This window comes from Paraburkholderia podalyriae (genome assembly GCF_014397785.1).
GTDB classification, from domain to species: domain Bacteria; phylum Pseudomonadota; class Gammaproteobacteria; order Burkholderiales; family Burkholderiaceae; genus Paraburkholderia; species Paraburkholderia podalyriae.
Genome location: NZ_VZQQ01000014.1, coordinates 112463 through 168306, shown reverse-complemented (window position 1 = coordinate 168306; position 55844 = coordinate 112463). Strand labels below are relative to the sequence as shown.

General features: G+C 60.1%; 56 protein-coding genes, 1 tRNA gene and 8 pseudogenes (1 of these 65 cut by a window edge). 36 read left to right on the top strand and 29 right to left on the bottom strand.

Features of this window, described 5'->3' with window-relative positions:
• Nucleotides 1-314: 314 nt before the first annotated feature.
• Nucleotides 315-905 carry a hypothetical protein gene (locus tag F6X42_RS18735; protein ID WP_187635647.1) on the bottom strand — a complete coding sequence of 197 codons (591 nt, stop codon included), beginning with the start codon at nucleotides 903-905 and terminating at the stop codon, nucleotides 315-317.
• A gap of 672 nt (nucleotides 906-1577) precedes the next feature.
• Between F6X42_RS18735 and F6X42_RS18730 the strand changes: the two genes are divergently transcribed.
• Nucleotides 1578-2057 (top strand): HU family DNA-binding protein, encoded by a 480-nt coding sequence (locus tag F6X42_RS18730; protein ID WP_187635646.1) that lies wholly within the window; start codon nucleotides 1578-1580, stop codon nucleotides 2055-2057.
• Nucleotides 2058-2314: 257 nt separating this feature from the next.
• Here F6X42_RS18730 and F6X42_RS18725 read toward each other — a convergent pair whose 3' ends face one another.
• The 10 genes from F6X42_RS18725 to F6X42_RS46605 form a co-directional block, all read right to left on the bottom strand.
• Nucleotides 2315-2788 carry a hypothetical protein gene (locus F6X42_RS18725; RefSeq protein WP_187635645.1) on the bottom strand — a complete coding sequence of 158 codons (474 nt, stop codon included), beginning with the start codon at nucleotides 2786-2788 and terminating at the stop codon, nucleotides 2315-2317.
• Between the two features lie 103 nt (nucleotides 2789-2891).
• Nucleotides 2892-3512: a rhomboid family intramembrane serine protease gene (locus F6X42_RS18720; RefSeq protein ID WP_187635644.1), complete on the bottom strand. Its 621-nt coding sequence runs from the start codon at nucleotides 3510-3512 to the stop codon at nucleotides 2892-2894.
• A gap of 2 nt (nucleotides 3513-3514) precedes the next feature.
• A complete protein-coding gene (locus F6X42_RS18715; protein WP_187635643.1) occupies nucleotides 3515-3880 on the bottom strand; it encodes a hypothetical protein in 366 nt (121 codons plus the stop codon).
• Between the two features lie 155 nt (nucleotides 3881-4035).
• Nucleotides 4036-4647: an NUDIX hydrolase gene (locus tag F6X42_RS18710; RefSeq protein ID WP_187635642.1), complete on the bottom strand. Its 612-nt coding sequence runs from the start codon at nucleotides 4645-4647 to the stop codon at nucleotides 4036-4038.
• 90 nt (nucleotides 4648-4737) lie between these two features.
• Nucleotides 4738-4881, bottom strand: a complete 144-nt coding sequence (locus F6X42_RS18705; RefSeq protein ID WP_187635641.1) for a hypothetical protein — start codon at nucleotides 4879-4881, stop codon at nucleotides 4738-4740.
• Nucleotides 4882-6101: 1220 nt separating this feature from the next.
• Nucleotides 6102-6554: a class I adenylate-forming enzyme family protein gene (locus F6X42_RS45305; protein ID WP_281393993.1), complete on the bottom strand. Its 453-nt coding sequence runs from the start codon at nucleotides 6552-6554 to the stop codon at nucleotides 6102-6104.
• A 31-nt stretch (nucleotides 6555-6585) separates the two neighbouring features.
• Nucleotides 6586-7635, bottom strand: a complete 1050-nt coding sequence (locus tag F6X42_RS18700; RefSeq protein WP_281393992.1) for a class I adenylate-forming enzyme family protein — start codon at nucleotides 7633-7635, stop codon at nucleotides 6586-6588.
• 5 nt (nucleotides 7636-7640) lie between these two features.
• Nucleotides 7641-8375, bottom strand: coding sequence for a CoA-transferase subunit beta (locus F6X42_RS18695; RefSeq protein ID WP_187635640.1), 735 nt, complete (start codon nucleotides 8373-8375; stop codon nucleotides 7641-7643).
• Nucleotides 8368-9201 (bottom strand): CoA transferase subunit A, encoded by an 834-nt coding sequence (locus tag F6X42_RS18690; protein WP_187635639.1) that lies wholly within the window; start codon nucleotides 9199-9201, stop codon nucleotides 8368-8370. Before F6X42_RS18690 ends, F6X42_RS18695 begins: the two co-directional genes overlap by 8 nt.
• Nucleotides 9202-9593: 392 nt before the next feature.
• Nucleotides 9594-9851, bottom strand: coding sequence for a DUF4148 domain-containing protein (locus F6X42_RS46605; RefSeq protein WP_187635638.1), 258 nt, complete (start codon nucleotides 9849-9851; stop codon nucleotides 9594-9596).
• 1178 nt (nucleotides 9852-11029) lie between these two features.
• Between F6X42_RS46605 and F6X42_RS44065 the strand changes: the two genes are divergently transcribed.
• The 4 genes from F6X42_RS44065 to F6X42_RS44050 all read left to right on the top strand — a co-directional run bounded on the left by F6X42_RS44065 (nucleotide 11030) and on the right by F6X42_RS44050 (nucleotide 13727).
• Nucleotides 11030-12451 (top strand): hypothetical protein, encoded by a 1422-nt coding sequence (locus tag F6X42_RS44065; RefSeq protein WP_246530135.1) that lies wholly within the window; start codon nucleotides 11030-11032, stop codon nucleotides 12449-12451.
• A gap of 112 nt (nucleotides 12452-12563) precedes the next feature.
• On the top strand, nucleotides 12564-12848 hold the full coding sequence (locus F6X42_RS44060) for a hypothetical protein (RefSeq protein ID WP_246530134.1): 285 nt from the start codon (nucleotides 12564-12566) through the stop codon (nucleotides 12846-12848).
• Nucleotides 12849-12859: 11 nt separating this feature from the next.
• Entirely contained in the window at nucleotides 12860-13363 is a 504-nt protein-coding gene (locus tag F6X42_RS44055) for a hypothetical protein (RefSeq protein ID WP_246530133.1), read from the top strand.
• Nucleotides 13344-13727, top strand: a complete 384-nt coding sequence (locus F6X42_RS44050; RefSeq protein ID WP_246530132.1) for a citrate synthase family protein — start codon at nucleotides 13344-13346, stop codon at nucleotides 13725-13727. Before F6X42_RS44055 ends, F6X42_RS44050 begins: the two co-directional genes overlap by 20 nt.
• 102 nt (nucleotides 13728-13829) lie before the next feature.
• On the opposite strand, the gene F6X42_RS45920 is transcribed toward F6X42_RS44050, so the two are convergent.
• Nucleotides 13830-14072, bottom strand: coding sequence for an RNA 2'-phosphotransferase (locus F6X42_RS45920; protein WP_187635682.1), 243 nt, complete (start codon nucleotides 14070-14072; stop codon nucleotides 13830-13832).
• A 526-nt stretch (nucleotides 14073-14598) separates the two neighbouring features.
• On the opposite strand from F6X42_RS45920, the pseudogene F6X42_RS45915 reads away from it, so the two are divergent.
• Together F6X42_RS45915 and F6X42_RS18670 are read left to right on the top strand one after the other, a co-directional pair.
• Nucleotides 14599-14775, top strand: a pseudogene (locus tag F6X42_RS45915) (efflux RND transporter periplasmic adaptor subunit); the annotation flags it as partial.
• A gap of 80 nt (nucleotides 14776-14855) precedes the next feature.
• Entirely contained in the window at nucleotides 14856-15977 is a 1122-nt protein-coding gene (locus F6X42_RS18670; protein ID WP_187635637.1) for a hypothetical protein, read from the top strand.
• Between the two features lie 112 nt (nucleotides 15978-16089).
• Here the strand turns inward: F6X42_RS18670 and F6X42_RS18665 are convergent.
• The 4 genes and pseudogenes from F6X42_RS18665 to F6X42_RS18650 form a co-directional block, all read right to left on the bottom strand.
• Nucleotides 16090-16277: pseudogene (locus tag F6X42_RS18665) on the bottom strand (integrase core domain-containing protein); the annotation flags it as partial.
• A gap of 967 nt (nucleotides 16278-17244) precedes the next feature.
• Nucleotides 17245-19269 (bottom strand): site-specific integrase, encoded by a 2025-nt coding sequence (locus tag F6X42_RS18660; RefSeq protein ID WP_187635636.1) that lies wholly within the window; start codon nucleotides 19267-19269, stop codon nucleotides 17245-17247.
• Between the two features lie 1067 nt (nucleotides 19270-20336).
• The gene (locus F6X42_RS18655; RefSeq protein WP_187635635.1) at nucleotides 20337-20873 is read right to left on the bottom strand and encodes a helix-turn-helix domain-containing protein; all 537 of its coding nucleotides are present in this window, start codon (nucleotides 20871-20873) and stop codon (nucleotides 20337-20339) included.
• Nucleotides 20874-21130: 257 nt separating this feature from the next.
• The gene (locus tag F6X42_RS18650; protein WP_187635634.1) at nucleotides 21131-21397 is read right to left on the bottom strand and encodes a hypothetical protein; all 267 of its coding nucleotides are present in this window, start codon (nucleotides 21395-21397) and stop codon (nucleotides 21131-21133) included.
• Between the two features lie 645 nt (nucleotides 21398-22042).
• On the opposite strand from F6X42_RS18650, the gene F6X42_RS18645 reads away from it, so the two are divergent.
• From F6X42_RS18645 to F6X42_RS18605, 10 genes are all read left to right on the top strand, one after another.
• On the top strand, nucleotides 22043-22405 hold the full coding sequence (locus F6X42_RS18645) for a hypothetical protein (RefSeq protein WP_246530131.1): 363 nt from the start codon (nucleotides 22043-22045) through the stop codon (nucleotides 22403-22405).
• A 45-nt stretch (nucleotides 22406-22450) separates the two neighbouring features.
• Nucleotides 22451-22645: a BPSL0761 family protein gene (locus F6X42_RS18640; RefSeq protein ID WP_187635633.1), complete on the top strand. Its 195-nt coding sequence runs from the start codon at nucleotides 22451-22453 to the stop codon at nucleotides 22643-22645.
• 420 nt (nucleotides 22646-23065) lie between these two features.
• Nucleotides 23066-23260 (top strand): hypothetical protein, encoded by a 195-nt coding sequence (locus F6X42_RS18635; RefSeq protein ID WP_187635632.1) that lies wholly within the window; start codon nucleotides 23066-23068, stop codon nucleotides 23258-23260.
• 100 nt (nucleotides 23261-23360) lie between these two features.
• Nucleotides 23361-23585 (top strand): hypothetical protein, encoded by a 225-nt coding sequence (locus F6X42_RS18630; protein ID WP_246530130.1) that lies wholly within the window; start codon nucleotides 23361-23363, stop codon nucleotides 23583-23585.
• A 157-nt stretch (nucleotides 23586-23742) separates the two neighbouring features.
• Nucleotides 23743-24165, top strand: coding sequence for a hypothetical protein (locus F6X42_RS18625; RefSeq protein WP_187635630.1), 423 nt, complete (start codon nucleotides 23743-23745; stop codon nucleotides 24163-24165).
• 411 nt (nucleotides 24166-24576) lie between these two features.
• A complete protein-coding gene (locus F6X42_RS45910) occupies nucleotides 24577-24807 on the top strand; it encodes a BPSL0761 family protein (RefSeq protein ID WP_376776379.1) in 231 nt (76 codons plus the stop codon).
• Between the two features lie 505 nt (nucleotides 24808-25312).
• A complete protein-coding gene (locus tag F6X42_RS18620) occupies nucleotides 25313-25798 on the top strand; it encodes a hypothetical protein (protein WP_187635629.1) in 486 nt (161 codons plus the stop codon).
• Between the two features lie 139 nt (nucleotides 25799-25937).
• Nucleotides 25938-26447: an HAD domain-containing protein gene (locus tag F6X42_RS18615; RefSeq protein ID WP_187635628.1), complete on the top strand. Its 510-nt coding sequence runs from the start codon at nucleotides 25938-25940 to the stop codon at nucleotides 26445-26447.
• A gap of 716 nt (nucleotides 26448-27163) precedes the next feature.
• Complete coding sequence (locus tag F6X42_RS18610; protein ID WP_187635627.1) at nucleotides 27164-28504, top strand: alkaline phosphatase family protein; 1341 nt, start codon at nucleotides 27164-27166, stop codon at nucleotides 28502-28504.
• Between the two features lie 346 nt (nucleotides 28505-28850).
• Nucleotides 28851-29009 carry a hypothetical protein gene (locus F6X42_RS18605; RefSeq protein ID WP_187635626.1) on the top strand — a complete coding sequence of 53 codons (159 nt, stop codon included), beginning with the start codon at nucleotides 28851-28853 and terminating at the stop codon, nucleotides 29007-29009.
• A 195-nt stretch (nucleotides 29010-29204) separates the two neighbouring features.
• On the opposite strand, the pseudogene F6X42_RS18600 reads toward F6X42_RS18605, so the two are convergent.
• The 3 genes and pseudogenes from F6X42_RS18600 to F6X42_RS18590 form a co-directional block, all read right to left on the bottom strand.
• Nucleotides 29205-29943, bottom strand: a pseudogene (locus F6X42_RS18600) (haloacid dehalogenase type II).
• Nucleotides 29944-30300: 357 nt separating this feature from the next.
• A pseudogene (locus tag F6X42_RS18595) lies at nucleotides 30301-30620 on the bottom strand (hypothetical protein); the annotation flags it as partial.
• A gap of 177 nt (nucleotides 30621-30797) precedes the next feature.
• On the bottom strand, nucleotides 30798-31433 hold the full coding sequence (locus F6X42_RS18590) for a malonic semialdehyde reductase (protein WP_187635625.1): 636 nt from the start codon (nucleotides 31431-31433) through the stop codon (nucleotides 30798-30800).
• Nucleotides 31434-31556: 123 nt separating this feature from the next.
• Here F6X42_RS18590 and F6X42_RS18585 point away from each other — a divergent pair, with 123 nt between their 5' ends.
• Entirely contained in the window at nucleotides 31557-32186 is a 630-nt protein-coding gene (locus F6X42_RS18585) for a GNAT family N-acetyltransferase (RefSeq protein ID WP_187635624.1), read from the top strand.
• Nucleotides 32187-32398: 212 nt separating this feature from the next.
• On the top strand, nucleotides 32399-32635 hold the full coding sequence (locus F6X42_RS18580) for a hypothetical protein (RefSeq protein WP_187635623.1): 237 nt from the start codon (nucleotides 32399-32401) through the stop codon (nucleotides 32633-32635).
• Nucleotides 32636-32894: 259 nt separating this feature from the next.
• On the opposite strand, the gene F6X42_RS18575 is transcribed toward F6X42_RS18580, so the two are convergent.
• Nucleotides 32895-33146, bottom strand: a complete 252-nt coding sequence (locus F6X42_RS18575; RefSeq protein WP_187635622.1) for a hypothetical protein — start codon at nucleotides 33144-33146, stop codon at nucleotides 32895-32897.
• A gap of 754 nt (nucleotides 33147-33900) precedes the next feature.
• Here F6X42_RS18575 and F6X42_RS18570 point away from each other — a divergent pair.
• The 6 genes and pseudogenes from F6X42_RS18570 (at nucleotide 33901) to F6X42_RS18550 (ending at nucleotide 37180) form a co-directional block, all read left to right on the top strand.
• Nucleotides 33901-34170, top strand: coding sequence for a DUF1488 family protein (locus tag F6X42_RS18570; protein WP_187635621.1), 270 nt, complete (start codon nucleotides 33901-33903; stop codon nucleotides 34168-34170).
• A gap of 77 nt (nucleotides 34171-34247) precedes the next feature.
• Nucleotides 34248-34565, top strand: coding sequence for a P-II family nitrogen regulator (locus tag F6X42_RS18565; protein WP_187635620.1), 318 nt, complete (start codon nucleotides 34248-34250; stop codon nucleotides 34563-34565).
• 246 nt (nucleotides 34566-34811) lie between these two features.
• Nucleotides 34812-35045: pseudogene (locus F6X42_RS46600) on the top strand (four-helix bundle copper-binding protein); the annotation flags it as partial.
• Between the two features lie 535 nt (nucleotides 35046-35580).
• Nucleotides 35581-35829, top strand: coding sequence for a hypothetical protein (locus F6X42_RS18560; RefSeq protein ID WP_187635619.1), 249 nt, complete (start codon nucleotides 35581-35583; stop codon nucleotides 35827-35829).
• 624 nt (nucleotides 35830-36453) lie between these two features.
• Nucleotides 36454-36756, top strand: coding sequence for a hypothetical protein (locus F6X42_RS18555; RefSeq protein ID WP_187635618.1), 303 nt, complete (start codon nucleotides 36454-36456; stop codon nucleotides 36754-36756).
• 244 nt (nucleotides 36757-37000) lie between these two features.
• The gene (locus tag F6X42_RS18550) at nucleotides 37001-37180 is read left to right on the top strand and encodes a DUF2934 domain-containing protein (RefSeq protein WP_187635617.1); all 180 of its coding nucleotides are present in this window, start codon (nucleotides 37001-37003) and stop codon (nucleotides 37178-37180) included.
• 300 nt (nucleotides 37181-37480) lie between these two features.
• Here the strand turns inward: F6X42_RS18550 and F6X42_RS18545 are convergent, their stop codons facing one another.
• Nucleotides 37481-37684: a cold-shock protein gene (locus tag F6X42_RS18545; protein WP_187635616.1), complete on the bottom strand. Its 204-nt coding sequence runs from the start codon at nucleotides 37682-37684 to the stop codon at nucleotides 37481-37483.
• A 363-nt stretch (nucleotides 37685-38047) separates the two neighbouring features.
• Here F6X42_RS18545 and F6X42_RS18540 point away from each other — a divergent pair, with 363 nt between their 5' ends.
• From F6X42_RS18540 to F6X42_RS45905, 5 genes are all read left to right on the top strand, one after another.
• Complete coding sequence (locus F6X42_RS18540; RefSeq protein WP_187635615.1) at nucleotides 38048-38386, top strand: hypothetical protein; 339 nt, start codon at nucleotides 38048-38050, stop codon at nucleotides 38384-38386.
• 293 nt (nucleotides 38387-38679) lie between these two features.
• On the top strand, nucleotides 38680-39492 hold the full coding sequence (locus tag F6X42_RS18535) for a class I SAM-dependent methyltransferase (protein ID WP_187635614.1): 813 nt from the start codon (nucleotides 38680-38682) through the stop codon (nucleotides 39490-39492).
• Between the two features lie 1179 nt (nucleotides 39493-40671).
• A complete protein-coding gene (locus tag F6X42_RS45590; protein ID WP_376776381.1) occupies nucleotides 40672-40938 on the top strand; it encodes a hypothetical protein in 267 nt (88 codons plus the stop codon).
• Nucleotides 40939-41210: 272 nt separating this feature from the next.
• Nucleotides 41211-41576 (top strand): class I SAM-dependent methyltransferase, encoded by a 366-nt coding sequence (locus F6X42_RS46595; RefSeq protein WP_512699624.1) that lies wholly within the window; start codon nucleotides 41211-41213, stop codon nucleotides 41574-41576.
• Entirely contained in the window at nucleotides 41494-42027 is a 534-nt protein-coding gene (locus tag F6X42_RS45905; RefSeq protein WP_512699623.1) for a class I SAM-dependent methyltransferase, read from the top strand. Before F6X42_RS46595 ends, F6X42_RS45905 begins: the two co-directional genes overlap by 83 nt.
• A gap of 443 nt (nucleotides 42028-42470) precedes the next feature.
• On the opposite strand, the gene F6X42_RS18525 is transcribed toward F6X42_RS45905, so the two are convergent.
• Both F6X42_RS18525 and F6X42_RS18520 read right to left on the bottom strand, forming a co-directional pair.
• Nucleotides 42471-42680 carry a hypothetical protein gene (locus tag F6X42_RS18525; RefSeq protein ID WP_187635613.1) on the bottom strand — a complete coding sequence of 70 codons (210 nt, stop codon included), beginning with the start codon at nucleotides 42678-42680 and terminating at the stop codon, nucleotides 42471-42473.
• Between the two features lie 288 nt (nucleotides 42681-42968).
• Complete coding sequence (locus F6X42_RS18520; protein WP_187635612.1) at nucleotides 42969-43430, bottom strand: hypothetical protein; 462 nt, start codon at nucleotides 43428-43430, stop codon at nucleotides 42969-42971.
• A gap of 838 nt (nucleotides 43431-44268) precedes the next feature.
• Between F6X42_RS18520 and F6X42_RS45900 the strand changes: the two are divergent.
• Nucleotides 44269-44520, top strand: a pseudogene (locus F6X42_RS45900) (hypothetical protein); the annotation flags it as partial.
• A gap of 46 nt (nucleotides 44521-44566) precedes the next feature.
• Here the strand turns inward: F6X42_RS45900 and F6X42_RS18510 are convergent.
• A complete protein-coding gene (locus F6X42_RS18510) occupies nucleotides 44567-44878 on the bottom strand; it encodes a hypothetical protein (RefSeq protein ID WP_187635610.1) in 312 nt (103 codons plus the stop codon).
• 28 nt (nucleotides 44879-44906) lie between these two features.
• Here F6X42_RS18510 and F6X42_RS18505 point away from each other — a divergent pair.
• From F6X42_RS18505 to repC, 5 genes and pseudogenes are all read left to right on the top strand, one after another.
• Nucleotides 44907-45584: pseudogene (locus F6X42_RS18505) on the top strand (DNA polymerase Y family protein); the annotation flags it as partial.
• A gap of 6 nt (nucleotides 45585-45590) precedes the next feature.
• Nucleotides 45591-46757 (top strand): annotated as a pseudogene (locus tag F6X42_RS18500) (PHP domain-containing protein); the annotation flags it as partial.
• 682 nt (nucleotides 46758-47439) lie between these two features.
• Complete coding sequence (locus F6X42_RS18495; protein ID WP_187635609.1) at nucleotides 47440-47637, top strand: helix-turn-helix transcriptional regulator; 198 nt, start codon at nucleotides 47440-47442, stop codon at nucleotides 47635-47637.
• Entirely contained in the window at nucleotides 47634-48560 is a 927-nt protein-coding gene (locus F6X42_RS18490; RefSeq protein WP_187635608.1) for a helicase RepA family protein, read from the top strand. The genes F6X42_RS18495 and F6X42_RS18490 overlap by 4 nt, the downstream gene beginning before the upstream one ends.
• Nucleotides 48557-49552, top strand: coding sequence for a replication protein C, IncQ-type (gene repC, locus F6X42_RS18485; RefSeq protein ID WP_281393990.1), 996 nt, complete (start codon nucleotides 48557-48559; stop codon nucleotides 49550-49552). The genes F6X42_RS18490 and repC overlap by 4 nt, the downstream gene beginning before the upstream one ends.
• A 2342-nt stretch (nucleotides 49553-51894) precedes the next feature.
• Here repC and F6X42_RS18480 read toward each other — a convergent pair.
• The 5 genes from F6X42_RS18480 to rph form a co-directional block, all read right to left on the bottom strand.
• Nucleotides 51895-53619, bottom strand: coding sequence for a DUF6538 domain-containing protein (locus F6X42_RS18480; RefSeq protein WP_187635606.1), 1725 nt, complete (start codon nucleotides 53617-53619; stop codon nucleotides 51895-51897).
• A 106-nt stretch (nucleotides 53620-53725) separates the two neighbouring features.
• Nucleotides 53726-53815 (bottom strand) — tRNA-Ser (locus F6X42_RS18475).
• A 55-nt stretch (nucleotides 53816-53870) separates the two neighbouring features.
• Nucleotides 53871-55112 (bottom strand): radical SAM family heme chaperone HemW, encoded by a 1242-nt coding sequence (gene hemW, locus F6X42_RS18470; protein ID WP_376776378.1) that lies wholly within the window; start codon nucleotides 55110-55112, stop codon nucleotides 53871-53873.
• Nucleotides 55109-55714, bottom strand: coding sequence for an RdgB/HAM1 family non-canonical purine NTP pyrophosphatase (gene rdgB / locus F6X42_RS18465; RefSeq protein WP_187635680.1), 606 nt, complete (start codon nucleotides 55712-55714; stop codon nucleotides 55109-55111). Before rdgB ends, hemW begins: the two co-directional genes overlap by 4 nt.
• Before the next feature lie 53 nt (nucleotides 55715-55767).
• A protein-coding gene (gene rph, locus F6X42_RS18460; protein ID WP_187635605.1) for a ribonuclease PH crosses the window boundary here: on the bottom strand, nucleotides 55768-55844 show its end. It continues 661 nt past the right edge of the window; the window shows 77 of its 738 coding nt (coding positions 662-738); its start codon lies off the right edge, out of view; the stop codon is at nucleotides 55768-55770.

Below are 55844 nucleotides of genomic sequence, written 5' to 3'. Positions count from 1 at the left end.
TAATATCCAGAAGACTCTTTTTTAGAAGCTGTAGGTAGGGCGGTTTAACTGTCGGGGCTGGCGGTAGCCGTCTTCAGCGTGCTGAAGTGCCTTGGTCTGCGACAGTCGCAGCGCCCAGTTCAGTGCTGCGACTTCGTCGCCTATCAGACGGCTGCAGGCGGTCTGAATGTCGTACGTCGTACAGACCTTGAGTTCCTCTCTGAGCGGCCGTTCGCGCAGCTCGGCGACTGCGTCGTCCAGCGCCGTGTACTCGCTTTCCTTATAGATAGGGACCCGGGCTCGCGGCGGGTCGGACGGCCGACTCGTTGGGTTCGTTACTTCTTCCGGCTTTCCATGGCATCCACGGTGCAACTGATGAACCAAGCGAGGGCTGGCGCCATTTCAGCCAGTGAGACTGAGGCCACCCGGAAAGTCGCGTCATCCATAACCGGCGCCGGTCGCGCTCTGTCCTCGCGCGAGTAAGCTTCGAACAGAACACCTGTTCGCGCAACTGAGACGAGCGCAAAAGCTGCTTTCTTTACCCGATGCGTGTCAGGGTTCGCGCCCGGCGAAGGTTCGTCAATCGACTGGAGCGAATGGATAAGTTCCCGCAGCGAATTGTGCAAGCGCCACGCGTTGTACAAAGGATGGTGAATCACGAACAGAAAACGGTGTCGACTGGCGCCCGAAAGCGTGCCCGCCGCGCTCTCCGTCTCCAGGTACTTCTGCTCCTGCGGCGGGACAATCTCGACATGCTCGTCGATGAACTGGGCGCTGCGGACGCTTTGGGCGACGGTGTCGCGCTGGAACTCCGCGCACTTCGCCGGACCGATGCTAGTGTCGTCCTCTTCTGGGGCCACCGGCGCTGCAAGGGTGTCGCACGACACGAACACCAACAGCAGCACCCCCGCGATTAACTGCCACATGCTCATCCTCCCTCGATAGGACTCCGTCCATCGATAACGGTCGAGCGGCGTTCGGTTGGTCCGTTCCCCTGCGCCATCGCAGCGACTCGCGTCCAGCCGGTTACGCCACCAACCTTCATCACGTCGGGCATGAGGTGGTCCAACTCGCAAGCGTCTATTGCGGTGGCGAAGCAGCCGGAGCAATCGAAGGCGCCGCTGGAAGTATGGGGTGGGACGGGCATGGGAAGCCGGACAGCCCGAACGTTTATACCGTGATTTCGTCCGTCGCCGTCATTTCCGTCTCCATCGTGTCTGCCGCGTTGGCGGGCGGGCAAACACAGCCACGCTATTTCAAGGATAAGAAGCCGTGTCGAAACGTCAAGCTAAAGCGCGCCGCAGGTGACATCTGACTGCCAGAGAGCAGGTCGGTTCGATGGTTCGGCCATCACTAAGGTCCCACTCGAAGCCACGGTCCGTAGGATTTCACTGGCCGAATGTCCCTAAAGCAAAGTACAGGTCACCGCTTTATTAACTTCTACGCCAAAAATCCCTTGGTTCAGGGCCTCAGACGTTGCGTCTTCATGCCGGTGTTGTTACGCTGGCGCCCAACCCGAGGATTTGTACCTATGCGTTAGTCGGTGACGGTGCAAAGGCAAAGGTCTTGGGCAAACTTTGACTAGACACGAGGAATTTATGGCAACAACAGCTACGAAGAAAGCCGCCGCTCCGGCTACGAAGAAAGCCGCCGCTCCGGCAACGAAGAAAGCCGCCGCTCCGGTTACGAAGAAAGCGGCAGCACCGGCCAGCAAGAAAGCTGCTGCACCGGTTGCGAAGAAGTCTGCTGCGGCTGCTCCCCTGAAACCTATCAAGGACTCTTTCACGAAGGCATCGCTGACGATTCATCTGGCAGAGCGCTCAGGCGTCGAACCCAAGGCGGCAAAGGCGTTGATGGCGGCGCTTGAAGAAACGGTGCTCGCATCGATTCACAAGAAGGGCGCGAAAGAGTTCACGCTCCCCGGCCTGCTGAAGGTTGTCGCGCAAGACGTACCCGCCAAGAAAAAGCGCTTCGGCAAGGACCCGTTCACGGGTGAAGACAAATGGTTCGCGGCGAAGCCCGCTTCGGTGCGGCTTAAGGTGCGCCCGCTGAAGAAGCTGAAGGACGCCGCACTGTAAGCGAAAGTGCTCTGACGTGATAGCGCCCCTCGCGACCAAAATCCGAGGGGCGTTTTTATTTGCGACGCACGACGTCGGCGTAGCAATTGGATAGCGCGTCGTTTTGTGAGTGAACCGGTTCTGGTTGAGCGCCCGCCATTTCCTTCTGAAGGACCAGCTCGCGCGTGAGTATGACGCACGACACTTCTCGTCCGGGCCGAAAGCCTCACTACGGTGCGACGGCATTCGACGGCGGCAAGCCTGGCGATGAAAAGCCTTCAGGCCAGCTCTTTAACCTGTCGCGTCGCCCGCTCCGAACCAAGAAGACCCTCAAGTACCCGGGCCTCAGCTTTCGCGATGTCGTTGAGGGAAGCAGCGTTGAGTTGCTCACTGAATACAGCAAGAGCGGTGGATAATGGCAAGTAATCTGCATCACAGACACGCCACCCACCGCTTGCGCGCTCTTCGGCGTTGATACGCATGAGTGCGGCTTGTGCCGATTCAATGTCGCCCGCCGCGCTTGCCCGATGACCGAGCCGTCCGAGTTCTTCCGCAATCAGCAGGGTTCGACCAAGCGTTGAAAACAGGTCGCGTGAGCCGTGTCCCCGTCGGAAAGCATCCAGTGCAATGTAGCACCGCAGAAGCATCGCCTGCGTCACGGACTCGAGCGAAGCGTGGCTGTGAGTCAGCGCGCGCAGTAAAGATGACATAGCCGGGCGGCCGTGTTTTTGAGAGCGAATTTTGCGGTTCACGTTCAGTTATCTGGTTGCGTGGTACACGGGCAATATGTTGAGCTAGATGCACGAAAAGCAAGATGGCTGCGCTCAATGTGTGAATGCGACCGAGATTGCTGCGTCATAAGAGTCGTGCACGGCTCCGCGCCGTCGCGCGCGCGGCAAGGATGCCACCCAGCGCACCGCCGAGATGGCTTTGCCACGATACACCAGGGTAGAGCGGCATCGGGCCGAACAGCATCGTCAGCCCGTAGCTGCCCGCGACGAAGAGTGCCACCAGCATTGCGAGAATGTGCCGGGTGTAGAAGCCCCGGGCGACCAGGTAGCCGGCGTAGCCGAACACCAGGCCGCTTGCGCCGATGTGCGCCGTGTAGGGCGCACCAAACCCCCAGGCGCACAGTCCCGCGCCCAGCATCGCCCCGATGGTCGCTTGCCAGAAGTTGTCGATGCGCGGCCACATGCACAGCCAGCCGAGAATAAGGAGGCCGCTCGTGTTGGCTATCAGGTGCACCAGGCTTGCGTGCAGCCACGGGGCAAACAGGATGCCCTGTAGCCCGCCAAGCGTGCGCGGCACTACGCCGTGCCGGTTCAGATGCAGGAACGGCAGTGCAGCGGACAGGAAAAAGACCAGCCACATGGAGCCGACAAAGGCAGCCAGAAGCAGGACGCGCGCCCTGAGCTGTGCGAGGAGCGAGCCCCCGGCGGAAGTCGCGCCGGCGAGCCGTATCGAGTCTTGCGCCATTACTAGTTACTCCGAACGGTAGCGTGAACCTTGCGCACGAACTGGGTGAGTTGCGTCTCGTCGAAGTGGTGCATGTCGCGCGAGACATCGGTGAGTGTCGCGCTCGTATTGCATTCAGCAAACTCGGCAAACTTCAATGCAAATCCGGCGTGACCATCGAGTTGTTGGTAAATACTGAAAGCTAGCCACATAAGCAGGCCGCCAACTATCCAAACCGGGGGGCGCTCCGGTGTAGCCAGGAATTGCTCCAATAGACCGCTGGAGTTCCGGCGAGCGTGACAAATGTTGTGGGTCACCGCAGTCAGCGAGAGTGTGTCGTAGTGGCGATGCATGCTCGTCGCCTCCCGGTAGACGTCTTCGATATTCATTCTTTGTCAGGGCGAAGGTGCATACGGCGGGAAGTTTTGCTGACAAAGAGTCGTTAAAACATAGCGAGCCGACACGAACAAGGCGTTGAGAGCAGGCCTGTGCTGCCGTGGTCGCCAACGACTTTGCCCCTCGCCAGGACAGCCGACTCACATGTCTAGTCGAACTCGACATCGCCGCAACGACGCAGTTCATCCAGCCGACGCAGCTGTTCCGGCAAAACACGCCCCAGCGATAGCGTCGGCAAAGCGTCAAGCCCAAAGAAATCGGCGCCATCCGTCTCGCCGCCCACCAACTCGCCCGAGGCTACAATCTCGCCGAGGAACACCAGTTTCCAGATGTGAAACAACGATGGTGGATGCGAGTGTCGTTGCATGTCCCACACTGCGAGCAGCCGAGTGATGTGCACAATATAGCCGCTTTCTTCGCGAACCTCTCGCGCAGCGTTTTCGGCAGGCGTCGCTCCCACGTCCGCCCATCCGCCGGGCAACGACCACAGTCCCTCTGCTGCTTCCCGTACAAGAAGTATGCGGCCCGTTTCGTCAAACACTGCGCATCGAACGTCGACCTTGGGATTCGCGTACCCTTCTTCCTTGGAGAAGAGTACCGCGACTTCCTGGGTGCTCATGTCGGCAATTTCCGCGAGTTGCGCGTGAGCGATGTTCGCTATCTCGCGGTAGCGTTCGGTATCGAACGGCCCAGTCGAATAGTGGAGCCCAGTCTGCGCAAGAGCGAGCAAGCGCCGAGCTTGCTCGAGTCGTCGAGTCATCAATTGGACACCCCTTCCGTTGGAGGTTTCGGTCGTCGTATCCGACGGGCCTAGGGCAACGGCAACAGTACGTGTCGGGCAGGGGAACTCTCACGCAGCCAACCGGTGTTCGTAGTAAGCGCGGTCCGTCATCGGCGACCAGGGGAGCATGTCAGCGGCCGCCACCATGTCCGCCTCCACCGCCATGTCCGCCTCCACCGCCGTGTCCACCTCCACCGCCGTGTCCACCTCCATGTCCGGCCTCATGTCCGCCGTGCCATCCACCGTGCCAATGGTCGCTGTGCCAGCGATAGCCGCCCCAGCCACCGCAGCCGCCCCACATACTGCAGCTATCGTACCCCGACCCGTAGAAGGGATAGCCGTACGCTGAATCGTATGGCTGGGCGTCTCCATATCCTGGTGCGACCGCGCAACCACCCAGGCACGCTGCCGCGCCGAGCAACGCAATTAACTTAAACACGATTTTCTCTTGAATGATGCGGGAGACAAGACACGTAGCGGGAGCGGGGAGCAACGCGAGTGGTTGCGACAGCAGAGACCGTCGAAAGCGCTCTGGTGTTTCCTTGCTGCGGTGGCTGGGCGGTTGAGGCCGTCGCATTGGAAGTCGGTGGGCTGGCGCGGGTCGCGGACGGTAACGTGGTCGAAACGAGGGATTCCGGGCGGTTGTGGTTGCCATCGGCAAATACGGACGTGGCGCGCGTTGCAGCAATAAGCGCAGCGGCAATAGCTTGGGGCTGCATATGCTCCTCCAGAGCGGGGCGGAATCGATAAGATTTGATTCCGAACGGTGTCCATTCTGGAGAATGAAATCTGGACGAGCGGTGACGCAGAAATTACTTTTTAGACATCTGAACGACGTGCCCGTCAAATCATTCATGTTTTCCACTGCCGACGCGCGAGCAAGGCGGTTTCAAGTCGAGGCGCAACGCAGCGCTCCCGTAGAAAACGGCTTACCCCGCGAGGGCAAACCGTTTGTCGGCATTACCGGGCTAGGGTACGACGTGGACCATCATTGGCCCGATTGTTGGAAGGCACTATCCGTTTTACCCAATCGCTCAATTTTCGATGTTGCGCGCAAAAGCGAGAGCTGACCGCCCGAAGAGTTATATCAAATTATCTGGACCTGCATAGATATCCGTGCGCCGAAAGGTTAATCACCCAAAGTGGAGTTCCTCGCAAGCGGCGCAGTCGCCACTGCACGCCGGACGGTGCTCGTCGCCACATTACGTGCAGGAGAGACGCCGCCGCATCGACCTTTCAACCGGCAAGCACTAACGCCCGGAGAAGAGGAGGACTCCTACTGGATATCGGCAGAAGCTGTCGCGAAGCTTCTGGACTTCTCGCTTTCGAACGTTTTCATCCCCAAGATGAACGTGTTGAACGAATCGCCATTCGTTACATGCTCTTGACTCACCTCGCATCTCTCCGGTCATGGCATTCCTTCACGAACGCATTTACGCGGCGGCGACCTGAAGCGTGCCGCTTCGCACAAGGCTGCAAACAGATTTGCGGTCAACCTTGCCGACGGCTGTCTCGGGCAGAGCATTCACGAAATAGACGTCCTTGGGAACGTAAATCCTCGACAACCGGCGACGAACAGCAGCCAGGATGTCCTCGGCCTGCACGTCGGCACCGCTCTCTGTGACGACGACGGCGACCGGAACCTCGCCCAAATCTTCGTCCGGCACGCCTACAACACAACATGCGCGAACGTGTGCTTCGCTCACGATGACGCTCTCAATAAGCAACGGTGACAAAGTTTCGCCACCACGGATAATGACGTCCTTGATTCGCCCCGTCACATACAGGTAGCAATCATCGTCGAAATGTCCGAGGTCGCCATTACGAAGCCACCCACCGCTAACCGTGCGTGCCGTTGTGTCGTCTGCGCCCACATAGCCAGTCATCAGGCTTTTGCCAGCGATGCAAATCTCGCCCTCAACCCCCGGGGGCACCTGTCATAGTGCCGTCAGCCTCCCGCAACCGAACGGATTGCCCTCGCAGCACGGTCCCGACCGAGCCGATTCGACGCGCGCCTGGTGGATTCATCGTGCTCGTGCAGGTGGCTTCCGATAAGCCATATGAAATCAAAAGCGGACATCCGAGCTTCTCTTCGACTTCCCGGTGCAGAGTTTCCGTAATCGGCGCTGAGCCACAGCGCACGAATCGAAGTGAAGCGAGCGACGTCGCACTGAATGTTTGAGACAGCATCCGCGAGTACATCGTCGGGACGCCCGTCATGATTGTGGGGTGGTGTCGCTCCATCAACGCCGGCATATCTTCGGCCCGAGAACGCTGAGAAAATATGACGACTGCGCCCGCTAGCAAAGGCGCGAACAACTGGTTGTTCACGCCGTTGGTATGGTAGATGGGCATGACATGCAGCAATCGGTCTTGAACCGAGAGCCCCGTGTGTTCGATTACGCCAAGCGCGTTGTTCAGAAGTGCTGCTTGAGTCAATTGAACTGCTTTCGGGCGCCCCGTGCTCCCCGAAGTGAAAAGCAATAGCGCCGGTGAGTGCGGGTCGACAGTGCGGGCCGGCACAACGCTTGTGGGAGCGCTAAGAACCGAGAAATCAACAGTCACGGCCGGCGTCTTGAGAGACTTCACGAGGTCGCTGTTTTCGGTATCAAAAGTCAACCACTTCGCACGAACCAAACCGAGTCGCTCGTCAATTTCCTCTGGCGGCAATTTCGGCTCAAACACGCAGGGACACAAGCCGGCCCGGATAGCGGCAAGCAACAGCACGACTGCCTCAATGGAGCGTCCCATGGCAATCGCGAGCACTTCGCCCTGCATGGCGCCTCGCGCCCGCAGGCTTGCTGCGACCGTCCCGGTCCAATCTGAGAGCTCACCATACGAGAGCAACCGACCGCTATCGTCCAGTGCCGGCAGGGACTTCACTTGGTGTTCGGTCCAGTAGATTTCGAACGCTTCCGCAAGGCTTTGCGGTTTGCGAGAGAATTCAAGAATCGTTGGCGTATGCATGCTTCTTACCTTAGTCGTACTGCCGCATCGCGTTCAAATTGCCCGTTTGCGTCGAGTGCCTGGAGCGCATCACGCTCACGGGCGCTTGGCGGGTGCGTTGGTCCCGCGCCGGTCGAATCGAATTCAAAACCGGTTCGCGCGCGCACTTCTTCGAGGCTCGATTCCGCATGCCACGACAGGAGCGCTAACCTGTCATTGCGTTTGACGAAGACCGCAATCGGCGTCACCACTCCATGCATACCGCCCCACGATGTGACAAAGTCCAGCTTATCCACCATCGTGCGACGAGAGTGCTCGGTGCGCCACGTACAGGCGCGGCGCGCTGTCGGCAACATAACAGCGCCGCCGCCGCCGCCCGGCAGTCGCACCTTCGGGTGAGCCCAGTCCCCGATACATGAGTTGTTTGCACAGCCGCTTCCGTCCAACTGCGCTGCCCCAAGGAACGTCAGGTCCATACCCCCGCGGGTGCATAAGTCGTAGAAGTCCTCATTCGAGAAAATCGAGGCGGACCCTTCAGCAAGCACTGGGTCAGAGCTTGAAATTGGAATTGAAGACGGCGTTGGGTCGACCCCACCCGCGACATTGATGTAGACAAAATTCCAGTCGTATGCGCGTTTGGCCATTAGACAGGCGAGCATCGGCAGCGTCGAGTTGACCCCGCTGAAGGTAATCTCGTTCGGTCGGATGAACCGGGCAAGATTCGTGACGATATAAGAGAAGCCCGACCATTGTTCACGCATGTTGCCTGCTCCTTGCCTCGGGCGCTGCCGCCAGATGTGCCTCAAGTGCTCCTGATTCCGATGAGAGATACGCCTCGACCCCCGGATAGTCGATTGCATAGCTGGGCCAGCACGAACCCGGCCACGCGCCATTCGGTACAACGGCAAAGGCTTCAACCATGAAGTACGGAATCACTGACAATTCCGGTTGCTCCGAAAAATCTGCATCGGAGATTTCTTCGGCGATAACGAGAACGCTTTTGGCAGCGCGGCTCATAATGCGGTCCCAGTGATAGGTTCCGGCAATTCGCACGTTGCCCTGGCTGTCAACACTGCTGGCGTGAATAACCGCAAAGTCTGGAGAGATAGCGGGAATGACCCATGTCTTTACGCCGCTACCGTACGGGTCCTCAATGCACGTCCAGTTGTTGATTCGTGTGAGTTCACTTCCGTGCAGGCCGCCGCAAGGTTGGAAAGGCACGCCGAATGCCGCTGCACGCAACCCTGCCGTCAAACTTGCACATGCATGCTCTTCAAGCTTTAGAGCACCGGCCTCGACTGCCTGCCGGTAATACGGAGCAAGACCGAAGTTACCCTCCATGGCGACAATGCCGCAACGGGCACGGGTCGCAACGCCCGCCCGACACAGAATATCGATGTCGTAGCCCGGCGACTGTTTGATGACCTCAATGTCACGCTTTTTCTGCCGAATCAGCTCCCGCACAAACGCGAAAGGTCCACGATGCAGAAAGCTGCCACCCAGTCCAAGGGACGCGCCATCCGGCACACGCGCGACAAGGTCCACCAGGGACACGCACTTGTTCTTGTCAGGAAATCCGGAACTCATGCTGGCTCCTTCTGAAGGGTTGGACTCAGTTCCCGTTTCGCAGGGTTCCGATAGGCGCGAACACGCATCCTCGCTGCGCGGCTGCAGTACCGGAGCCGCGTTTCCGCGACAACGCAGTCCCCAGGCATTCCCCGGGAAAAGCCGGCGGTAGAAGATGAGCAAGCATGCGAACATTGCCGGCGGTGGAGTGGGTGCGGTCGCAAGGCTTAATCCGTCCGACGTCGCCGCCACCATTTCCCCCATGCCCTTCATCGCTATTCTCAGGCCTTCGGTTTCGCGCTCGTCGTCTGCGTTCTCGCGGCAGCGTCCCTGACCTTTTCCAGGACCGCATATGAAAGTTGACGACCAGGATGGGACGCCTCAAACCCGACCAGTGCGAGCAGGCACCGTGCTTATTGACCCCCATACTCCGCGTTTATGCGGTCAAGTTCGCCCGATTTGCACGCTTGCAGCAACTCCTGCTTGACCTGGGCTCGGGTCTTTCCCGTTGGAGCGCCAGCGTCACTCCTCGTGGCGGGCACACCACCCAACGAGTCTGTCGAAGACACGGTGGGATTTGTGGGCTGCGTTGCAGGCGCCATATTTTGCGCGTGGGCATATCCGAATGCGAGAACACCGGTGATAGCTACCGCGACTTTGAGCGGTTTCATATCCATGTACTCCACAACGTTCGATTGGTTTGGCTTCTTGAACCGACCACCAGAGCCGGTATTTCAAATACGGTCTCCTGGGACTATCACGTTACGGGCAAAGCGGTCGGACGATAAGCCGTGGCATGACACTCCCCGGCTGCGCTCTGACTTGATTGCCGAAAAAAACGTCGCATTGAGGCCTCGGCTGACCCACCTACCGCTTAAAACGAGACGCGGGCAACAACGACTCGCGGCCAATCAAGGTGGTATCCAGATTTCCGCATGCGGGTCAAGCTGGCATCGGCGACCTCAGGCGTGGCTAGCTGCCCTCATAGATATCGCAGGACAGGCCCACCGTGCACGGGGCACCGTTTCTGGCTTTGCCGCTGCCGCTGCTTCCGCCGGGCTGGGGTCCGTATCCCAGGTCAGGCGTGCGGTCCATAGTCGTGGCCGGCTGAGCAGTTGTCATGGGCTGCTGGGCAGACGACGGGTCAGTTGTGCCCGACGGTTGCATTTGCTGCGAGTGGGCGGCGCCGGTCGCAGCGAGCAGGGATACCGCGCTGACTACAGCTAAAAGTTGCACTTTCATCTCGTCATCTCTTTTCATCAACGGGTTGCGAATACCACGACCCCGGAATAACAAGGGGATTGGCATCCCCACGAGCGCGCGATGGTTGCATTAGACCTTTTCTCGCTCGTTGCTGATTCTTGCTTCGCTCCACCAAATGCCATACAGCGTCGTCTCCGACGCCGTTTAGCCGAGCAAATGCGAAGTTGGCTTGTTGCACCGTTTGTGCTCAAAGCCGGACTTATTCGATGACTACCTGGGTAATGACGCGAGGCTGGTACCGGGCGGGGCAGAAGGGTGCGCAATAAGTGCGCTGGCGACAGGACGTTGTACGCCCATTGACCAATAAGACCGCTGCTGCGTCTATGTTATAGAACGCAAAGGTCGTGATTGACAGCGGAATCGACAATCGGCAAATCGGCGGCGACAGTCGCGCCTGGCCGCTCGCACTGCCATCGGAACCGGCGACACACCTGTCGCCCATGCATCCAGCTGCCCGAGGCCCCCGTAGATGCAGTCAAGGCAGCGCACCGCCGGTCATGTCGGCTTTCACGATGAATACGACGCCGTCAGAAAGTCGTCGGCGACGTGGACTGCCTGAGCATCTCATCGACTGAGGAGAATCATTATGTACAAGCAGGGCATTGGCGATTTTAAATACTTCGTGGAATTTAGTTCGTTATCCCAAGTTGCAACAAAGGACGACCGCGTTTGCGTGCTCAACATTCTGGGCGGCGAGTCGAGCGATGTCACGCCCGTCGGTCATGCCTATTCCGGTGGCAATGTGGTGTTTGGCACGGCTCCGGGAAAGCGCGGCCAGGTACTGGAAACGGCACTTGGAAGCGTGCCGGTCTACAACAACGTTCTCGAAGGACTGAACGATGGCCACCGGTTCAACTGCGGCGTCATCTACCTCCCTCCTTCCGCTGCACGGGACGGTGTGGCCGAGCTTATCCGCGTCAACCCGGAACTGAAGAAGATATTCATCGTCACCGAAAAGCTGGCAGTCAGTGACTCGCGCGAAATCCGCGCGATGGGTCAGTCCAACGGCATCGACATTTTTGGCGGCAACAGCCTCGGCGTAGCTGACGCCTGGAACCAGGTGCGTATCGGCGGAGCGCTGGGCGGCGACAATCCTGAAGAGGCATTGCGACGCGGCTCAATTGCATTGTTCTCGAACTCGCGCAACTTCACAACGACCATTGCAACCTACCTGCGGATGGCCGGATGGGGTACGACAACAGCCATTTCAAGTGGCAAAGACGTCTACATTCAATTCGCGGCGCCCGAGTTCGCTGCGGCCCTGGCAAACGACGCGCGAAGCAAGGCGGCCGTTCTTTATGTCGAACCTGGCGGATACTATGAGCTCGACGCCAACTTCACGAAACCGGTGGTTGCGTGCGTCGTGGGGCGCTGGAAGGCGAAGCTGACCCGCGCAGTGGGACACGCGGGTGCCATGTCTGGTGGTGCAGACGACGCTGTATCAAAAGAACAGTGGTTCCTCGATAAATTCGGGGTATCGAGCGTGTTCACACCGGACAATCCGGAAGTGTCGGCAAAGGGCGCGCTTGTCACGAACATCGCGCACATACCCGCCGCTCTGACGGCTGTGATGCGTGAAAACGCCTGTCGGCCCGATTTCGAGCCTGAGGGCAACCTTGCTTTGAAGCCGTGGTTCAGCAGTCACCGCGGATTGAGCCTGCCGAAGGTGCTGGATTTGCCAGTCGTGCAGGCCGCTGCCCCATACGATGCCCAGATTGCCGCGCTCGACAAACAGGTTGGAGCTGTACCACCGCGACAGTCGATGAAGGATGCTTCTGGCGCGTCGCAGATGGACCCGAAGTCGCAGGTGACCAGTCTGTACGGTGTTTCGATGCTTGATGCGGCGCAGTACCCCCTTGAGACAAACGTAAGCCTCGCGCTGCTGCACGAACCCGGCGGGATGCGACCGCGCGCTAATCAATGTCGCTGTGAGTGCGTTCCTGAACCTGTATGGACATCCCGCACTCGTGGCTGCGCAGGCTGCGCGAGATGCTGGGAACGCACCTAACACCGTCCTTGCAGCGGCGGCGAGCATCGTCGGGCCGCGAGGGCAAGCCGGGCCCCGCCAGGCGGTCCGCGCTCTCATCGACGCTTTTGCCACGGTGAAGCTCGAGAACGCGATGGACGAGAGTTTCGACTTTTCGCGCGCCGAAGTCACCGACCTCAACCTGTTCGTCGGCAGTGAACCGGATTTGCGGGCCCGCGCAATCCTGGCGGGACTCAAAGCGCGCGACGTGAAGTCGACATTCGTGCAATATGTTGAAAGCCTGCCCGGCGAGCCAACTACCGATGGCGTACTGGCAGCGATTTGCGCGACGTTCGCATGGGACCGCTCATGCGCAAACGCATTTCACGCCTCTCGGCAGAGAGCCTTCCGTGGTGGATTCAACGGTTCGGCTCCCTGATAGGCGCCTCGGTGTCCGCGGACCAGCACGGTCCGGACAGCTTCTGCGGCGTCGAAACGAAGACAGTCCTGGAGGAGCGTTCGCTTGGTGAAACCGCCTTCAGCGCGTTGTTTGGATTGTCGCCAGGCACGAGCGACTTGTTTTCCTTCCAATTGCTGGTCGGTCTGCTGCTGTCAAATGGACCCGGAACGATTTCCGCGCAGGGTGCAAAAGGTGCGGTCTCTGCCGATGGTCCCGAAGACCCCGAGCGCGTCCAACTCAACAAGGCGTTAATCGGCTTCCTGACGCACAGTGATTACACACACGGTGGCAATGGATTTGAGGGAATTGCGTTTCTGCTAGACCAGTTCGCGGATAGCGGACTGACTGACCCGGGCAATCCTGCGCACGGGCTGGATTTGAAAAGCACTAGCGATGACGTACGTCGAAAGTTACGCCAAATACAAATCGAGCAAGAAAACGAGCGGCAGCCTGGACATCCAGAAAATCCCTGGCGTGAATCACCCGGTGTTTAAAGATAAACCCGTCAATCACGACCCGCGTGAAATGTTCGTGCGGCAGTTGTTCGCCGAGCGCGACGAATACAACATCTTCCACGACTTTTACCGGACGTTGGTCCAAAGCCTGTTCGACGCGGGGGTTTCGCGAAACGTATACTGCGTCAACGTCGATGCGGTGATTGCCGCGTTACTGCTCAAGATGCTCTGGCAGCCGTATCGTGACGGAACGTATTCGCGCAACGCTTTGGAGACGGCCGCCTTTACCATCTTTCTTTACCCCCGCATGCTCGGTTGCGCGACTGAAATCGATGACCATACGAATCGCGGTCGAAATATGGATACGCGTACATCGGCGTCGGAGTGCCGTTTCGTAGCGTAGGAGGCTGACCCAGCGGCGCTAGACGTCCTTCTGCGCTGCCGGGGCTCAGCTCACGCTTTTTGATGCATAGCGTTGCGAGATATTTAATTCGAGCACACACATTCATGATTTCGGCCCACGCCCATGCCCATGCGACCCAAGCGGAACGAGGTATGCAGCTGGTACTACCTCAGTAAGCCAAACTCCGTTGTCCGAGCGGCGGAAATCGAACCCCTCAGTACGCATCCGAGCCGCGTCCACGACTAATACCAGCGGCTGGCCGTGGCGAGCACCTAGCCGTGTCGGCGGCCTGCGACCTGCGACCTGCGGCCGGCACAGGGCGGCACTCGTTGGCGTACATACCATCCGCAGTAATCTGCGCCAGACAGCAGAGAGGGCGGGAAATGTACGCTCATATTCAACAGCGGAAGCGCATTCGTGCACGGGTGGTCACTCGCGGCGAGTCGCTTCGTTCGGTGGCACAGGCCGAAGGCATCAGCCGTAATACCGCACGCAAAATGGTCAGATACGAACTGCCCCCAGGCTATAGGCGAACGGCAAATTTCAGTCAACCCCCGGTGTGCACTCGCGGCGTGCTGGGTCACGGACGGCGGTATTGAGCATCTTGCGCTCGCTCCCGGCACAAGAGGCTAATGGACTTCTGTCGCTACTGTTTCGCGATTGACAGGCGGAGAGCCTTGGAGAAACTGCGAGATGTCGTCTGTGTTGTCGCCAACGCCAGTTTGAACCGGATACCGAACTTCGGCTGGACCACGAGAGCGGCCCGCGAATCGTTGCTGCTGGAACCTTTTCCTAATTGGAAGACACGTTCAGTCCGATGTCGGTATGTGGGTCGATATTGTGTCGGCGTCAACATCGGTCACAGTCGGCAGATACCGGCGACGATACCGAGGTGAGCAGCGGCCTGACGGAAGGCCAGCAGGTCGTCGCTTCAGGCCAGTTCCTGATTGACTCGGAAGCCAGCCTGAAATCAGTCCTGCCACGGCTGGAAGGCAGCTCAGGCACTGGTCCAGGCGCTCCCGCACCCGCGTCCTCACAGGTTCCAACGAGGAGCAGGCTGACCAAGGATAAAACCCGGTGATATAGGGTTGACGCGCCAACCGGGCGCGCGACCTTAGGATGGCAATTATGTACGAATATGCAGACCTCTCCCTCCGGGAGATTGATGACCTTCTCGCGACGGCAACGGAAGCCGCATTCGCCGCGCTTCAACAGACGTGGGAATGCGACACTGGGTTATTCTGGAAAACCATTGACGCAGACGACCTGTTCATCTGGCTGTGCGAAGACCACCCTAAACTGGCCGCCAGCATCTGGCGCTGGGGGCTCCAGGAAGAGTTTGGCAAGCGCATCGCGGCGGCTGGGGAGCTGATGCGAGATGCCGAGCGAATAGTTCGCGAGATGGACGACGCGTTGATAACGTCCGTCGCGTGCGCATCGCCAGACGCGCAAAAGCATTCCCTCTACGCGTGTATCGAGGAACGGGGCGGATACTCGGACGACCACTGCGTATACTTCGAGCCTGAGCCTGCCGATTACTATGCGCCAGAAGCGCCGGGACTCGACGGTTCGTGGCGAGGCGGCGGGCCGGGATACGGCGCACGAGCTACCGCTACGGTAGCGCGCGAAGCCCTCAGGATTATCTTAGGCCGGTACGAACGAGTGATTGCTGCCGGCCAGCGAAATGGTAAGCCGCTTAGCCAGTCGTGGGCGACGAACGAAAGTTGCCCAGTAATTGACGAGATTCGCTGCGGGCTGACTCCTGCCACCACTTTTTATGTCTTGGCAGAATGCTCGCTTCCAAGCTCTTTGCGCGGCAGGACAAGCGAGCGGAGGTGCTTGGCCGCGCGCGTCTCCGACCAGTGGCTCGACCATCCAGAGCTGCTCGCAAAACCGGGATGCCTTACCTACCATGCGGTTAAGCAGTCGCGCAGCCCGATTCCGTTGGACGTGTGGGGTCTTTCGAACAATGCATTGTGGCTTGACGCCAGTGCCGCGCTCGAACCGATTCGCCGGTGCAGGACAACGCTGCCGGTACTTTATGTCGGCAGCACGACATGTAGACTGGTGAATCACAACTTCGCACACTGGGCGGAGCTGAGCCGGGTGACCGGGGGGCAGACTAATACCATGAGTTCGCCTCACAGCGCCGAAGTTATTGACGAAAACGCGCGGCGAACAGTGCTGCCCGACGGCACCGTACTGCTGCCCTCCTTGAAGCGAAATCTGGCCGACTTGTCCAGCTCCTGATACGCGCGAGGCGCCCGCGCAACCAAACGCTCGCCGAACGCTGGAAAGAGCTGCGCGGGAACGCTGACCTGCCCCCTTCGATAGGGCCGAGGGGCTTCTAGCAAAGTCCCGTTCAAACGTGCTCCTGAACTGCAGGAGCAACCGCTGTTGCCCGGTGCCTCGCGGCGAACTCCGCGGGCGACTGATAGTTCAATGCGCTGTGCGGTCGCGCCTCGCTGTAGTGCTGGCGCCGTGCCGCGATGACGCCCGGGCATGGGCGAGCGTCGTAAATCAGTGCTCGTTAAGGCACTCCTCCCGAAAGCCGCAAAGCACATGCTTGCCTGCACAATTGCGGGTTGTTCCGGCGTCTATGCCGTCATCAGCTGTACTGGGCAGAAGGTCATGTGCGCTGCGCACAGGGGTACAGTCCGGCTATCTTCGTCCCCGAGCCTTTGCATTGACTTTGCTGTCGCGGCAAAGTCAGATGCCGCTCAGTAAAGGACAGGTTCGCGAAAAACTGACCAAGAATAGTGTGGCACAAAACCATCACGTGCGAGATGCGAAGCCGCTGGGCGAATGAGGCCAATATTTGACAGCATGCCTGATGTCATTCGGAAAGACGACTGCAGGGGACGGTCCATAGACATGCGCCGGGAATCCGGATGTCTTGCCTGCACCACGACCGCCGAGCTGTAAGCGGTAACGAATCCTTGTCCGCGCGACGGATAACTGTCTGCCGTAATGTCTCGCGTCGTGCGCCCGTTTAAAGCCGAAAGCTACACGAGTAGTTATCAACCCTTTCGCCCGTAGGCCGGACGCACGTAACGAATCTCCGAACACCAGTCTCCAAAACCGGAGTCGCCGGGTTTTTTTCGAAGCTATCGCCAAATGGTGGTCGTGCAATCCAGCCGCGCCAGCTCGGTGCGATATCCCCGCTTGTCGAAGTCACCCTGCCTCGCATCTATGCGAATCGTGGCATTGACAGAATTTCTCTTGCAGGCCCGTGCCTCCTCTGGTTAGCGAATATCTCGCTGCGGCACCGATATATGATGCAGTCTGCACACACGGCGTTGCCGAGCCAACGTTGTTCGCTTTCCTGTGGCTGTGTTCCTTAGTTGCGGTTTCCATCTTAGCGGTAGAGGTTGCGGTCAGAGCGGCTTGGCATTGCGAAAACATCCGCGCCTCCTGCGCGCGCGGCGAACCAGGCTGAAGCGCAGCGGCGTCCATGCAGAGAAGATTTTCAGGGCGGCTCCGGCTGCGCCGCCGCGCGAGGGGCGGCGGAGGCGAACTAGTTGTCCCGGTCGGCGCGAATGTCTGCGAGCTCCTGCATGGCCTGAGCGACACCGGCGTGCAACGTGCGCAGCCCATCGTCCACTTTCATATGCGCGTACGCCTTGATAACCGTCTCCAGCTTATCGTGGAGTAGTTGCGCCACCGTCATGTAGTCTTGCGGATGGCGTTTCAGATGGTCCGTCGCGACAATGTGCCGGAAGGCATGCGCACCGAAGCCACCGTCCGTCTCTTCGATATAGCGTGCCGTAACAACCTTGATGCGCTTGGTGATGTTGTCCGCGTTCCAGTTGCCCGCCGACTCGAGGCCCAACGCACGGTAGCCGGCTCCCCGATTTGGTCCCGCTACCACCGGCAGGAAAACATAATCACTCTCGGCGCCGACCAGGTGAGGCCGCGCTTCCGCGAGATAGCGACGAATCCACGGCGACACGGACGGTTCGATGGCGGTGTCATAGGGCTCCGACGCAGCACCTTTCTCATTCTTGAAGTCGCTCGGGTCGAACCGCAGGCGCCACTGCCCGTCAGCCGATTGGTAGAGATTCGGTCGGTGCCCGCGATACCGCATGATGCTGAAGTGACTGACGCGCAATGGGTTGCTAATCAACATCTTGCACAGCAGCACGTCGCGAATCCAGGCGGCGTAGTCGCGGTGATGCGATTGCGGTGGCTCGTCCGCTTCGAGGTCACGGACAAATTTCACCAACACCTTCAGGGGAAAGTCGCTCCCAAGGACCTGTTCAATAGGGCGGGTCGGCTCCCGCGAGCAGCGCGCTGGCGACTGGGCGGCCAGCGACCGTTCGAGCACGAGCAGCTCCCGATGGGCTTTTTCGCAGTACGCCTGCCAGGAGGTATCGCGAGACGTACCTTGTGTGATGGCGACCGCCTGCGGCTCGCCTGCTGCCGCCAGGTCGCAGACGAGTTCGGGATGCAGCCAGACGTAGCCGGTTTGAGGTCGCAGGTGCGAGCGGACGTTGTTCAGGAAGGTCACGACTCCATGATGGGTGGCGTTGCCAGCCCGGCGCCGCAGAAACTGCACATACGATTTGACGTGAGCGGGCACCGCCAGCCACGCCAGCGTATTGGCATATTTAACGTCGACCTCGCTCCTGCCGAAAAGAGGCGAGGCGAGATAGCCCAGGTATTGGCCCAAGAACGCCCAATGGCCGCCTGCGGTGGCGCAGACAAGGCCGTCGCACAGCATTGACCAGTTGACCCGAAAGCCCACCCGGTGGAGCGGCTTGGTGCGCCAGCTGTTACGTGCGGTTGCGCCTTCCCGGGTGATGTCGGTCTTGAAGCGAATCAGGTCGAGCCACTGCTGTTCAAGACGCGGGGTCGGCCGCAGCGCCGGACAGACCAATGCCGCGCGTGACTTTTGCAGTGTGCGCGACGATGAACCCGAATCCGCTGGCGCGTCGCTAAGCTGCCGCTCGTAACGCTCCCGTCGGCGCTGGGGCAGGCGTTTCACCAATGTACTGTCAGGCAGGCCGAGTGCGCCTTCGAGCGCGCTCAGGCTCGCGAGGGTCGTGATGCGTTGCGGCGTGCCGTTGCCGGACATCCAGTATGTGAGCGAGTCGGCGGAAATTCCGGACAGCCGGCCAAGGTGCGCCAGCGTCGCACCGCTCCGGCTGACTGCACAGGCTAACGCATCGCAGAATGACGCCGGCAGCAGGTCATCAATAGCCAGCGAATCGAACAGCCGCTTTAGGACAAGAATCTGTTCCTGGCGGTCTTTCTGGGTGCGCGCCGACACGCTGGCTGCTATTACGTCTTCGTAGTGTCGGAAACTCGTCGAGAACTCGGCGTGGAACTCGTCGCCAATGCGGTCTAGCTTGTTGAGGTTTAGCGCGCGTAGCCAGCCGTGGAGGGCGGACGCGATATTGGCGATGCGCTGCGCGTTCCAGCCATCGCGCGCGAGCTGCATGCGGACCTGCGTTTCGAACTCGGCGTACGTCAGTTGAACCGGGGCGTTCGCTGTGGCGGCCGGTCGGGGGACTGGTGCGTGGTGGGGGAGCGAAGTCATGGTGCGGCTCCGCGCAATAACGGCTGCGTTATGCATTTTTTAACGGCTGATAGTCCGGCAACCCGCGCCAGCGAACAAACTTGGTGCATGAGGCTGTTGCGAATCTGGTTGATGAAGTACGGGACAACTGCCGTTATGGTGCTCAGCAGTCTCACGCAGCGGGTCGGTCGGCGGGGCGGAGGATTTTTGTTCGCGCCGTGACGGCCTCACACGTATAGCGAGTCGAAGAGCGTTTTTAGACGGGGCGTACGTCGCTTTTGCCCACATCGAATAGTTTCGTATACGTCGTCGGCTACCGGCGGGCTGCGTTGCTTTACCACCCTCGCTATCATTGGCGACACGTGGCGCCGGGTCAATTTGATGACGGGTTCCGACGGGAACCGTCTATTGGGCCTCGCTTGTATTGCTGGCACTGGCGAAAACCCATCACTTCGTGTGTGGGGAGATACGGTGACGTAGCGCTGACGCGGCCCGAGGAGTCAAATGCCACGCAGCGGCTACTGGCACGTCTCCGGATGCCTGAAATCAAGTCTGACCTCGCGGCCGCGCTGTCACGAAAGAATGCCGCTCCCGGTCGGGTGAAACCGGTCACCGGCAGTATTCAATGCGCCGATGTGACGGCGCCAAGTTTTCGCTGCTCATGGAGCCAGTGGTTCACGGCATTCTTCCGCCATCTGAGTAGGCCGAAGGCGGCAGTGTGCAGTGGTGGCGGAATCCGCGACGGGCAGTGCCGCAAGCGCGCTCGAAGCGTGCGTTCCGAGACGCCGAGTACGGCGCATAGTTCAAGAAAGTCGAGGTAGTCTGACATGACGGTTCGCAGCTGTGACGCGATTTTGTCCTAACGAGACCTTCTTCCGTGCAAGAGCGCCAGCATGGTCGCACTTAGCGTCAGCCATCTGGACACGAGTCTGTTGCCGTGCCTTGTCCGGCCCCCCTTTATGAACTGCATCGTTATTTTTGTACGTTGGTGATTGTGTTTCGTCGCTCAAGCGATTCGCGCTGCACCTTCGCTTGTCGCGGTGAGGAGCGGCGGCTGAACCTTCACGCGAAAACGGGCGGTGCGTCACTTATTGGTCTGAGCCGGCAGATGATACAGACCTTGCCCGGCGAACCATCTTTTGCATATCTCGTTCAGCATCGCTTTCGGTGAGCGGGCTGAGTAGGCGCGTCACATCGACACCAAGCACTTTTGCAATTCGCTCAAGGTCCCCAATACTGGGGTTGACTCGTTGATGCTCGAGGTTCCCAACGTACGTGCGGAAATGGCCTGACGCGATTGAGAGAGACTCCTGACTTAGCGCAAGTCCCACACGAAGTCGATTGACATTCTTGGCGATGCGGGCACTTGATTCATCCTTCGCCGGTCTCTGCTCGCTCGTCGGACGACAAAGTAGAAGGTCAAGCACATCGACATTCAAAGCCTTTGCCAACTGTTCGAGATTCGACAGTCTCGGGTTGCTGGCGCCGCGTTCCATTGCAGCCAACGTCGGGCGCGAGACGCCCGACGCGCGGGCGAGCACGTCTTGGGATACTCGTCTGTGTTCTCGCAATTCTCTCAGTCGGCCGGCGAGCTGGTCGGCGACGGCAATCGGTGACTTGTGCATAGCCGGGCAAGCATTCCCGACATCCGCTTTTTTTTCTAGATAGTTACGAAAAGCACGCTTGATTTTAACACGCTACAAACTATACAATCCGACCGCGCGAGCGCGTGCAAGGGAAGTTGCTGTAAGGCCTCGGTCTAACAACGATAGACGTGCGGTTAGCGTTGTTTCGAGCGAAAGGTTGAGAACGCCTCACGGACCGGCTTGGCCTAGCGAGCGTCCTATATGGACCCTCGATGACCGCAAATCCGAAAAGGCGGTCAGATGCGGGATTGTCCGGTACTGGCCACCAACGGCGGGACGGCGAAATCAGCGTCGACCCTGCTCCCTTCCATCGGTCGAAGGACCGAATCGTTTTCGTGCATCAGGTTGTTTGCGCGGCTGCCGCGCGCGTCACTCTCTTCGCCGCGCGGATAGCCCTTTACCGTCGGCGGCTCGATTCGGCTCGGAAATATTTTTTGTAAAGCAGGAAAAAAACGCAATGTGCAGTAAAGAAACGTCTTCACCGAAAACCGGAAGCGCGCCACAAGCGCTTTCTTTGACTGTCTCTTTCGTTCCGGAGCCACGGGTCGCCGAAATACGCTATCGTGAATCGGATGGCAGTGAAAGCTCAACGATTGAACTCGACGACGCATCCTTCCGTCATTGGCACGCGGGACACGAGGCGGAATTTGTGAGTTCAGAAAGTCTCCCGTTTTCCGGATTCGAGCAGTTCGCAATTGACCTATATCGGGCCGTTGCTGCCCGGAACGACAAGCGATATTCAAAGTGGGATGACCCAGTGCTCTTGTCTATGCAGTTGTGTTTTTTGGAACCAGAGTCTGACAGAGCTCGTGTGGCAGCTATCCGGTACCTCGAGCGCGACGGGGGAATCACGCTGGCGTCGGAGATTGACCCGGAGCATTTCGGCCTTCGGTTTGCGTCCGGTGAAGCGTATTGTCCGCCGGAGCGTTGGGCGTTCTGCGCGAGCGACGACGTGTACTCTTTTGCCATGAAGCTTTACGAAGAAGCCGTGGCGGATAGAGGCCGGACGTGTTAGTAAAACCTCCAGAGGCGCGCGTCGACGCTTAGACGGATACCTAGCATACGGCCAGCAACAACAGGCTGAGCGAATCCGCCTGGATACGTCGCGTCCTGACGAGGTCGTCCTCCTCTGCCCGCGAGGAAACATCTTGTTCGATGCGTTGACAACGAACCCGGTCTATCTGTTTGTGGGTCGTTCCCATCCAGCGCTCGCAACCCGTATTTTTTCTGAGATTATTACTGTGCCCATTTGGAATGTAGCGCCCGTCGATGTGCGCCCCGAGGTTGAGCTGATTCGCTGGCGAATTATGGAAACCGACGCCGGGACGCGGCATTTTGTTGGGTGCGAAACATTGCACCATAGCGGACAAGCCAGCTCCGCTATCGAACAGTTCGATACGGACAAGCGTCGGGGAGTGACGCGCTCCGGCCGCATCAGTTACTGGGCTCATGCGGATTCGATTTTCACGCCGAGTACGTTTGGACCGAATGGTGCACAGCCAGTCGAGTGAAAAGCTACGAAGACGTGACTCCGGATGCAGTGACGGGAGCAAATGATGACAATGCCTGTTGAAAGAACGGTCGCGCTGCTGCGGGTGCGCGGTGTACTGATTGAACTGTCGCGAGCCGACTCGCTCAAAAAACTGAAAGAACTGCGCCACGAGGCAGTAACCGTGTTGAGACACTATCCCAGCGTCGGGGACGTTGAAATCATCGCGAAGACGTCTTGCTGGCTTGAGTGGCCGTACTGAGCGTGTCCACTCATGGGCGTTAGAGCGGCCGACGCTCGGTCCTTCGGGGTGTCGGAGGGCGGACCCAGGCGACGCGGCACTACGACGTGGACGCACGGGCGCGGCAATTGCGGGAGCAGCCAATACGAAGTTCGCTATCCCGGCAAGCCGGCACCGCGCACACGCGACTACAAAGACGTCATCTGTCAAAGCGAGCGCGTCGTCGTGCTATCCGATGGCCCTACGAATCTTCGATTTGAAGCGTAGTTGCGGAGGTGCGATGGCAAGGTTTCAACTGGGTGCGCGACAGCAAAGTTTGATTGCGTCCACGCCTTCAATCGAGGTGGCAGAGTTCGGAAGAGTTTTCGCAGGCGTCTCTGATTGTCCAGTCCGACTCCGGCGGCGTTACGATACCCAATGGTTTTCACGGGAGTTTTCTTCATGACGACTGCGGAGCGAGCACGGATGGTGTTACTGGATGACGCCGAGCGCGCGCTGGCTGATGCACTCGCGGGGCGTGTCGTTACCGAAGAGGCGTTTCGTGAAAGGCTCGCGCGCGAAGTGACGAAGGTCCGCGAGTCCTTGCCGTTGACGCAACCTGTCATTGAGGAATTGAGGCGCGGAGGGCGCTTCTGATTCAGGGCATGCTGCGCATGCGTGCTGGCATGTTGCTTTTCGGCATCCTTTCCGGCTAGGTCATCTCATCTGTGCGGAGGGCGAAGTCAGAATGTCCGGGATGACGATTGACGAAGCGGCAAAGCATCTGTTCGTAAGCCCGGCGCATGTTCGGCGACTGCTGGAACTGGGTGAGCTGCTCGCAGTGCCAGGCCACGACGGCGGAGAGGTCACAATCAACCTCGCTTCGACGAAAGCCTATCGGGCAAAGCTGGAAGCAGCTTGGCAGGGGTACACGGACTCCGAGAAAGAGGGCAACGACCCTCTAGGTCGTTGGCAGCAGTAAGTTGCGCGTCACCATGTGATTAGAGGGGGACGCTGACAGCATCGCTCGCACCCGCGACATACGCCAGGAATGGTGGTTGGACTTTTCCTTGGAAGCAGCGGACAAATCGATGACACCAATCGGAGGCTCGCGTCTTCGGCAAACCTAAGGCACATATATGACAGATGGAGATGAGGGTCCGGCCGTTTTGGTATTGTCGTTTCACGAAGGCGAATACCTTGGTGACGCTGCGACTGTACGATACCTGTTCGACATCGCTGGTGGAGTAGCGCGGTACGACACCCCACCACTCGACACGCTCGAGGAAGCGCGCCTGCTACTCGAGATGTACTGCAAACGGTACAGTTCTCCGCGCGCGACTGGCAGCAATATCACGGTGTTCGTCGGTCGCGAAAAAATTGATGAAGGCGTCGAACCCCTCGCGCGACTCGACATCGTCCTGCTTGACGGCAAAGCGTGGGCGAGCATCATGAGAAGCAATTACCCCTGTGAGGACGTCGGGCCAGTCCGTGTCGACAAGGATGACGATGTTGGGACTATCGCGTGCAAGCTTTTGGGTGCTAAAGGGGAGGCTCAATGAACGGACCGGAAACGCCGTTGCCCGTCTCTTTTCGCGGTGCCAATGAGCGCACTGCCAATACGATACCCGCAGATTTCCCGTGCGACCCCATACCCGCATTATTGGCTGGGACGCAGCCGAAAGTTGCCGTGCGCTTGGTTGATGGCAAGTATGTTATGGGGCTCACGGAAGAGGAGCGCTGGCAACGCTACGACGCTTGCGAAGACCTCGCTCTGCAGCTGGCGGCATACTGCACACGCAAATCGACCCTCAACCCAGAATGGACCCGGGAATGCAATCTTGAGCGCGCTGGCCGGGGTATGGCAGATAAGGTGAGAAGGGGCTTATGGGACGTTTCGCCAGCTGAACAGCGGTGGGTCATGGCTCGCGTCCGCTCGTTCCTCGAGTGGTGACCCCGGGCTCCTAAGGTCGATGGTTTTCTTGCAGGTTTTGGAAGGAACGGACGAAATGACCATGCCTGACGAGAGAACGCGTGCACTGCTCCGCGCTAGGCAACTTCTGCTCAAGCTGTCGCGCGCAAACCCTGCTGGGAACCTCGAGCGATTCCGCCAGGAAGCAGTTGCCGTGCTGAGGCACTACCCTGACGACGGAGAAGTGGCGTTGATTGCGACGCAATCGTCGTGGCTCGAGTGGCCGTGCTGAGCCATAGCACCGCGAAGCACGTGCGACGGCAGTCGGGCATACCGTTGACCGCAAATGCCACTGAGGGCAATCTAAATGACCAAGGCCCTGAGGGTTCGCGAGCTCGTCGAAATTTTGAGGGATGCAGACCCGGAAAGCGTCGTCGTGTTGATGACGCATTGTGCCGTGACATCCTTGGCATTGCCGAACCTGTGGCAAATGCCCGTTGGCCCAGGGTGGCGATGATAGCGCGTACTCGAGCCGCGTCCGGGTCTATTGCACGGACGTGGGCTTCGACGCCGCACGTTTTGTTGATTGACTACGAGGGGCTACTTCACCGGGGCTGCGCTTACCGGACGAGCGCGGGCATCGTCAGCAGCGACACCCCGCACGGATTTCGCTGTGCGAGTGTGCGCCGGTCTTGGCTGAGATGCTCACGCGAAGATGCATATTCGTACCTGAGCGGTCACGAAACTGGCTCTTGTGCCCGTCGTGCCCTGTAGGGGTACGCGAGCTGGTGACGCGATTGAGAACATTTGACCCCGACGCGGTCGTGCTCTACTTGTCGCCATTTGGCGATGCAGGCGACGCGGAAGAAATCTGCGCGTTGTCCTCGTGTCCGAGCGATGGACATGCGAGCGTCACCCTTCCCCTGACGCAAGTGCTTCTGACATTCATCATCCGGGGCATGGCTTATCCGTCGGGTGGAACCAGACGACCGACGAGCAATTGGCAGAGCGAGTGGTTATTCATTCATTCATTCATTCTTCCGGTCCGCGAGCGTTGTATGACGAGCAGCGGGTGGGATATCGCTATGCGACGCATTGACGCCGAATACGACCTCCCTCAATTCCTCGCGTCATCTCGTGTACGCAAAATTGCGGCGAACAGTTTCCGATTGCCGCCGAACGACCGAGCCAACTATCAGTCTCTTCCCGACCAGGTCGTTGCTCGCATTGAACAGATTGTTAGGGACTCGTATCGCGACGCGGGCGGCAGGGCCGAAGCCTAGGCAATACGTGAACAATTTCGACAGCAAGCCCTCGAATGCGGTCGCACAATGGTCACAAACGGTGAGCTAATCCCGGAAGAAGTCAAGAGCAGGTCAGGTGCGTGAATTAAGCAGTGGGACGTATTGATAGGGGAAATGGATGGAAAAACTGGTATTCGACGCGCGCGCACCGACCCTCTACCTGGATGTGGACGGAACGCTGCACGCTGGCTCGGCGGACATCGACGAACACGGGCGCATCACTATCGAGAGCGGACGAAAATTGTTTGAGTTCGCCCCGGTACTCGTTGAACTGCTCGCGCCGTACCCGCGCGTTCAGCTGGTACTAACAACGTCCTGGCTGCAACACATAGGCCGTGACGGCGTTACCTCTCAGCTGCCCGAAGCCCTACGTTATCGAATCGTCGACGACACGATGAAAATCAGGTCTAGGATGAGCGAGGTGCAGGACGGCACCGACCGCGTATCCAAAATCCTTCGCCACGTCTGGTCCCATGGCGTCCTGATATGGCTCGCGCTCGACGACCGGGCATGGGGCGTGCCGATTGGGTACATGCAGCATTTCGTACATCTCTCCCCCGAGAGTGGCATTAGCTCACCGAACGCGCGTTTGCGGATTGAATCTTGGCTGTTTGAGCAGCAGAGTTAGTAGCCTATTCACGACGAGACGAGTCGCGTGTACTTCTATGACTTCAATTTTATGATGACCTGCAAATAGCCAATGGCGTTTCAAAAAACTAACCCAAGGCCTAAGCGCACCGTCACCGGAGACGGTGACTTCATTAGGAGACGACGGGAGACATCTAAGAAGCCGTTGCGAAATTAGTTGAACATTGGTTTGAGATGAGCCGAGCCGCACCGCGCACGGACGTGGGTCCAATCTGCTGGATTGATTCCCCGAACGTCTGGGATGTACGGCTACGCATAGTCAAAGTCCGTGGTCTGCGCGAGTTTTGCAATCCGAGTGTGGGTGTTCGACGAGGACGAGGCTGGAAGCTGGAAGCTGGAATCTTCGACAGGTGCCTCAGCTACTACTAGCTGGTGACAGTGTTATCCCGATTCCCGTTGGCGAAGACAAATAACACCGCGCGTCGACGTCGTTTCGACTTCCAATCCGCGTACCAATTCTGCATGATGCCGCCGCTGACAGCGACGTCCGGGAACACCGCGCCGAAACCAGACGCGATTTAACTTTCGGGCGTCGTCGCGCTTCGTACACCGCACCTCGCCCCATTCGAGCACCGACGTTAGCACTGCCGGTTAATGTTTTTTAAGATAGAACCGGCGGTGGCACCCGCCGTGGTTCGTTTTAGGTGTATCGTGCGAATCAGCCAGCTGCGCGGCTGGCATCGGCGGAGAGGAATAGTGACAGCGATACAGCACGTCTTCGTTCTCATGCTCGAAAACCGCTCGTACGACAGCGTCTTCGGCCTGTCGAACTTCACGGGCGCGCTACCCGGCGGCTGCCCGACGACGGCGAACGGATTGCCGGCGCAACCAATCGTTAACTTTGGGCGCACCGGCACCTCCTACCAACTGGGCAAAGACTCTCCATACGCGCTCGGCTTCGACCCGGGCCACGAATTTACCGACACCTGCGTGCAGCTTTGCGGGATACCCATCGCGAGTGCGGACACCGTCAGGAACGACTCCTTCGGGCTTGGCGCAGCAGGCTATCCACCGCTCGCTGTCGACCCGTCGACAACCGGGTTCGCTGCGACCTACGAAGACCATGCGGATGTCGTTGCAGATGCGTTTAGCGTGTTCACGCCAGACCAGCTTCCTGTGCTCAACTTTCTGACCCGCCAGTTTGGCGTGTGCGACAACTGGTTCGCGTCGGTCCCCGGCCCGACCTGGCCGAACCGTTTCTTTGCACTCGCCGGGACGTCATCGGGACTCGACCATTCACCGAGCGACACACAGGTGCTCGAGGCTGTGTTTCTGAATGCGCCGATTTTTACCTTCCAGAACGGCACGATTTTCTCGAAACTTCGCCCGTCTGACTGGCTCATTGCGCAGGGGGATGTGGCACAAGCGCGCGGCATTTACGGGATGCAGACCCTCCTCAGCCGCTTCGTCGGCATGGACACGCTTCTGTCTCGGCTCGCGGATGGGTCGTTGAGCTCAAAGTTCGTCTTCATCGAGCCGACCTACGACGCGAAAAATGATTTTCGCAACGGCAATTCGATGCATCCGGCCGGGGACGTCCGTAAAGGCGAGGCGTTGGTGAAAACGCTCTACGACGCCATCACCGGCTCAAAGTTATGGCCCAATAGCCTCTTCGTTGTCGTCTTCGACGAACACGGTGGCTTCTTCGACCATGTGCGGCCGCCGCCTGCAGTGCCCCCGGCTGCCGGCGAAAACGCAACGCTCAAGACGCACAACTTCCCATTTGACAGATTCGGCGTACGCGTGCCCGCTCTCGTTATATCGCCCTACGTGCAGACTGGCACCATCGACCACTCGCTTTACGACCACACGTCAATTTTGAAGACAACGGACAAGCTGCTCGGACTCAACGGCATCCTTAATCTGACGGCCCGCGCGCGCGCCGCAGATGACTTCGCGAAAATGCTGAACCTTCCGGTCGCTCGCACCGACATCCCGCAATGCCCGTCGCCTGTCCCGGGCGACACAGCCCGACCGACCAGCGAGGGTGCGCCGCGCGCGAAAGACCCGTTTCTCCCGCTCTACGCGCACCACTGAAATCCAGGCTACAAAGCCCGTGCGCCGAGGGACGTTGACCGTCTGAATACATCGCCCCCTGATTCGGACGTCTGGAGCGGGCTTATCCCAGCGCTGCCGGCGGTGCGCAAGTCAGCGCCGCCTCTCCAAGCGGGCGCGCCGCGCCGCCGTCGGTCCGGCGTGGCGCCAGTGACCCGCTGCCCGCGTCTGACCACTTGAGTCGACGTTCGCGTGCGAGAATCGTAGGGGCTCCTCTGGATATACGACCGCTGTCCTCGGGTCACGCGGCATGCGTGGCTTGATTCTCGCCAGCCGGCCGCCTATTGTGGAAAGTGCCATAACGGCAACAAGACTTAAGGAGTACATCATGCCATCGTCCAGAAAAGCCTCGCCCGCTCACGGGGCTGAAGCCGAAATGTCGACCAAGAAGAAGGTAGCCTCGCCAGCGAAGACTGCCGGAAAGGCGCAGGGCGAGAAAAGCCCTCAAATGTCTAAGCAGCGCACCAAGAACAAGTCGAAAGTCTGAAACGATAACGCCCCCCGGAAAGCGGGGGGCGTTCCTAGCCGCATTGCCGAACGAGATGTTCGTCGCGACAAGTGTCGTTGACTATGTCTAAAGACGAAGTTGCGTACAAAGCGAGCGAACGGCAAACCGCATTGCCCGGTCGGCGGCTTGCCCAAATTGGGAGGAAGCGGCAAGAGAATGTAACGGACGGAACAGTCAGGCGTCGCCTGTCATCTGGGCGGCCAATTCAACGAGGGAACTCGCAACGAAGTCCCAATCCTCCGCCGATTGAAGGTCCGTGAGCTGACTGTCCCAATGCTCGTAGGGGCGAGCGAAAAACGCGGTCTTCAGGCCACAGGCTCTCGCTGCTTTCAAATCGTTGTTGTGAGCCGCCACCATGCAGAGTCGCTCGGGCGTATTGCCAACAGTTCCGCCGTGCTCAGATAGACCTCTGGTGACGGCTTATAGGCCCGAGACACTTCGGCACCGAGTATGGCATCCCATGGCAGACCGGCGCGCTTCGCCACATCGAGCATCAGGCGGATGTTGCCGTTAGAGAGCGGCGCGATGATGAAATGCTGTTTGAGACGGGACAGCCCGGGTAGCACGTCCGGCCATGGGTCAAGTTGATGCCACGCAAGATTCAAGGTGTCGAGCGCGTCGGTGGGAATGGATGCCGGCTCAACGCCGAAACGCAGGAGTACTTTGTCCAGATTTTCCCTGTGCAGAACGTCGAGGGCACGAACGGCCGCGGACCACTGCGCACTTCCTTCATCGCAGGCACATATTCGCTACGCCAGGCATCTGCAAATTGGAAGGGGTCGAACGGCAATCCGTGCTCTACGAGGAAAGGCGCGAGTGCACGTGCCACACCGCCTCTCCAGTCAACTACAGTTCCGAAGACATCGAAAACGACTGCACGAATATCACTGCCACCGGCATTGCGCATCGGCATACCTCCTTACGTTGAAGCAATAAGTTGGCGACGCCAGCATTATCTTGACCCGCATGCCGACATCGGATTGGCCCACCTGCCAACCAAACCAATGCTCCGGCATCGATGCCTCGCGGCCCACTCTAACGGGTCGTCAGCGTCTCGGCATGCGGGTAAGGTTGGAATTGGCGACATCAGTACTTCCCAATCACGCTGGCGACGCCGCTATGCTGTGCTGGCGTCGGACCATGCGCGGTAGAAACGCTTAGTCAAGGTGCTCACGCCGCTGCCATAGAGACTACGGCGCCTTGCTCCTCTCGCATCAGCGTGCTTGCTCCGCGCGCCTCAGCTTTCGAAATATCACCGAGTGACGCAGCAGATATACGCTTTCCAGCCGTCCGGGTTGACATCAAAAAGGTCGTGCTGAATGGTCGACGCGAGCGCATTCCGGTTGAACTCCGTCTCGAGCAACTCCTTTGGCCATAGGAAGAACGCGCTCACGACGCGTGCGCCGAACTCGGCCACCGTCATCTTCGGGGTAGGCGCCCGGAGTAACTCGAAGTCTTGCAACGGTTCCTGTTGCGTCGCAAGCTGCCCCACTAGCGCGTCCGGCCGACCAGTCTCAGCTAAACAGCTCAAAGCTTCGAGCATGTCCCCGAGTGAAGCAGCAGTTCTCGTCTATCAAATCTGTCGTCCACTGCCGTATCTCCGTCCGCTGCGTCCATGTTCGATGATACTTGCGGACTTAGCGGTGACGTTAAGCGACCGTGTTATCTGGGACACCAGGTCCTCGGGATTGTCGGTGGACTCTGCAATTTCGTGAACGATTTTCTACGAGTCGGGCGGCTCACCGAGCGCGCCGAAGAGGGACCAGGTCACAAAAGCGTGCACGCCTGGTCGAAATCAAGGCGCGGCCCGCGTGGGTGGAGCGCGGAAGCATCACCATACCCCAGGTTGCACAGGAAATTCGATTTGAGGTGGCCCTCCGGGAAGAACTCTTCGTCAGTGTCCTGGTCGCTCTTTCCGGCTCCAAAAAACTCCTCGTCGACCTTGGCATTGTCGAATCCGGACATCGGTCCACAATCAAGTCCCAATGCCCGAGCGGCGAGAATCAGATAGGCCCCTTGCAGAGACGAGTTGCGCCTCGCAGTTGTGTCGACCAGTTCCGGCGTGCTGGCGAAGTGGTCGCGCATGCCGGGGTTGTGTGGAAAAAGCGTGGGGAGTTTTTCATAGAACTTCAGGTCGTAGGCGATGATGGCGGTCACGGGAGCGTTCCTTACCTTGTCCACGTTCCCAGGAGAGAGCGCCGGTATCAGCCTTTCCTTGGTTTCCGTGGTGCGAAGGAAGACGATTCTTGCGGGGTTGCAGTTGGCGCTCGTGGGTGCCCACTTCATCAGGTCGTACAGTCGCCGCAGTGTTTCATCGGCGACGGGTTGGTTCAGCCACGTGGTATGTGTGCGAGCTTCACGGAACAGAAGATTGAGTCCGTCATCATCCAGTACCTTGCTCATAAAATCCTCCTTGATTGGGAAGGCTGACGCGACCACTCGCGGTGCGCTTCGGCTAACGGAATTGTAGTCGCAGGGCATGCCGACAGCTACTTTGTGGACCGGTGGTAGCATCAGGTCCACCTCTTGAAAAACGTCGGCCTCGTAATGGAGACGATTCGAAATCCCGGCTCATCGGACAGAGAAATTCTGGCGGGTATGCTGGCCAGGGCTTTTATACGTGACCCACTCGCGCTCCACGTGTTCCCCGAAGACATGGTTCGCCAGCGAAGGCTGATAGCTGTCTACCGACTCTACCTTCGCGTATTCTTGCGTAGCGGTATTGTTGTCACCAACAATGAGCAGAGCGCTGCAGCACTTTGGTTACCTCCCGGTCGCTACCCGCTGTCGCTGGCCGCACATCTACGTTTACTGCCACGCATGGCGATGGCTACCGGTTTGACGGCACTCCCCAAGGCATTGCATGTGTTGGGTCATCTTGAGCAGATGCATCCTCCCGGCCGAAGGTTCTGGTATCTCGGTGTCCTGGGAGTTGAACCATACAAGCAACGCACGGGCCTTGGGAGCGCCCTGCTCAAGACGGGACTCCGCGTGTGCGACGAAGAGGGCACAGGTGCCTATCTCGAAACTGCTGAGCCCAGCAATCTGCCGTTTTACTCGGCGTACGGATTTAAGGTACTGGGTACTTCTGAGCTGCGGAATGGGCCTCGCGTCTGGAGCATGTGGCGTGAGGCACGCGACACTCGAGATTGTTGACGGGAGACCGCGGCAACAATGGCGCGAAAGCGCTGGCGTTTGCCGAACGCGGCGCGCTTCGCACGACGAGCGGGCCTGGGACACGGAGACAGCGCAGCTAACGGTATGACGCTGGACAAACGTGTCTCGCTTGTGCCATCGGGCGATGGCGCGTCGTTATTGCGTAACGGCTTAAGCCATATTCCTTCGCGCGATTCGGGTAATCGAGCCACTTGAACAAAGCGCCGGCGAGGCGCAACTCGGCGCTACGCGACCTGCAGAGCCAACGTGAGATAGCGACGCAGGTCCTTTCGCTGCATACGCCGTCCCAAGTGCTGGCGGCGAAGCAGGAGGTCGGTGCGCTCAGCAAAGCTTCACTTGCGCGGGCGAACGAACCGAGGCGAGACGACGGGACAGTCGAGTTTACGCCCGCAGGTAACGCGGTGCTGAATACCCTCGGCGCGAAATAACTGGGCCGCTGATAAGCGCAGGTCGGCTTACTCACTGCCCCGGGTAAAGCCGCGTCGAAGTCGGGCGCGCATCGCTGTTCTTTTCGCGGGATGTGTTGCCCTCCCTGCAATCCGGCGCCGTGCGGGGGAAGTGATGCAATCAAATCAGCGACGATAATCTCATGGCGGACCAAGCGACGTCCATCAAGGGCTAGCCGCGAGCGCAGCGCGCGAAGGTCCCCCGCGTTACAGCGGCAGTATGGACGTCGGCGCGGCCCCCTCACGCGGCAAGGCGGTCGGCAATCACCCTCGGGCTGTCGGCTGTAGGCGGAAACACGCACCAGAAACCGTCATCGTGCCGAAAGAAGAACAGCGCGCGCAGGCCGGCCGGTTGTGCGGTCTCGACGCATACATAGCGTCTCCGGCCCGAGCGGGTGCGACTGAAAACGGTCACGTGGACCGGCGTCGCGGGACCCGGCGCGAGCCATTTTTCGACCTGGAAACGCAGGGACTGCTCATTCGTGCTTTTCATGCCTGCCTCCATCACCCCCGGTCCTTGTTTGTCATAACGGTCCACGGGGGCCAATAATTCCCCGAATGCCCTGTAAGTGACAGCATCGGTGTGAGTTGCTGCGCTGCGCTGAGTTTCACCGCACATGTTCCGCACCGCACCCGAATCCTGAGAAAGCACTTTAACTTTACGCCCAAAAGGTATGCCGCTGTGCATCGTTTGATGAAATAGCAACAGCCGAAAAGGAGCGAGTGGAGTGTCTGCACGCGCCTCTAGGGTGTGCGCGTTGATGCATTGCAGTATGTGCGCGACCGACCACAAAATCGCGTTCGGCCACAACCCAGAAACGGTTGGCATTAGGAGAAGGTTGACCCGCGCCCTGCGGTCGCGGGTCAATTGATTGTGCCGATTCTTCGCCTGTTTTTTTGTCGTTCCCCGTTTGGCGCCGGCGCCGAGCCTTCATGGCTCTTATGTCCTTATGTCAGCATCCCATTTGGAATATCGCCATCCGTTTGTCTGCTTGCGCACAAAATTCTCTGATGAAAAGGGCGCGATGCCTCGGATGGAGGCGCCCCGAATGCCAGAACCGTCGAGGAAGCAGTGGGGGTGGGCGTCTCTCAATGAGCTCCGATACGCGGCGGAAGGTTTCCTCGGCAGTTTCAAACGGTGCGCACAATTGCCGGTTGTCACGTGCTCTTTCGCACAGTTGCGGTTCATTTGGGGCGGCCGGTTGCGATACGATTACTCCAACAGTGCACGGCATCAAGCAATCACAATGGATATCAACCTCTCCGCAGCAATCACCTTGTCCCCGGACGGGAAGCTGGTTCAATTTGTCGCCGCGTTGCCCGAGCGTTCCGTTCAATGCGCAATATCTCGAGAGGCGCGGGAGTGCCACTTTTGGGTGCCGAGCGGTGCAGCCGGCGCACGCCTGTTGAAGGCGTGCCTGGAAGGGCGCCAGCGTATCGCCGTGATGGTGACAAGGCGTCTGATGCGAAAAGAACCCGAGCCGATAGTGCTCAACGCAAAGCACTTTTCTGGTTAGTGCGAAATTCAAAGTGGGCGCCGAAGGGATAGCAGCGCATGACGTCCTTCCATCAGGGAGTCAACGAGGAGCTAGACATGGAACTTAAATGTGTTGTGGCGGTTGTCCGGCCGGAGGTTCTGCAAACTCTGGAAAAGAGGCTCGCCGCTATTGATATCCACGGCATAACCGCCAGCAAGGTAAAAGGGTTCGGCGCGCATCCAAACCTGTTTGCCGATGATTGGACGACCGAGCACCTCAAAATCGAAATTTTCGCCCAGGCATCGGACGTTGAAACCCTCGTAAGAGCAATCATGGATATCGCGCACGTCGGGCCGGTCGGAGACGGCATAGTCGCGATTATTCCCGTCGAAAGGTTTTTCCGCGTCCGCACGCAGTCTGAGGCAATACCTTGACCTGACGGCCACGCCGATGGTCCTGAGTGTGGTGGCCCCGGGCTCTGGCAGGAGAGGCCGAAAAAGACAACGGTGCAGACTGGGTCCGTGCGTTGCTCGGTGAAATGAGCCTGTCTTTTCGCCGGCCATTCCATCAAAGCATTAAATGGACACGAACAGCATCAACCTTGCATCTCGGCCTGCGACGCATGAGCGACGGCGTGCGACCACTGCGTCGCTTCCCGCTTGTGAGACGAGCATGCGACCGGAATGGCCGAACGCATAGAATTCGATATCGGTTGCGTGGCGGTCTGCCGCCTTGCATCCGGTGCCACGGTGTGCAGCAGCTGGCACGCGACGGCTATCTGCGCCTTGTGCGCGCAGGTGTGCGATGCGTGCGCGCAGGTGTGCGATGCGTGTGCGGCAGATTGCGGGAGCATCAGGAGGAGCATTGCGAACGCTGTACAGAAGCGTATCGCAAGTGTGTCAGCGAATGGCTAGCAAAACCCCGGCGAACCGGGCATTCGACACCGCAAAGGATGGACTGGCCGTTAGACCGGCTTAATGTTTGCAGCCTGCTTGCCCTTCGGGCCCTGCTTTACTTCGAAGCTCGTCTCATCACTAGCGACAGGTACGTGTGCCGCGTTCCTGAGCTCTGGGGCTAATGACTGATGTTCCGATAAACACGGACGTTTCCTCGAAGGAGATGTCTTCGTCTACCTGTCGCCTTGCACTTTTACCCTCGGTACTGGACGCATCTGCAAAGCGGTCCATGAGGACCGCGCCTGTGGCGCTGTAAAAAGAGTCCCATCCATCTGATGGCTTTGATGTCTCAAGAGAGTGCTCTGAACCACAAGAAGTTAAAGACATCTTTAGCGAACCGATGTTATATCCGCGGCGCGCACAATTTTCGATACGGTGTCCCGACGCCGCCGGGGACTTCAATCTTCGCTAGCATCGAGGCTCTCTGACCGTGATGAAAGGCGCACTCTGGCCGAACGGACAGGGGCGAGCGCGCCGTCGCTGGAGATGGAATTTGTCGCGTGCCGCTCAACGAACGCAAATTGGCAACGGTCTCAGAAAAACCACCGCCACTATCATTGGCGCGCTTGGAGGCAGACTTGCTGGCAATTCCATCGAGCACCCCGTGCACAAGGCGACGACATATCAAATCCAAGTTCGCATGGCCGACGGAAGGTATCGCAACTTCAGTTATCAAGCGGGGCGTGAAGTCCAGGCCGGCCAGCGCGTGCATGTTTCTTGTGAATCGCTGCTCGCGTCATGAGCCGCAAGGCACATCCGGTTTGAGCCGGTGTCATGGTCACAGCGTGCTAACGGGCCGACCTGGCTGTAGCCTTGAGAGACTCGGCAAAAAACGGGCGTGCAGCCATCTTGCTTTTCGTCCATCTAACTCAACATATTGCCCGTTTATGCGCGCAACGCCCATGCCATGGAGAAAGCCCTTTTTTGCGCACGACATGCGGCGACTGCTGCCGTGACTGTGACGGCAGCCGGCTCGTGCGAGACGGTCGGGGTCCAGAGTCACCGGGCAAGCTTGGCCGGCACATTTGCCGCCGTCTGTGGTACCGGTGGTGAACAATGCAGCCAGTGAGATGACGTGCGGCATGTAACGGCGTCATTCTTCGTCAGTCGTCCGCCGATTCTGCAGACGCTGTGTTGACCGCCTTGAATACGCGAGCGCGCGCTGGGAAACTCCCCCAGTTCAGCGCAGCGGCATTCGCGTGCTGGCGCGCGGCCCGTCGATGTGTGCACGATAGCTTGGTTGTTTCCGTCAACGATGAAATCAAGGGCCTCAAGGCCAGAAGTGGCACGGGAAATGCGGTAACCAAGACACGGACTGCACCGACCCGGGTCGCAGCCGGTCGCTCTGCACACGGAGGAGCCCATCATGCGAGTTGCTACGAAAGGAATCTTGCTTGCTTCGGCGTTAATGTTGAGTCTGTCGGGCGCCGTCTACGCGCAGGGCGCAGGAACAGGTGGTGGCGGGGGCGCCGGTGCAGGCCAGGGCGGCACTGGAATGGGAACCCCGAATGCAAGCGGAACGACAGAGTCCCCATCTGGCGCGTCGGGTGCAACCACTATGGGAAAGTCAGGTGAAATGTCCCAAAAGCAGATGAAGCCGAAGATGCAGAAAAAGGGGGGAATGGCTGCGCCAGCCTCCGACAGTGGCGGAATGAAGAAGGCTTATTAACGCGGTGATGTTTGAGGCGTACCCTGCAATCTGCATGGTCAGGCTCCCGGTCAGGACCCTTATGCGGCAGGTTGCCGGGAACGCAGGAGAGCGTCCGGAACGTCAGATGCCCGATAGCTTTCATATGCTCGCCGACTTTGAGTTTGTCTGTTCTGTCGTTAGCTCCTGCGCCTTCTGCCATCGAAAGGGTCGCTGTGCAAATTGATGAGTAGCTGGTCGTGGGAAACCTACCAGGAGCGATGCAATGGATAACGATTCGCGGGAAGAGAAGGTTCGTGTACGGGCCTACCAGCTCTGGGAAAAAGACGGCAGCCCGGAGGGACGCGCCGACGAGTATTGGGAACAGGCGCGGATTCAGATAGATGAGGAAGAATCTGGAGCCGACGGCAATGGAGACGGCCAGAAGACCCGGTTGCCAGGGTGACGAAAACCGGCTGGCGCTGACGAGTCGCCACGCCGTGCGTGCCTGGGCGAGCCATAACCCAGGCCATTACATTACTCTTGCTGGCGGACGGTACGGCAGCGCGGTGCTCGCGTGATATTTCATCGTTGCCGCTGCGTGCGACCGCGACGACAGTCCAGTCAGGCGCCGCCCGTACCCAAGCTTCGCGTGACGGGGAATCTCGGCGTTTGGTGCCGGGCGGCACCCTTGCGCCGACTCTGCCCTGAAAATACGATGTCCGACGGACCGGGAATCATGGGCCACCAAGACGCAGAATTCTTCCTAGACCGGTTTGATGTTCCCGGCCTGCTTGCCTTTCGGACCCATCTTGACGTCGAAGCTGACCTTCTGATTCTCTTGCAGAGACTTGAAACCTTGCCCACTGATTTCCGAGAAATGGGCAAAGAGGTCGTCCCCGCCGTCGTCCGGCGTGATAAACCCGAAGCCCTTGCCGTCGTTAAACCATTTCACTGTTCCGGTTGCCATCATCCGTTTCCAATAAAATTTGAAGAGCGCGCTTCACTGGGTGCACGTGACCCTTACATACATTGACAGGGGCAGTTAGTGCCTGGCGCTCAAACGCAGGGCCTGACCGCTATTCATAATCCGACAGTGAACTTGTAGCCTACTGCAGGATGGGGGTCAATCCGGAACGCCCTGACGGACTACGCGATAACGCGCGAGTAGTGCACCACCGGTCCTCTCACCGCCTGTGTCGCGTATCGCGCAAAGTGCGTCGCAAAGGGGTGACGCATTCTGAGGTGGCGGCTTATAGTAGAAACACGGCCGCGTCAGTGGCAGGCGCCCCTTCTGTCACGGGACAAAACATGTTTTACGGGGAAACGTACGATGGCGAACTCGACTGTTTCGGGTCACGCGACGCAAGAGCATACGCCAGCGTCACTGCAGGTGCTCGCCGACTATCTCGAGCTGGCGCTCGACGATGGTGAGAGCGTGGTCGTAATGCGGGACGGCACAAGCGTACGCTCCGTGTACATTGGTGACCCAACGGGTTCACTCGACGACTTGGTCGAGCATGGGACGGTCGCCGCGTACCTGGCGGACGAGATGCTCGCGTTGACGGAGGCCGGCGTGAATCGGATGATAGCCAATGACGAGACGTATCGGTTCACGCGAAGTGTCAGGTACATCGCCGACCGACAGGGTGTGGTTTTCGCGCCGACGTGAGTTGGGCGCCTCCGGCCGGCGAAAGGGCCGGACGGCGAAAGAAGCCCGGAGACACGTCCGCTCTGACTCCGCGCGTCTACCGGCGTGAACACGAGGCGAGACGCTCAACAGGCCGCCGTGCCGCGATAGTCAGGCAACAGAACAGAGGAAAAAGTGAATTGGTATCGGTGGTCGCCGACACTGGGCTTGTACTGGAGCTCGAGTGGGAATCCCCATGAAAGCCATGCATCGGTGTAACGGGTGCCTGCCCTGTGCTGGTTCGCGACAGCACGATGAGACGTGGAGAGACTGAAATGGAACAAGACGAATTCAGCGCTTTCGAGCACGACGGCTGGGAGAGGGTCGCCCAACCTTACCACACGTATTTCGGCGACTTAACCACGCAATCCAATAGCGCCCTCCTTGATGCGTTGGATATCCGCCCCGGCGTCCGCTTTCTGGACGTGGCGTCGGGTCCCGGCTATCTCGCCGGCGCGGCCGCGCGTCGCGGCGCCGATGTCGTTGGTGTCGATTTCGCGGACGCGATGGTCGAACAAGCAAGGCGCACTTATTCCGCGCTCGCGTTCCGTGTCGGCAGCGCGGAAGACTTACCCTTTCCCGACGAAAGTTTCGACGCCGTTGGCATCAGCTTCGGGATGTTGCATTTCGCGCACCCGGAGAACGCGCTCGCGGAGGCGTTTCGCGTACTCCGACCCGGTGGCAGAATTGCGTTTACCGTGTGGGCGACACCGGACAAAGCCGTTGGATTTGCGATGGTGCTCAAAGCAATCGAGGCGTACGGTCGAATGGATGTTCCGCTGCCTCCGGGGCCTCTGTTCTTTCGGTTCAGCGACTGGCACGAATCCGAACGTGCGCTGCTCGACGCGGGATTCGATGAGCCGCACGTCCGGGAAGTCAGCCAAACGTTGCGTATTCGCGCACCGGAAACGCCTTTCCACATGCTGATGCGCGGCGGCGTGCGCATCGCCGCAATTTTGAAAGCTCAGTCGCCCGAGGCCTTAGTCTTGATTGAAAAGTCGGTGTCCGAAGACGCGGCCGCGTATCAGAACGACGGGGTGGTTCAAGTACCGATGCCGTGTGTGCTTGCCTCTGCGACGAAGTCCTAAACGGCCCTCAGCGGGAAGTGAAGGGCCGCGAGGCGCCAGGCGGAGGGGGCACTTGGGCGTCGCCAGCGAGCGGCATTACGCTCTCAGCTGGCTTATCGCCTACGGCGGAAAACACTGGTACGGCGTCTCGACTGATAGCTGGGATTTTTTCGTTTTGGCTGGCCTGACCGTGGCTGGAGTGCCAACCTTCAAGCTTGGTCTGCCTGCGGCGAGCTTTCCGACAGGACGCCGTTGTTCCACATCCAGAGTGGCAGAACGGTGACGACAGCCCAGTTCCCGATGTCTTGAACGACCACGCAACAGCGGTCGTCAGCTTTGCTGTAGATGAGGCACACGCGCCGGTCGGGCGGAAGCTCCCCAAGCGACACGCATCGACCTGTGTCCACCATTGCTCGAACAGACGTTACCGACATGGTGGACCGTTGGCTCACCCGTTCTTTTGCGTGAGGTGCGACCCACGAACGTCGAGGGCTGGCGCGTCTCCTGGCGAAATGAATCGTTGCCTCCTGCGCGTTGCTGGCGCTTCAGCGCCAGTCTATTCCCTCTTTGAATTCACCGCTACGCGCTGGCGACGAATGAGGTTAGAGGACTCTCACGAATTGTGTAACGCTTACTGCCGCTTTATCGGTCACGTATCTATCCAGGGGCGCTGGTTGCGCCACGAATCATAGAGCGGAACGGGGCAAGCTCGAATAACCTCAGCCGGATTCGGTGGCGCGAACGGCGCGGTGCGCCGAGGGTGGCTGGTACCCTGACTAACGAATGAGTAGTTGACCAACACCCGCTCGGGCGCAGGAGTATATGCAGCAGCTTTTTATCTCCCGAGATGGGGCGGTTCGGCGACTTCTCGAAAGAAAGCGTCAGTTCATGGACAAGCCCTCGCCGATGGAAGCCATTGAGTCAACAGCCTCTCGTGCTGCCGCTGCTCGTGGTCGATGTCAGGGCCGGTCGCATAGACGTCTTCGTACTCGCTGACAGTACTGGCGAGCTATTACGCATTTACATCTTGTAAACACAGATTTTTTCTCGTGAGGCATTATGGCCGCGCGAAACTGACCGTCTTGGACGGAAGCGAGCTTGAACGTTTCTACCGCTGCAAGGTCGGACGCTAGCACCCGCACAGGTGCGTCGCCTGCGTGATTGGGGCGTGCAACAATAACTGGAATTTGGTAGGTGGATATGTCTAAGGCAGTGAAAGCAAGGCGCCCTGACGCAGCGCCGGTACCTCTTGGGCTCAGACTCCGTCGGATGCTGAGCGCACATGAAATTGCCACGCTTCTCCTATTACTTCAGGCGCCGGCCGAGCTCATGGCGGCGACGCCAGACGTGATAGCTCTTCGCGAAGTCGGCCTGGTCCAAGTTGTTGAGTCGGAGCAAGGCGGAGCCACCACGTTCGCATTGACTGCCGATGGAAGCGCCGTGTTACGCGCGCTTGGCGCTGGATGAATTGACGGCAACGCGAGGCTGACGAAGCGCGAAACGGCGTTGTCGTTAGATGCGTGAGAGAGAACGTGGGCCGTTACCTCGGTGCCTCTACAAACCGTCCTGGGATGTAGGCGAGGTTTCGGAGCTGACCTGAGCGTTGTTAGCGGCGGCTTTGACGAAAGTGCCCGCTTTTGGAAACGTCCAAGCATCACGACCCGCTCGTTGTTTCTAATCAGCGCGCGGCTGCGGTGTAAGCTCGGTGCGCGGAGGAGCTTCGAACCAGTGGAGGCAATATGGGGCAAGTCGATTTCAGTACATTCGAGCACGAAGGCTGGGAAAGGGTCGCGCAACCGTATCACACATACTTCGCCGATTTGACCACACAGTCGAACGACGCCATGCTCGATGCGCTTGCCATCCGGCCCGGCATGCGCTTTCTCGATGTTGCATCAGGGCCCGGCTATCTTGCAGCAGCAGCTACGCGTCGCGGCGGGGACTCCGCCGGAATCGATTTTTCGGTCGCAATGGTCGCGCAGGCGAAGCGGGTCTTTCCGGGACCCGAGTTTCGCGTAGGCGATGCGGAGAACTTGCCCTTTTCCGACGAAAGCTTCGAACGCTGTGGGCATCAGCTTTGGAATGCTGCATTTCCCGCACCCTGAGCGTGCGCTCGCGGAGGCGTTTCGTGTACTGCAACTTGGCGGCAGAATCGCATTTACGGTCTGGGCGACACCGGACAAGGCGGTCGGCTTTGCCATGGTGTTGAAAGCAATTGAGGAGCACGGTACAACGGACGTGCCGTTGCCGCCGGGGCCACCCTTCTTCCGGTTCAGCGATTGGGGGGAGTCGAAACGCGCGTTGCTCTGTGCGGGGTTCATCGAGCCGGACGTGCGGGAGTTGGACCAGACTCTGGTGCTTCGTTGGCCGGAAACACCTTTTCACATGCTTATGCGCGGAGGTGTCCGAGTTGCCGCGATGCTTAAAGCCCAGACATCGTCCGCCCTAGCCTTGATTGAGCGCGCCGTCGCGCACGACGCAGAGATGTATCGGAACGATGTTGGTGAGCTACGGATTCCGATGCCGTGTGTGTTGGCTTCCGGAGTCAAAGCCTAGAACGCTGCGCTCGGAGACGAAGAGCGGTTATGGGCTCAGCAGCGGTCTGTGAACCCGGAGATATCTGTCGCACAGATGTTGGCGCAAAGAGATGGATGCTCGCTGACAACGCCCTGCGGAAGAGACGCGTCCGCCAGCAGGCGTTTGAGCGCACATGCGGGCGAGGTCCGCCCATTGTCGGTCTAACGCTCCCGCTCCGTCGCGTTGCCGTGCCGCCAATCGGCGCTTCGACAGGGCCAGAAGTCCATGACATCCGCACACAGCGAGCTAATCCACACGCCCAGAAATCATTTGTATCCGATTTCTGCCGGCTTCTTTTGCCCGGTAAAGAGCCAACCTGCTGCACATGTCGACCGCCTATAACCCGAGCACAATCTTAAGCGTCGCGTCCTTAACGGTATCCTGCACAGGTATGCCCGGCCCGAAGTCGCGGTGACCGTGCGCTACTCGGATTCAAGGGCGTCAAGGCGGGCTTGCTCCATCTCGTCCGGGTGCATGCAGCGATACGCGTCCAACAACTGTGAGCACATTTGAGCAAGTGAAGCAAGGTCCACGGCCTGGTCTGCGTGCTCGACCTCTCCTGCGTTGAGTACGTCATCGAGAACCGGAGCAAGACGGCGCAGTCGCACAAAAGTGGCGGCCTCTAGTTTCATGTTGGACCTCCTGTGGTGGGCGGGGCAGACTCTAGTCGACCAGCCCCAAGGCGATGTTTACCCCTTCATTTGCTTGGCTCGCTGATATGAGGTTGGAGCTGCAACGGATTTCATGATGTCTCTCCCCAGAATGCGGGCACACGATACAGGACCGGCATGGGCCGGCACCGCGCTGGTCCGCAAGACCATGTTCCAATCCCGTCTTTTTCAGCCTTTCCTCGCGCTAACACGCCGTTACGGTTCCTGCTGCTTGGCGCTCGACCTAAGACTTTCGGTTTGCCGTGGGGTTTAGGCAATTGCTAGTTTCCGTGCGGAGCGAAGCACGCCTTCGAGCATTTGCGCTTCAGCCTTAGCAATGTCGCCGAGAGATGCTGTGGACAATTGCTCGTCGATGATTTCAAGCGCCACGCAAAGTTGCGCATACTCTGTGTCGCCAATGAGCCACGTGCTTTCCTCTTTTTCAACGGCAACGATACGCATCATTGCCGCATGCGCCGCCTCCATGTCCGCAAGTGCGTACGGCTGGTGTCCGAGACGACACAATTCCCTGGCAACAAGTAGTTGCCGACTCAATGTCGAGAACAGCTCGAGCGAGCCATAGCCCCGTCGGAAGGCATCCAGTGCTGTGTAGCACTGCAAGAGCATCGCCTTGGTCACAGGCTTATGTGCGGCGCGGCTGTAGGTAAGCGCACGCAGGAGTGGCGACATCGCCGGCTGGATATGTTTGCGCGTTCGCGATTTGCTTGGCATGTTGGTTCAACTTCCTTCGTAAGTCTTGGTCCCGTCGCCGAAGAGCTGCTGGCCTGCAAAGATACCGCTGATGCGCCGGCGGCGACGCTGGGGCATTGGTGCGCCGTGCAACCATGATGGCAAGCAACAATTAAGACAGGCTTAACAGAATAGAGCGCCCATCCTCCCGAGCATCAATCCGCGCGTGGCCTGTTCTCTCGACGCTTTCTTGCTGGGTATCTTGAAGACGAACCGACGAAGAGTGCTTTGAGCGCGTCATGCGATGCGAAGCCGTCGCGAAAGAACTAGCTGATTATTGCGAGCAACTGGTGCATTGGCATCCGACGGCGGACCGAGGAGGAGCATCTGCGTCGAACAGCGTGAACGTTGCCTGTTGCGGGCTGGGTGCCTCCGGCGGAAGAGGCCTGTATGCTGCGGCGCACGGCCCGGGGGCCGTGTTGTCGGAAACTTGCCCCTCGGTCAGGAATGTGAACAAATTGGCCATCCGGCTTTCCGCTGCTTTAAGGCTGCCTTAATTCTTTGCCGCCACTATGGGATGGTCACGTCCCCCTCCTCTTCGCCGCCGGCACATGGGCGGCTTTTTTTTGCTGACCGGGGTCGAGGGGACTTGTCGGATTTCGACCATTTGTTTGGATGGGGGACAGGAGGCAGACAATGGTCCAGCGCGATGTGCAGCAACAGCTCCGCGCGATATACAAAGCGGAGCGACGCTTTGCCCTCAGGACATGTAAGGTGTCTAATGCATTTGAGCCCCCTTCGAGCCATCCGTATCGCGTGTCAAAGGGTCACCCCGGAGCGACCTGGACGCATACCGTAATGCTTCGGGCTTGCGGACAGCACTCCGGCGGAGATTGTCGCAGCCGTGATGTCTCACGTCCCTGGTCGACGTTTTCGCCAACCCGGCGACGAGATAAGCTGCGTCCCAGCGCGCGCTGAACGTTCAATCGCGGCGCATCAACGGCACACAAAAAAACAAATGGCCCACGTAAGCGGGCCATTCATTGCGATGAGGCGAGTGCCAGGGTGTGTTACAGCGGCAAGTCCAGCACTCGCCACAGCTATCTTCATTCGGCTACTTCTCATCCGGTGACGTCCTGTTGTGGTGTTTCCCGAACGTGCGGGTAGCGGGCGTCATTTCAATAGCCGCCCGACCGACCACGGTCGTGCCACTCGTGTTCACGCCATTCGTCGCGACGCCATTGACGTTCGCGCCATTCACGACGCTCGCGCCATTCCCGCGCCCGCCAGTCGCCGTCGCCACCGTAGGCCACGGCCACGGGCGCTGGGGCGTAGGCAACTGGCGGCGGAGCGACATACACAGGCTGAGCCGGGGCATAGACCCCGATTGGAATGCCGAGTGCAACGGATACGTCGACGTGGGCCGACGCAGCTGTCGATGCAGCCAAAACTGCCAGACCAAGAGCAGCGCCTAAGATTTTCTTGTTCATTTTTCCTTCTCCTCGCACGTTGCGTGCAATGTGCGCAAAACAACTGGCGCTGACGGGCGCGACACTTTTGCTGGAGCACGAGCGCGGCAGGCAAGCTATCGAGCCGACGCCAATCGAAATCGCCTTGAGCGAGCCGACATGGCGCGGGGACCATCTCGTACGGCTTATCAAGGAGCGTCTTGGGCGGATAGAAGTGACCGCGCCCGTCATCGCGCTGCGACTCGATGCGTCGAACGTTCAGCCGGTGATACCTGCCTCGGACACGCTGTTTCCGGAGCCGGGAGGGTCGGCCGAAGACCATGTTCGGCTGGTCGAATTGCTGGTCGCACGACTCGGTGAAGAGAACGTACTCAGACCTGCGCCCACGGCCGATTACCGTCCTGAGATTGCCAATCGATGGGTCCCTGTTGCTAGCGCATCGAAAAGCACGGTGCTGCCTGAGGGATTGCCGAGACCAACATGGCTGCTGGAAAAGCCGGTGCGTCTCCTCATGCGTAAGCACCGACCGTTCTACGGCTCGCCGCTGCGGATGGTGTCGCCGGGCGAACGCATCGAGGCCGGCTGGTTTGACGGAGAGCTTGTTACTCGCGACTATTTCGTCGCGCAGGGGGAAGACCAGAGCTGCTTCTGGATATACCGCGAGCGTGTCAGCAGCCGCGATGCGGAAGAAGACCAGCGGTGGTTTCTCCACGGCCTTTTCGGATGACATGCCGTGGACACCACCTTCTCGATGCTGCCGGCCTACGCCGAGCTGTTCTGCTTTTCGAATTTCACGTTTCTGCATGGGGCGTCCCATGCAGAAGAACTGGCTGAGCGCGCGGCACAACTGGGGTATTCGGCACTCGCGATAACTGACGAGTGTTCACTTGCCGGCGTGGTCCGCGCGCACGTCGCTGCGAAGGCAGCGAAGCTCCCGTTTATTGTCGGCTCGTACTGCAGGTTGAGGAACGCCGACGGCTCCCCGGCGTTTGGGCTTATCCTGCTCGCAAGGAACCGCGAGGGATATGGCAACCTGTCTGAACTCGTCACTATCGCACGCACGCGCGCGCCGAAAGGCGAGTATAGGGTGACACCTCAGGACCTATCCCGGCCGGAAAGGGAATATCGCCACCTGCTCGGGATGCCAGATTGCCTTGCGATTCTGGTTCCGGAATTCCCTGCGAAAGAGGATGTACTGGACGCACAGGTCGAGTGGCTCGACGACACGTTCACTGGCCGGGCGTGGGTGGGTCTGGTGCTGCATCAGCGAGCGCTCGATGACATTCATCGCGGCTCGGTCGAATTCATCGCTCGCAAGCACGACGTGCCTGTCGTTGCACTTGGCAGCGTCGTCATGCATGTGCGCTCGCGCAAGCCGCTACAGGACACCATGACCGCCATCCGGGTCGGGAAGGCTGTTAACGAGTGCGGATACGACCTTGCGCCCATCTTCCAGCAGATTCTGGGCTTCGGCGAGTACGGATTCCCGGAAAGTCACGCTGCCAGCTTCGCGCTACTCGTGTATGCGAGCGGCTGGCTGAAACGTCACGAACCGGAGGCATTTCTGGCAGCAATGCTGAATTCACAGCCCATGGGCTTTTACTCGCCATCGCAACTCGTTCAGGACGCGAAGCGGCACGGAGTCCAGGTTCTGCCAGTAGACGTGACGATTAGCGCATGGAACTCGTCGCTCCAGAGTATTGACCGCGCAGGGAAGCCAGCCGTCAGGCCTGGTTTGTCGTTGCTCCGAAGTATGCGCGACGGTGCCGCCGAGCGTATCGAGAATTCACGAGCTGTGCGGCAGTTCAAGACTGTGTCTGACCTGGCGCGGCGCGCTGAGCTGGACCGCCACGACCTCCAGGTGCTCGCTGCTGCGAACGCACTTACCTCGCTTGCCGGTATGCTCGCGAAACTGAGAGATGTCCATCTGTTCTCCCCGGTGGACTGAGCAGCTATATGGATGCTTAGCCGGAACGGCGATGCCGTGTTCGCGACAACGATTCCGCACGAACGCCTCCATGAAATTGGCAGTCGTTCGGTGCTCCCTCTCTGCGGCCCATCGAATCAACTCCTTTAGCTGGGGCGTAATCCAAAGGTCAGGGTGTCCGTAGGTTGGCACGCCGAGAGGAGATGTACCGCAATTGTAACGCGGTGCTCCGTATTGGCATCGCCAGACCAGTGGCACAGCGGACACCCTGCTGCTGGAGCGCGCTTTCCCTTCCGTATTGCGCAAATCCTCTTGCCGATGGCAGCACTCGCGACGGCCGTTCCCAACCTGGCCCCGTGTGTTGTAGCTAACGTCAGACTGAGGCGGATGCCGGAATCCGGATGGACCGCAGAGAAAGCCGCGAATCGTTGTTGCTGAAACCTCTTTCCCATTGGCAGGCTGGTCAGTATGAGGTTGGCGTGAGGGTCGAGATGAGCGCCTGCGCAAAGGGCCACAGCCGACGAACTACGTGGACCCAAAACCGGGGCGTTTAAACCACGTGAATACACCTGAAGCCACGTCGTGGCACCTGGAGACGCGAGGAGCCTTTTTGTCCCCTCGCGCCCGGGAGAACCCGTCTTCTGGAGTGTGTTTCATGTCGTCTTACCTGTTGGACATTCGCGAACTCGGCGAACTGCTTGGCCGTAGCCCAGACACCATCAAAAAGGACCTCAGGCGTAATCCCCTGGCCGTGCCGCCTCGTCTTCACATCCCCGGCACACGGCTGCTTCGCTGGCGCCGCGTTGATGTAGAAGCCTGGCTCGCGGAGCTTGTGGTGGGAGCTGCGCAATGACCGCGCTCGCTGACCTCAGGCTTGATATTCGCAGTACCTTACTCACGCCGCCCCCAGCCCTGGACCACGTCCTGCCAGGTCTGCTGGCGGGCACCGTTGGCGTTCTGGTTGCCCCCGGCGGCGCAGGTAAAACCATGCTGCTGACCCAAATGGGCTGTGCGATTGCATGCGGGCAACCGATTCTCGGCGGAGCGTTGACAGGCTCCAACTCGTCCCCGGGCAAGGTGGTGCTGTTCCTGGCCGAGGAGACGGCCGTCATCATGCACCATCGATTGCACGGGGCGACCCAGCAGTTGAAGGAGGGCATGGCATCTCAAAGTCGTGAAAGCCTGCAGGCGCTCCTTGAGCAGTTAGACAGCCAGCTGAGCGTATATCCCCTGGGCGGGCATGGGTCACTCGTTCACTTTGGCGACGGCACGTCGGGATATCGCCAACTGGTCGAACTCTGTATGGGCGCGCGCCTGGTCGTCGTCGACCCATTGCGACGGTTTCACGACGGCGACGAGAACGATTCGGCGGCGATGACTGCCATCGTCACCCAGTTCCAACGCGTTGCGTATGAAACGGGCGCAGCCGTGCTCATCGCCCACCACGCGAACCGCGTCTCCATGACCAGCGGTGGCGGGGAGCAGGCGTATGCTTCGCGAGGCTCGACCGCGCTGACGGATGGCGTGCGTTGGCAGGCGAACCTTTCGCCGGTGTCGGAGTCGCTGGCCCGCGAGCTAGGCATCGAAAAATCCGAGCTCCGGCACTTTGTGCGTCTTGACGTCCCCAAGACCAACTACGGCCGCGCCCTCGGCACGGTCGTGTTGCGTAAGGTCCCGGACTCCGGAGCGATGGAGCTCTGGGTGCCGGAAACCCTGTCAAAGCGGGCCCCAGCAGCACGGACAGAGCTCGCGGGGACATCAAGGGTAAGGCGATGACGCGGCCGGCTGGTGACAAACGCGTCGTGCGGTACGACCCAATGCTGCCGGGCACGGGGTTGTTCGGTTCTCTCGGTAATGGCATCCGTCCCAAGCTTGATGCCGAATATACGTTTGGCGGCATTGTTTGGCGCCTGCGCGGTCCTGACCGGCTAGGCATTCCCGAGCAGACGCTGCTGCTGGTGCTGCTGGAACTGGCTGAGGAACAGTACGGGCGTGCCCGCCAGGAGGTGGAGGACTGGACGCTCATTGAAATCGCGCTCTACAGCGAACCTGGGGCGCGCCCGCTGGCGGATTGCCGCGAGGGGGAGGCACCGGCGTTGGCGACCCTCTCAGTGAGCTATGCCGAGTTGTCACAACGCTGTGGTCGAACGGCCGAGGGAGGCAGCGCCGCGAAACAGATTCGCCGGGAATTGATGCGTCTATGCGAGGTGACGATATGGGCAGTTGTCGGAGACGAGGAATTCAGCTCCCGGTTGCTTCACTGGCGGCGTGGTGATGGGTACGGAGTGCGGGTCGTGCTCAACTCGCGGCTCACCGAAATTCTCATCGGCAAACAGTATTCGCCCGTTTCTCTGCAGGAACGTTTGTCTCTGAAATCCGATATCGCGCGGGCTTTGCATTGTGCCCTGTCGGTGCGTATTCGTCCGGGCGGAACCATGTCGTTCAATCCGGAGACGCTGGCGCCATATGTCTGGTGCGAGCCGGATGTGGCAGACGTGACGGTCCGTCGGCGGCGGCAGCAGTTGCGCGCTGCTCTGTGCGAAATCAATCGACTGAGAGGGTGGACGATTAAAGCCAGGTCCGGGCCCAACCTGGAGCGGGCGGAGAGCGTGCAAATTTGCCGGCGGTCGGCTGCCTGGCGTGGCGCAGAGGTAGCGTTGCCGGAGCGTGCTTGCCAGCGTATCACGGAACGGTCGCAAAGGCCTGCTGTGAGGGCGGAGGCGAGAGCGCCCGAGGCCATTGTGGACGTTTCATCGTCGTTTGCGTGAGCAGCACCTTGAAAAGTGCTGTGCGCGGGGTGTCGGCTCATGTCACGATGATTTCGGCATTTATGTTTCTGAGCACGATACACAGCTTCGCAGGCGAAGGAGAGTTCGGCAGCACGCCATGCGCAGGGCGGTCAATGGACATCGGGCGTTCATATGATGCCCCCGGGCACCAGTCGCACAAGACCACGGCATGACGTGAACGCTCGATAGTGCCCAAGCGGTTAGTGGACAAGGCTTTCCCCGGAATGGAGTTGGGAGTGCGCTAAATGGACTGGGAGTGCTCTATCTTCCTCTAGAAAGATAGCCTCGGCATGGCGCGGTGGTGGCGAGTGGGGCACGCGGCCCCGCCAGCCCGGAGGCGCGGCCACGCACCGCCAGGCACCGCGCGATGCACGTGCGGCGTGCCGAACTGCGCCCGGGCAAGAGTCCGGAGGGCGAAGCCTTTGCAAATATTCAAGTCGCATGCGGTAAGGTTCGTTGGCCGCCGTTTTCGACAGAAGGAGGCTGAATCTTCGGTCGAAGACAGCACTGCCGCTGGTACTGCTGTGGTTCGCCATCGCCATGGTAGGTGCGCTCCCGAGCTGAAGCGCGGCGCTTCGGTTCGCCATTTGCAGAACATTGCGTGCTGAGCGGGCGGCGGTCGACACGAGGGTAATGGACCGAGGTTTCGCGTTCATATCATGCCTCCGGCATCAAGCGCACAGAACCCCGGCATCACGTGAACGCGGCGCGGTGACGCAGTCCTTGTCTGACAAGGGATTTCGGGCAGCTTGTGGGGGCGCTCTATCTTTCTCTAGAAAGATAGGCTTTTCAGGGCAGAGTGTGGCCGGCGGGACTTTCGGTCCTCGCCCGCGCCGGTTAGCGGTGCCAGGCACCGCACTATGCCATGGACGCCTGCGGCGCACCGAACTTCATCCAGCGAGCGGTCTCATGGGCGTAGCCCTTGCACATCTCGACGCCCTCCGCAATAGGGCAGTCCACCCGGCCAGTCTGCCCGGCGGCGTCTCTTTGTTGTTCAATTGAGTTCGCTCTCTGTTGGTCGATGGCAGGCGACCTGTGGCGTCTCGCGATGCGGTGACTTTCAGATATGAAATCCGCAGGGAACCAAATTTGAGTCGAGCGCTTCTGTTCGGCGACGGCAACGGTCCACACGCAATGCCACGTCCGCCTGTGGCGCATTGGGCTTTGGGTGGGCGAGGCCCTCCGGGGGCGAAGCGTTGCCCAATCCAGCGCGGCGTTTTGCCCGATGGCACTGCTCGTCGACGTCGGGTCCCTGGCGCGCCCGCTCCGACCTCAGCGCCTGCGTGCTGATGGTGATGCGGGCCATCAAGCCAATCGATGACGGTGTGTAGCAGGGCGTCCTTCAGGTCTCGCGGTTTGGCGAACCGCTCTTTGCTGTTGCTCACGGCTTGTTGGACGAGCGTCCTGTTCTCCAGCAGCTTGCCCTTGAGAATGCCGTTCGCGTTCGCGAGCTGGTCATCATCGGCCAGGCCTCCCTCGAACAGACCGTTGACCCTCTCTCGATGATTTTCGTCGGGAAAGGCCTTCTGCTTGCCATGAACCGCCCCGTTTCCCGACCCCAACCATCTGCGGTCGCTGGGGGGCGCCGCCTTGCCTACGATGCAACGACTTGGCGTCTTCGAGGCGTTATCAAGAAGGTCGCGCAGTCGCTGCAGCCGTATGCGTTGCGTGTGCATGAACCCCGGCGTCGAGCCCACCTGCACGACTCGACTGCGCCAATAGCTTTGTCCGACCAACGCATGGGCCGTCGCAGAGAACAAGACGCGGTCCAGGTAAGCGATTGCGGCGTTAACATTCCAGGCGGTGTAAGGACTTTCGCCCGTGCCCCTTCGTCTGGTGTTGGTCTTCATTGGTCATCGCCGGCCGCCGCCGCACCGGGTCGCGGGCTGATGCGTGCCAGCCAGCGCACAGCACAGCGCGGCGCCGGTGCCGCCGGATGCGGCCCACGCCGGTCGGAGCGGGGACCGACGGCAGCGGCCATGATGGACCCGCCGGCGGCGCGTCCGGCCACCCGCCCCGGGGGCTGGACGCGAAGGCGGGGCCATCAGCGGCGCAGGACTGACCGCGACCAGCCGGCGCGCTCGACATGAAGTTTCCGGTGCCTGCGCACCGCGTGAGCGCAAGCCTGCGCCGGACCAGGCAGAACCGCGCGGCACCGCAGCCTGCCTGGCGCGCGCAACGGCGCGCCTGGCCGGGCCGCGTGCGGAGCACGGCGTGCGCTGTCCAGGGCCGGGTGTGCGCCCGGCCGGCGGGGCGATTCCACGGTCGGAGCGCCGGTTGGCTGCCTGCGCACAGGCCGCAAACGCGGGCCCTGGTACGGCTTACGGCCGCAGCCACTGTTCAAACGGTGGCGGAAGCACCACATCGTCGAACGTGATTTGCGCCGAAAACGGCAGCAGGTGAACCGGCTGGAAGCCGTCGCCATAGTCGCCCGCGCTGCCCTGCGACAGGATGAACGCGCGGTCTTCATCGCGGGTGAGCTTGCGCCCGGTATAGAACGACGCCAGTCCCGGTGGCCAGGTGCCATGGCGCGCCTGGGCGTCGCGGATGCGGTCTTCGAGCTGGTGACGGAAGCTGTGGTTGCCATAGCCGGCGCCGAACCCGAGCCGGTCCCGCAGGTGGCGCAGGAAGGCCTGCTCGAACGCGCGGCCCCACATCGGCGCCTTGCCGCCGGGCGCGGGCAGCGCTGAGGGGAAGAGCGGCTGGTTCAGGTGGTGCGCCGATTTCAGGCTTTCGACAAACCGGCCAAACCCCAGCGCGAGCAACAACGGGTGGACCGGCACCGTGCGCGCCGTCGCCGCGTTCTTGACCGAGCGCTCCGGCAGCGGCGACGCGCCCGCATCGCCGGCGTCATCGAACGCGGTTCTGACCGTCATCATCCAGGTGCCGCCGTCGTCCTCGAAGTCGCTGCTGACGAGCTGCAGCGGCTCGCGCACGCGAAGACCATGCGCCATCATCAGCAGCGGCACCCAGTAGCGGCCCGCGAGGTCGGTGCGCATCCTGCCCGTCCAGTGCGTGGCGCCCGGGTCGTACCAGTCAGACGCGAACAGCGTGGTGAGTTGCGCGGCCTTCAGCGGCAGGCGCGGCTGGCGGCGCGCGGCCTGTACGGCCTTCGGCAGCCGGGGCGTCGTCTCCAGCGCCGCGACCGGATTGGGGGCCGTCATCCGTCCGTGCGTGCGGGCCAGCGCGAAGATGGCCCGCAGCGCGCGTTGCGCATGGCCATCGACATACCCCTGCGACCACGGCTGGTCGTCCGTCCTGAGGCGCGCGTCCAGAAACCGGTACAGGTCAGCGGAGCTCACGCTATCGAGCGGCACGTCGCCCAGAAAGCCGATGAGGCGATGCCAGATGGCGACGTCTTTCGAAACCGATTTCGGTTGCACGGTGCCGGTCCGGTGCGCGCGGTACGGCTCGACCATCTGCGACAGGCACGCACCGGCGCTCGCAGCGGGCTGCGGAAAATCGGCCAGTTCACCCGCGTTGCGCGCCGCAATCACCTTCTGCGCCTGTCTTTCAACGTCGGCGAAGCGGCGCATCAGCTCGGGAAAGAGCGGGTCGCTGGGGTCGACGTCGTACTTCTCCTGCATCATGAAGTCCCAGACCAGCTCGACCGCGTGCTCCCAGTTCTGGCTGGCCTTGCCCTGGGCCAGCACGCTGCGCATCTCCGCATCGGTCTGCTGGCCGAAGGCCTCCAGTTCGGCCAGTTCTTCGTCGTCGATGCCGCGCCCGAAACGGTCCTGGTCGTCGGAGTGCACCCACGAACGCAGGCGTGTGGCGCACACGCTGCGGATGATGTCGTGCGTGAGCCGGGTAACGGTCGGTGCAGTGTTGGTGCGCTCGACGCTCTCCCACAGGCGCTGCCATTCGGCGCGCACCTCGGCTTCAATGCGGGCCCCCTCGGCCTTTGCCTGAATGCGGTCAGCCGTGCGCGTCGAGCGCCGGATACGGTCGGTGCCGGCGACGTCCTGCAGCGAGGCAGGTACGTGGATGTCCACGTACCAGTTGCGGCTGCGACCGCCGGGATGGGGAATGAGGGTAACCGACACGGCGTCGTCGTTTTTTCGTTCAGTGGCACACATGACCGGCACACCTGCCATCCTTAACCTGTTGAAGGGAAAGGATTATACGAAAATTCAACGCCTTGGGAGGAGCTGGCGGAGGCGGTGAGATTCGAACTCACGGAAGGATTGCTCCTTCGCCGGTTTTCAAGACCGGTGCCTTAAACCACTCGGCCACACCTCCAAGCCGCAAATTGTAACCTGAAAAGACTTCGCTGCCGAGTCCAGGCGACCCGCCATCACTGCGGATCCTTCAGGAACAGCGCCTGCAGGTCGTTCAGGAACGCCTGGCCGAGCGGCGTCGGCGCGATCCGTTCGTGGTCGCGTGTGATCAGCTTGCGCCGTTCCGCTTCCTGCAACGCTGGTTCGATCGTCGTGATCGACAGACCGGTGCGTTCGATGAACCGATGCACCGGAAATCCTTCCACCAGGCGCAGCGCGTTCAGCATGAACTCGAATGGCAGATCGCGCGGCCCGACTTCGTGCTCTTCCTGCACGCTTGCACCGGCCTTGGCCCGCTCGATAAATGTGGTCGGATGTTTGTAGCGCGCCTGGCGCACGATACGATTCGGGAACGATAGCTTCGTATGCGCGCCCGCGCCGATGCCGAGATAGTCGCCGAAACGCCAGTAGTTCAGATTGTGTTTGCTCTGCCGATGCGGCCGCGCATACGCGGACACCTCGTAGCGCTCGTAACCGGCCTCGGCGGTGCGTTGATGAATCCAGTCCTGCATGTCCGCGGACTCGTCGTCGTCGGGCAACGCGGGCGGGAACTTTGCGAACAGCGTGTTCGGTTCGAGCGTCAGGTGATACAGCGACAGATGCGGCGGCGCAAACGACAGCGCCGTTTCCACGTCGGCCTGGCATTCGGCGAGCGTTTGCTTTGGCAGCGCGAACATCAGGTCGAGGTTGAAGTTGTCGAACGTGGTCGCGGCAACTTCGACCGCATGGCGCGCCTGCGCCGCGTCGTGAATGCGTCCCAGCGCCTGCAGATGCGTTTCGTTGAAACTCTGGATGCCCACCGATAGCCGATTCACGCCGCTCGCACGAAACTGCGCGAACTTGTCCGCTTCGAACGTGCCGGGGTTCGCTTCGAGCGTGATTTCCGCGTCGGCGTCGAGCGGCAGCAACGCGCGTATATCCGACAGCATGCGGTCGAGCCCCGCCGCCGACAGCAGACTCGGCGTGCCCCCACCGATGAACACCGTATGCACCTGGCGGCCCCAGATCAGTGGCAAGGCCATTTCCAGATCCGCGCGCAGCGCGTCGAGGTAGTCGTTCTCCGGGAACGTCTCGCCTTTCCACTCATGCGAATTGAAGTCGCAGTACGGGCACTTGCGCACGCACCACGGAAAATGCACGTATAGCGCAAGCGGCGGCAGCGACGTCAAGCGGATGCTGCCCGGCGACGTGAACGCTTTGACGACACCTTTGCCAACTCGGTTGCCAACCTCGGCCGGCGTCGATCGGATCGGAATCACGCTTCCTCCGACAGACGCGCGAGCAGTTGCCGCAGCGCGATCGCGCGATGACTGCTGGCGTTCTTGACCGCGGGTTCGAGTTCCGCGGCGCTCGCGTTCAGCGAGGGCAGATAGAAGTACGGGTCGTAACCGAAGCCATGCTCGCCGCGCGGCGCGTCGAGGATTTCGCCATGCCAGCGGCCTTCCGCGATCAGCGGTTCGGGATCCTCCGCATGACGCACGAGTGCGAGCACGCAGTAGTAATAGCCGCGGCGGTCGCTCGCGTCCCGCAGTTCATCGACGAGGCGCGCATTGTTGGCCGCGTCGCTTTTCTCGCCGCCGGCGAGTTGCGCGAAGCGGGCCGAGTAAACCCCCGGCGCGCCGCGCAGCGCGCGCACGCAAAGGCCCGAGTCGTCGGCGAGCGCGGGCAGGCCGGTGAGCTTCGCCGCGTGACGCGCCTTGGTCAGCGCGTTTTCGACGAAGGTGGGATGCGGCTCTTCCGCTTCCGGCACGTTGAGCTCGCCTTGTGCGATCAACTCGATGCCGGCCGCGCCGAGCAGCGCCGCGAATTCGCGCAGCTTGCCCGCGTTGTTCGACGCCAGCACGACCTTTTTCAACGGCATGCCCGACGTTTCGCCGTGAGCCTCGTTCGTGCCGCCGTTCCGACGAGCCTCATTCACTGCTGCACTCCCAGCGCCTCTTTCTGCTTCGCGATCAGCGTGCTGATGCCGTCGCTTGCCAGATCGAGCAGCG

Coding starts and splice junctions, on each gene's coding strand:
- F6X42_RS18535 (WP_187635614.1), top strand. CDS start 38,680: ATGGAACAAGACGAATTCAGCGCTTTCGAGCACGACGGCTGGGAGAGG.
- F6X42_RS18715 (WP_187635643.1), bottom strand. CDS start 3,880: ATGAATATCGAAGACGTCTACCGGGAGGCGACGAGCATGCATCGCCAC.
- F6X42_RS18490 (WP_187635608.1), top strand. CDS start 47,634: ATGACCGCGCTCGCTGACCTCAGGCTTGATATTCGCAGTACCTTACTC.
- F6X42_RS18635 (WP_187635632.1), top strand. CDS start 23,066: ATGACGACTGCGGAGCGAGCACGGATGGTGTTACTGGATGACGCCGAG.
- F6X42_RS18690 (WP_187635639.1), bottom strand. CDS start 9,201: ATGAGTTCCGGATTTCCTGACAAGAACAAGTGCGTGTCCCTGGTGGAC.
- repC (WP_281393990.1), top strand. CDS start 48,557: ATGACGCGGCCGGCTGGTGACAAACGCGTCGTGCGGTACGACCCAATG.
- F6X42_RS18550 (WP_187635617.1), top strand. CDS start 37,001: ATGGATAACGATTCGCGGGAAGAGAAGGTTCGTGTACGGGCCTACCAG.
- F6X42_RS18735 (WP_187635647.1), bottom strand. CDS start 905: ATGTGGCAGTTAATCGCGGGGGTGCTGCTGTTGGTGTTCGTGTCGTGC.
- F6X42_RS18525 (WP_187635613.1), bottom strand. CDS start 42,680: ATGAAACTAGAGGCCGCCACTTTTGTGCGACTGCGCCGTCTTGCTCCG.
- rdgB (WP_187635680.1), bottom strand. CDS start 55,714: ATGCCGTTGAAAAAGGTCGTGCTGGCGTCGAACAACGCGGGCAAGCTG.
- F6X42_RS18730 (WP_187635646.1), top strand. CDS start 1,578: ATGGCAACAACAGCTACGAAGAAAGCCGCCGCTCCGGCTACGAAGAAA.
- F6X42_RS18555 (WP_187635618.1), top strand. CDS start 36,454: ATGCGAGTTGCTACGAAAGGAATCTTGCTTGCTTCGGCGTTAATGTTG.
- F6X42_RS46595 (WP_512699624.1), top strand. CDS start 41,211: ATGGGGCAAGTCGATTTCAGTACATTCGAGCACGAAGGCTGGGAAAGG.
- F6X42_RS18670 (WP_187635637.1), top strand. CDS start 14,856: ATGTACGAATATGCAGACCTCTCCCTCCGGGAGATTGATGACCTTCTC.
- F6X42_RS18545 (WP_187635616.1), bottom strand. CDS start 37,684: ATGGCAACCGGAACAGTGAAATGGTTTAACGACGGCAAGGGCTTCGGG.
- F6X42_RS18615 (WP_187635628.1), top strand. CDS start 25,938: ATGGAAAAACTGGTATTCGACGCGCGCGCACCGACCCTCTACCTGGAT.
- F6X42_RS18520 (WP_187635612.1), bottom strand. CDS start 43,430: ATGCCAAGCAAATCGCGAACGCGCAAACATATCCAGCCGGCGATGTCG.
- F6X42_RS18655 (WP_187635635.1), bottom strand. CDS start 20,873: ATGCACAAGTCACCGATTGCCGTCGCCGACCAGCTCGCCGGCCGACTG.
- F6X42_RS18565 (WP_187635620.1), top strand. CDS start 34,248: ATGGAACTTAAATGTGTTGTGGCGGTTGTCCGGCCGGAGGTTCTGCAA.
- F6X42_RS18640 (WP_187635633.1), top strand. CDS start 22,451: ATGACAATGCCTGTTGAAAGAACGGTCGCGCTGCTGCGGGTGCGCGGT.
- F6X42_RS18720 (WP_187635644.1), bottom strand. CDS start 3,512: ATGGCGCAAGACTCGATACGGCTCGCCGGCGCGACTTCCGCCGGGGGC.
- F6X42_RS18660 (WP_187635636.1), bottom strand. CDS start 19,269: ATGACTTCGCTCCCCCACCACGCACCAGTCCCCCGACCGGCCGCCACA.
- F6X42_RS18625 (WP_187635630.1), top strand. CDS start 23,743: ATGACAGATGGAGATGAGGGTCCGGCCGTTTTGGTATTGTCGTTTCAC.
- F6X42_RS18575 (WP_187635622.1), bottom strand. CDS start 33,146: ATGAAAAGCACGAATGAGCAGTCCCTGCGTTTCCAGGTCGAAAAATGG.
- F6X42_RS18605 (WP_187635626.1), top strand. CDS start 28,851: ATGCCATCGTCCAGAAAAGCCTCGCCCGCTCACGGGGCTGAAGCCGAA.
- F6X42_RS45905 (WP_512699623.1), top strand. CDS start 41,494: ATGCGGAGAACTTGCCCTTTTCCGACGAAAGCTTCGAACGCTGTGGGC.
- F6X42_RS44060 (WP_246530134.1), top strand. CDS start 12,564: ATGGACGAGAGTTTCGACTTTTCGCGCGCCGAAGTCACCGACCTCAAC.
- F6X42_RS18630 (WP_246530130.1), top strand. CDS start 23,361: ATGACGATTGACGAAGCGGCAAAGCATCTGTTCGTAAGCCCGGCGCAT.
- F6X42_RS18695 (WP_187635640.1), bottom strand. CDS start 8,375: ATGCGTGAACAATGGTCGGGCTTCTCTTATATCGTCACGAATCTTGCC.
- F6X42_RS18495 (WP_187635609.1), top strand. CDS start 47,440: ATGTCGTCTTACCTGTTGGACATTCGCGAACTCGGCGAACTGCTTGGC.
- F6X42_RS44065 (WP_246530135.1), top strand. CDS start 11,030: ATGTACAAGCAGGGCATTGGCGATTTTAAATACTTCGTGGAATTTAGT.
- F6X42_RS18700 (WP_281393992.1), bottom strand. CDS start 7,635: ATGCATACGCCAACGATTCTTGAATTCTCTCGCAAACCGCAAAGCCTT.
- F6X42_RS45590 (WP_376776381.1), top strand. CDS start 40,672: ATGTCTAAGGCAGTGAAAGCAAGGCGCCCTGACGCAGCGCCGGTACCT.
- F6X42_RS18705 (WP_187635641.1), bottom strand. CDS start 4,881: ATGGAGGTGGACACGGCGGTGGAGGTGGACACGGCGGTGGAGGCGGAC.
- F6X42_RS45305 (WP_281393993.1), bottom strand. CDS start 6,554: ATGACTGGCTATGTGGGCGCAGACGACACAACGGCACGCACGGTTAGC.
- F6X42_RS18510 (WP_187635610.1), bottom strand. CDS start 44,878: ATGAACAAGAAAATCTTAGGCGCTGCTCTTGGTCTGGCAGTTTTGGCT.
- F6X42_RS46605 (WP_187635638.1), bottom strand. CDS start 9,851: ATGAAACCGCTCAAAGTCGCGGTAGCTATCACCGGTGTTCTCGCATTC.
- F6X42_RS18710 (WP_187635642.1), bottom strand. CDS start 4,647: ATGACTCGACGACTCGAGCAAGCTCGGCGCTTGCTCGCTCTTGCGCAG.
- F6X42_RS45920 (WP_187635682.1), bottom strand. CDS start 14,072: ATGGTATGTACGCCAACGAGTGCCGCCCTGTGCCGGCCGCAGGTCGCA.
- F6X42_RS45910 (WP_376776379.1), top strand. CDS start 24,577: ATGGTTTTCTTGCAGGTTTTGGAAGGAACGGACGAAATGACCATGCCT.
- F6X42_RS18570 (WP_187635621.1), top strand. CDS start 33,901: ATGGATATCAACCTCTCCGCAGCAATCACCTTGTCCCCGGACGGGAAG.
- F6X42_RS18590 (WP_187635625.1), bottom strand. CDS start 31,433: ATGAGCAAGGTACTGGATGATGACGGACTCAATCTTCTGTTCCGTGAA.
- F6X42_RS18540 (WP_187635615.1), top strand. CDS start 38,048: ATGGCGAACTCGACTGTTTCGGGTCACGCGACGCAAGAGCATACGCCA.